The 57,433-nt window shown below is 46.0% G+C and carries 58 protein-coding genes (2 of these 58 running past the window's edge); 29 read left to right on the top strand and 29 right to left on the bottom strand.

Annotated features, from left to right (window positions below):
* The 3 genes in view from infB to rimP are tightly spaced (at most 31 nt apart) and all read right to left on the bottom strand, a layout consistent with a single transcriptional unit that may run on beyond the window.
* Positions 1-27, bottom strand: partial view of a translation initiation factor IF-2 gene (gene infB, locus GV030_RS12825; RefSeq protein WP_159582710.1) — the start only. Its footprint begins 2,835 nt before the window's first position; only the first 27 of its 2,862 coding nucleotides appear in the window; it begins with the start codon at positions 25-27; its stop codon lies beyond the left edge, outside the window.
* Positions 28-58: 31 nt separating this feature from the next.
* On the bottom strand, positions 59-1,300 hold the full coding sequence (gene nusA, locus GV030_RS12820) for a transcription termination factor NusA (protein ID WP_159582709.1): 1,242 nt from the start codon (positions 1,298-1,300) through the stop codon (positions 59-61).
* Positions 1,301-1,303: 3 nt separating this feature from the next.
* Entirely contained in the window at positions 1,304-1,774 is a 471-nt protein-coding gene (gene rimP, locus GV030_RS12815; RefSeq protein WP_159582708.1) for a ribosome maturation factor RimP, read from the bottom strand.
* A gap of 160 nt (positions 1,775-1,934) precedes the next feature.
* On the opposite strand from rimP, the gene cysS reads away from it, so the two are divergent.
* The gene (gene cysS / locus GV030_RS12810) at positions 1,935-3,416 is read left to right on the top strand and encodes a cysteine--tRNA ligase (RefSeq protein ID WP_159582707.1); all 1,482 of its coding nucleotides are present in this window, start codon (positions 1,935-1,937) and stop codon (positions 3,414-3,416) included.
* Positions 3,417-3,466: 50 nt separating this feature from the next.
* On the opposite strand, the gene hpf is transcribed toward cysS, so the two are convergent.
* The 4 genes from hpf to GV030_RS12790 all read right to left on the bottom strand — a co-directional run bounded on the left by hpf (position 3,467) and on the right by GV030_RS12790 (position 6,157).
* Positions 3,467-3,772, bottom strand: a complete 306-nt coding sequence (gene hpf / locus GV030_RS12805; RefSeq protein ID WP_159582706.1) for a ribosome hibernation-promoting factor, HPF/YfiA family — start codon at positions 3,770-3,772, stop codon at positions 3,467-3,469.
* 27 nt (positions 3,773-3,799) lie between these two features.
* Complete coding sequence (locus GV030_RS12800) at positions 3,800-4,675, bottom strand: tyrosine-type recombinase/integrase (RefSeq protein ID WP_159582705.1); 876 nt, start codon at positions 4,673-4,675, stop codon at positions 3,800-3,802.
* Between the two features lie 69 nt (positions 4,676-4,744).
* Positions 4,745-4,939, bottom strand: coding sequence for a 30S ribosomal protein S21 (gene rpsU / locus GV030_RS12795; RefSeq protein WP_159582704.1), 195 nt, complete (start codon positions 4,937-4,939; stop codon positions 4,745-4,747).
* A 54-nt stretch (positions 4,940-4,993) separates the two neighbouring features.
* On the bottom strand, positions 4,994-6,157 hold the full coding sequence (locus GV030_RS12790; RefSeq protein WP_159582703.1) for an acyl-CoA dehydrogenase family protein: 1,164 nt from the start codon (positions 6,155-6,157) through the stop codon (positions 4,994-4,996).
* A gap of 153 nt (positions 6,158-6,310) precedes the next feature.
* On the opposite strand from GV030_RS12790, the gene GV030_RS12785 reads away from it, so the two are divergent.
* Positions 6,311-7,624: a UDP-glucose/GDP-mannose dehydrogenase family protein gene (locus GV030_RS12785; RefSeq protein WP_159582702.1), complete on the top strand. Its 1,314-nt coding sequence runs from the start codon at positions 6,311-6,313 to the stop codon at positions 7,622-7,624.
* Entirely contained in the window at positions 7,617-8,642 is a 1,026-nt protein-coding gene (gene galE, locus GV030_RS12780) for a UDP-glucose 4-epimerase GalE (RefSeq protein WP_159582701.1), read from the top strand. Before GV030_RS12785 ends, galE begins: the two co-directional genes overlap by 8 nt.
* Here the strand turns inward: galE and GV030_RS12775 are convergent.
* Positions 8,639-9,316, bottom strand: coding sequence for a DUF547 domain-containing protein (locus tag GV030_RS12775; RefSeq protein ID WP_255465383.1), 678 nt, complete (start codon positions 9,314-9,316; stop codon positions 8,639-8,641). The two genes, galE and GV030_RS12775, sit on opposite strands and share 4 nt — an antisense overlap.
* Positions 9,317-9,498: 182 nt before the next feature.
* Between GV030_RS12775 and GV030_RS12770 the strand changes: the two genes are divergently transcribed.
* The 13 genes from GV030_RS12770 to GV030_RS12710 all read left to right on the top strand — a co-directional run bounded on the left by GV030_RS12770 (position 9,499) and on the right by GV030_RS12710 (position 25,452).
* A complete protein-coding gene (locus GV030_RS12770) occupies positions 9,499-9,969 on the top strand; it encodes a CAP domain-containing protein (protein ID WP_159582699.1) in 471 nt (156 codons plus the stop codon).
* A gap of 50 nt (positions 9,970-10,019) precedes the next feature.
* Positions 10,020-11,567, top strand: a complete 1,548-nt coding sequence (locus GV030_RS12765) for a glycine--tRNA ligase (protein ID WP_159582698.1) — start codon at positions 10,020-10,022, stop codon at positions 11,565-11,567.
* A 3-nt stretch (positions 11,568-11,570) separates the two neighbouring features.
* Entirely contained in the window at positions 11,571-12,362 is a 792-nt protein-coding gene (locus GV030_RS12760; RefSeq protein ID WP_159582697.1) for a zinc-dependent peptidase, read from the top strand.
* Between the two features lie 67 nt (positions 12,363-12,429).
* The gene (locus GV030_RS12755) at positions 12,430-12,615 is read left to right on the top strand and encodes a type II toxin-antitoxin system HicB family antitoxin (RefSeq protein WP_159582696.1); all 186 of its coding nucleotides are present in this window, start codon (positions 12,430-12,432) and stop codon (positions 12,613-12,615) included.
* Between the two features lie 154 nt (positions 12,616-12,769).
* Positions 12,770-14,122, top strand: coding sequence for a deoxyguanosinetriphosphate triphosphohydrolase (locus GV030_RS12750; RefSeq protein WP_159582695.1), 1,353 nt, complete (start codon positions 12,770-12,772; stop codon positions 14,120-14,122).
* A 73-nt stretch (positions 14,123-14,195) separates the two neighbouring features.
* Positions 14,196-16,583: an RND family transporter gene (locus GV030_RS12745; RefSeq protein ID WP_159582694.1), complete on the top strand. Its 2,388-nt coding sequence runs from the start codon at positions 14,196-14,198 to the stop codon at positions 16,581-16,583.
* A 15-nt stretch (positions 16,584-16,598) separates the two neighbouring features.
* Positions 16,599-19,961 (top strand): isoleucine--tRNA ligase, encoded by a 3,363-nt coding sequence (gene ileS / locus GV030_RS12740; protein WP_159582693.1) that lies wholly within the window; start codon positions 16,599-16,601, stop codon positions 19,959-19,961.
* A gap of 85 nt (positions 19,962-20,046) precedes the next feature.
* Positions 20,047-20,682 carry a lipoprotein signal peptidase gene (locus GV030_RS12735; RefSeq protein WP_159582692.1) on the top strand — a complete coding sequence of 212 codons (636 nt, stop codon included), beginning with the start codon at positions 20,047-20,049 and terminating at the stop codon, positions 20,680-20,682.
* 119 nt (positions 20,683-20,801) lie between these two features.
* Positions 20,802-21,596, top strand: coding sequence for a DUF481 domain-containing protein (locus GV030_RS12730; protein WP_159582691.1), 795 nt, complete (start codon positions 20,802-20,804; stop codon positions 21,594-21,596).
* A 159-nt stretch (positions 21,597-21,755) separates the two neighbouring features.
* Positions 21,756-22,724 carry an HNH endonuclease gene (locus tag GV030_RS12725; RefSeq protein ID WP_159582690.1) on the top strand — a complete coding sequence of 323 codons (969 nt, stop codon included), beginning with the start codon at positions 21,756-21,758 and terminating at the stop codon, positions 22,722-22,724.
* 1 nt (position 22,725) lies between these two features.
* A complete protein-coding gene (locus GV030_RS12720) occupies positions 22,726-23,700 on the top strand; it encodes a thymidylate synthase (RefSeq protein WP_159582689.1) in 975 nt (324 codons plus the stop codon).
* 110 nt (positions 23,701-23,810) lie between these two features.
* Positions 23,811-24,524, top strand: a complete 714-nt coding sequence (locus tag GV030_RS12715) for a hypothetical protein (protein WP_221413337.1) — start codon at positions 23,811-23,813, stop codon at positions 24,522-24,524.
* The gene (locus tag GV030_RS12710) at positions 24,511-25,452 is read left to right on the top strand and encodes a hypothetical protein (RefSeq protein ID WP_159582687.1); all 942 of its coding nucleotides are present in this window, start codon (positions 24,511-24,513) and stop codon (positions 25,450-25,452) included. Before GV030_RS12715 ends, GV030_RS12710 begins: the two co-directional genes overlap by 14 nt.
* Here GV030_RS12710 and GV030_RS12705 read toward each other — a convergent pair.
* Positions 25,442-26,527, bottom strand: coding sequence for an ImmA/IrrE family metallo-endopeptidase (locus tag GV030_RS12705; protein ID WP_159582686.1), 1,086 nt, complete (start codon positions 26,525-26,527; stop codon positions 25,442-25,444). The two genes, GV030_RS12710 and GV030_RS12705, sit on opposite strands and share 11 nt — an antisense overlap.
* Positions 26,499-26,846: a hypothetical protein gene (locus GV030_RS12700; protein ID WP_159582685.1), complete on the bottom strand. Its 348-nt coding sequence runs from the start codon at positions 26,844-26,846 to the stop codon at positions 26,499-26,501. Before GV030_RS12700 ends, GV030_RS12705 begins: the two co-directional genes overlap by 29 nt.
* 72 nt (positions 26,847-26,918) lie before the next feature.
* On the opposite strand from GV030_RS12700, the gene GV030_RS12695 reads away from it, so the two are divergent.
* Together GV030_RS12695 and GV030_RS12690 are read left to right on the top strand one after the other, a co-directional pair.
* Positions 26,919-27,473 (top strand): hypothetical protein, encoded by a 555-nt coding sequence (locus GV030_RS12695; protein ID WP_159582684.1) that lies wholly within the window; start codon positions 26,919-26,921, stop codon positions 27,471-27,473.
* A 27-nt stretch (positions 27,474-27,500) separates the two neighbouring features.
* A complete protein-coding gene (locus GV030_RS12690) occupies positions 27,501-28,268 on the top strand; it encodes an HNH endonuclease (protein ID WP_159582683.1) in 768 nt (255 codons plus the stop codon).
* A gap of 240 nt (positions 28,269-28,508) precedes the next feature.
* On the opposite strand, the gene GV030_RS12685 is transcribed toward GV030_RS12690, so the two are convergent.
* The 6 genes from GV030_RS12685 to GV030_RS12660 form a co-directional block, all read right to left on the bottom strand.
* Positions 28,509-28,865 carry an endonuclease domain-containing protein gene (locus tag GV030_RS12685; RefSeq protein WP_159582682.1) on the bottom strand — a complete coding sequence of 119 codons (357 nt, stop codon included), beginning with the start codon at positions 28,863-28,865 and terminating at the stop codon, positions 28,509-28,511.
* A 129-nt stretch (positions 28,866-28,994) separates the two neighbouring features.
* Positions 28,995-30,020, bottom strand: coding sequence for a selenide, water dikinase SelD (gene selD / locus GV030_RS12680; protein ID WP_159582681.1), 1,026 nt, complete (start codon positions 30,018-30,020; stop codon positions 28,995-28,997).
* Positions 30,020-31,030, bottom strand: a complete 1,011-nt coding sequence (mnmH, locus tag GV030_RS12675) for a tRNA 2-selenouridine(34) synthase MnmH (protein ID WP_159582680.1) — start codon at positions 31,028-31,030, stop codon at positions 30,020-30,022. The genes selD and mnmH overlap by 1 nt, the downstream gene beginning before the upstream one ends.
* A 62-nt stretch (positions 31,031-31,092) precedes the next feature.
* The gene (locus GV030_RS12670) at positions 31,093-33,783 is read right to left on the bottom strand and encodes an ABC transporter permease (protein WP_159582679.1); all 2,691 of its coding nucleotides are present in this window, start codon (positions 33,781-33,783) and stop codon (positions 31,093-31,095) included.
* A complete protein-coding gene (locus GV030_RS12665) occupies positions 33,783-34,115 on the bottom strand; it encodes a PadR family transcriptional regulator (RefSeq protein WP_159582678.1) in 333 nt (110 codons plus the stop codon). The genes GV030_RS12670 and GV030_RS12665 overlap by 1 nt, the downstream gene beginning before the upstream one ends.
* 104 nt (positions 34,116-34,219) lie before the next feature.
* Positions 34,220-34,648: a hypothetical protein gene (locus tag GV030_RS12660; RefSeq protein WP_159582677.1), complete on the bottom strand. Its 429-nt coding sequence runs from the start codon at positions 34,646-34,648 to the stop codon at positions 34,220-34,222.
* Between the two features lie 158 nt (positions 34,649-34,806).
* On the opposite strand from GV030_RS12660, the gene GV030_RS12655 reads away from it, so the two are divergent.
* Both GV030_RS12655 and GV030_RS12650 read left to right on the top strand, forming a co-directional pair.
* A complete protein-coding gene (locus GV030_RS12655) occupies positions 34,807-35,694 on the top strand; it encodes a DMT family transporter (RefSeq protein WP_255465379.1) in 888 nt (295 codons plus the stop codon).
* Positions 35,695-35,850: 156 nt separating this feature from the next.
* The gene (locus tag GV030_RS12650) at positions 35,851-36,051 is read left to right on the top strand and encodes a hypothetical protein (protein ID WP_159582676.1); all 201 of its coding nucleotides are present in this window, start codon (positions 35,851-35,853) and stop codon (positions 36,049-36,051) included.
* Here the strand turns inward: GV030_RS12650 and GV030_RS12645 are convergent.
* Positions 36,046-38,175 carry a hypothetical protein gene (locus tag GV030_RS12645; RefSeq protein ID WP_159582675.1) on the bottom strand — a complete coding sequence of 710 codons (2,130 nt, stop codon included), beginning with the start codon at positions 38,173-38,175 and terminating at the stop codon, positions 36,046-36,048. The two genes, GV030_RS12650 and GV030_RS12645, sit on opposite strands and share 6 nt — an antisense overlap.
* Before the next feature lie 39 nt (positions 38,176-38,214).
* A complete protein-coding gene (locus tag GV030_RS12640; RefSeq protein ID WP_159582674.1) occupies positions 38,215-39,432 on the bottom strand; it encodes a bifunctional alpha/beta hydrolase/OsmC family protein in 1,218 nt (405 codons plus the stop codon).
* A gap of 107 nt (positions 39,433-39,539) precedes the next feature.
* Between GV030_RS12640 and GV030_RS12635 the strand changes: the two genes are divergently transcribed.
* A complete protein-coding gene (locus GV030_RS12635; protein ID WP_159582673.1) occupies positions 39,540-40,151 on the top strand; it encodes a DUF6134 family protein in 612 nt (203 codons plus the stop codon).
* The gene (locus tag GV030_RS12630) at positions 40,144-41,154 is read left to right on the top strand and encodes a DUF697 domain-containing protein (protein WP_159582672.1); all 1,011 of its coding nucleotides are present in this window, start codon (positions 40,144-40,146) and stop codon (positions 41,152-41,154) included. The genes GV030_RS12635 and GV030_RS12630 overlap by 8 nt, the downstream gene beginning before the upstream one ends.
* A gap of 7 nt (positions 41,155-41,161) precedes the next feature.
* On the opposite strand, the gene GV030_RS12625 is transcribed toward GV030_RS12630, so the two are convergent.
* The 4 genes from GV030_RS12625 to GV030_RS12610 all read right to left on the bottom strand — a co-directional run bounded on the left by GV030_RS12625 (position 41,162) and on the right by GV030_RS12610 (position 43,881).
* On the bottom strand, positions 41,162-42,046 hold the full coding sequence (locus tag GV030_RS12625; protein WP_159582671.1) for a M48 family metallopeptidase: 885 nt from the start codon (positions 42,044-42,046) through the stop codon (positions 41,162-41,164).
* 59 nt (positions 42,047-42,105) lie between these two features.
* Positions 42,106-42,507, bottom strand: coding sequence for a hypothetical protein (locus GV030_RS12620; protein ID WP_159582670.1), 402 nt, complete (start codon positions 42,505-42,507; stop codon positions 42,106-42,108).
* A gap of 14 nt (positions 42,508-42,521) precedes the next feature.
* Positions 42,522-42,776, bottom strand: a complete 255-nt coding sequence (locus GV030_RS12615; protein ID WP_159582669.1) for a hypothetical protein — start codon at positions 42,774-42,776, stop codon at positions 42,522-42,524.
* Positions 42,777-42,837: 61 nt separating this feature from the next.
* Complete coding sequence (locus tag GV030_RS12610; protein WP_159582668.1) at positions 42,838-43,881, bottom strand: AraC family transcriptional regulator; 1,044 nt, start codon at positions 43,879-43,881, stop codon at positions 42,838-42,840.
* Positions 43,882-44,009: 128 nt separating this feature from the next.
* On the opposite strand from GV030_RS12610, the gene GV030_RS21545 reads away from it, so the two are divergent.
* Together GV030_RS21545 and GV030_RS21540 are read left to right on the top strand one after the other, a co-directional pair.
* A complete protein-coding gene (locus GV030_RS21545) occupies positions 44,010-44,666 on the top strand; it encodes a DUF4190 domain-containing protein (protein ID WP_221413336.1) in 657 nt (218 codons plus the stop codon).
* A gap of 276 nt (positions 44,667-44,942) precedes the next feature.
* Complete coding sequence (locus GV030_RS21540; protein ID WP_221413335.1) at positions 44,943-45,599, top strand: DUF4190 domain-containing protein; 657 nt, start codon at positions 44,943-44,945, stop codon at positions 45,597-45,599.
* Positions 45,600-45,637: 38 nt separating this feature from the next.
* On the opposite strand, the gene ftsY is transcribed toward GV030_RS21540, so the two are convergent.
* From ftsY to GV030_RS12565, 7 genes are all read right to left on the bottom strand, one after another.
* On the bottom strand, positions 45,638-46,591 hold the full coding sequence (gene ftsY / locus GV030_RS12595; protein WP_159582667.1) for a signal recognition particle-docking protein FtsY: 954 nt from the start codon (positions 46,589-46,591) through the stop codon (positions 45,638-45,640).
* A 78-nt stretch (positions 46,592-46,669) separates the two neighbouring features.
* The gene (locus GV030_RS12590) at positions 46,670-46,825 is read right to left on the bottom strand and encodes a DUF4295 family protein (RefSeq protein ID WP_159582666.1); all 156 of its coding nucleotides are present in this window, start codon (positions 46,823-46,825) and stop codon (positions 46,670-46,672) included.
* Positions 46,826-46,827: 2 nt separating this feature from the next.
* The gene (rpmG, locus tag GV030_RS12585) at positions 46,828-47,010 is read right to left on the bottom strand and encodes a 50S ribosomal protein L33 (RefSeq protein ID WP_159582665.1); all 183 of its coding nucleotides are present in this window, start codon (positions 47,008-47,010) and stop codon (positions 46,828-46,830) included.
* 59 nt (positions 47,011-47,069) lie between these two features.
* Complete coding sequence (locus GV030_RS12580; RefSeq protein WP_159582664.1) at positions 47,070-48,560, bottom strand: aminopeptidase P family protein; 1,491 nt, start codon at positions 48,558-48,560, stop codon at positions 47,070-47,072.
* Between the two features lie 86 nt (positions 48,561-48,646).
* Positions 48,647-50,299, bottom strand: a complete 1,653-nt coding sequence (locus tag GV030_RS12575; RefSeq protein WP_159582663.1) for a M1 family metallopeptidase — start codon at positions 50,297-50,299, stop codon at positions 48,647-48,649.
* A gap of 142 nt (positions 50,300-50,441) precedes the next feature.
* Positions 50,442-50,681, bottom strand: coding sequence for a 50S ribosomal protein L28 (rpmB, locus tag GV030_RS12570; protein ID WP_159582662.1), 240 nt, complete (start codon positions 50,679-50,681; stop codon positions 50,442-50,444).
* A 67-nt stretch (positions 50,682-50,748) separates the two neighbouring features.
* Positions 50,749-50,904, bottom strand: a complete 156-nt coding sequence (locus GV030_RS12565; protein WP_159582661.1) for a DUF5522 domain-containing protein — start codon at positions 50,902-50,904, stop codon at positions 50,749-50,751.
* Between the two features lie 72 nt (positions 50,905-50,976).
* Between GV030_RS12565 and rocD the strand changes: the two genes are divergently transcribed.
* The 5 genes from rocD to GV030_RS12540 form a co-directional block, all read left to right on the top strand.
* On the top strand, positions 50,977-52,266 hold the full coding sequence (gene rocD / locus GV030_RS12560; RefSeq protein ID WP_159582660.1) for an ornithine--oxo-acid transaminase: 1,290 nt from the start codon (positions 50,977-50,979) through the stop codon (positions 52,264-52,266).
* A gap of 122 nt (positions 52,267-52,388) precedes the next feature.
* A complete protein-coding gene (locus GV030_RS12555) occupies positions 52,389-54,203 on the top strand; it encodes a tetratricopeptide repeat-containing sensor histidine kinase (RefSeq protein WP_159582659.1) in 1,815 nt (604 codons plus the stop codon).
* A gap of 65 nt (positions 54,204-54,268) precedes the next feature.
* Complete coding sequence (locus GV030_RS12550; RefSeq protein WP_159582658.1) at positions 54,269-56,257, top strand: tetratricopeptide repeat protein; 1,989 nt, start codon at positions 54,269-54,271, stop codon at positions 56,255-56,257.
* A 215-nt stretch (positions 56,258-56,472) separates the two neighbouring features.
* A complete protein-coding gene (locus GV030_RS12545) occupies positions 56,473-57,090 on the top strand; it encodes a response regulator transcription factor (RefSeq protein WP_255465372.1) in 618 nt (205 codons plus the stop codon).
* Positions 57,087-57,433, top strand: partial view of a sulfite exporter TauE/SafE family protein gene (locus GV030_RS12540; RefSeq protein WP_255465371.1) — the 5' portion only. The gene runs 406 nt beyond the window's last position; only the first 347 of its 753 coding nucleotides appear in the window; the start codon lies at positions 57,087-57,089; the stop codon falls past the right edge of the window. Before GV030_RS12545 ends, GV030_RS12540 begins: the two co-directional genes overlap by 4 nt.

Raw genomic sequence — 57,433 nt, 5'->3', positions numbered from 1 at the left:
TAATCGATAAGTTTTCTCTTCTGCCATATAATTTTGTCCTGTATTTTAAAGTAGCTGGTTATTCAAATTCTTGTTTGAGGATGCTCAATACAAATTGAACAGTTTCTTCCTCAAGGTCAGTTCTCCTGACCAACTCCTCTCCGGATAATGTCAAAACGCTCTTTGCGGTATCTAAACCAATTCTTTTTAGTTCGTCAATTACCCAACTTTCAATTTCATCTGAAAATTCATCCAGATCCACATCTTCGTCTTCAAGGCCATCGAGTTCACGGAACACGTCTATTTCCAGACCTACAAGTCTTGAAGCCAGTTTTATATTTTGTCCTCCTTTGCCTATGGCTAGGGATACCTGATCGGGTTTCAAATAAACAGACACCCTGTCCTTCTCCTCGCTGATCTTCATGCTGAGGATTTTAGCGGGACTAAGTGCTCTGGCGATGTAAAGTTCAAGATTATCTGTGAAATTGATCACATCGATATTCTCATTTTGCAACTCTCTTACGATGGAATGAATTCTTGACCCTTTCATCCCCACACAAGCACCTACAGGGTCTATCCTGTCGTCGTAAGATTCTACGGCCACCTTGGCGCGCTCGCCTGGCTCCCGTACCACATTCTTCATGGTGATCAGGCCATCATATACCTCAGGAACTTCACTTTCGAAAAGACGCTCCAGGAATGTTGGGGAAGTTCTGGACAAGATAATCTTAGGATTACCATTAGACATTTCTACCCTGTGTACAATGGCGCGTACTGAATCTCCCTTTCTGTATCGGTCTTTTGGGATTTGCTCGTTTTTAGGAAGGTTCAATTCATTGCCCTCTCCATCGATCAAAAGAATCTCACGGCTCAATGTCTGATACACCTCACCCGTGATAATCTCCCCAACCAAATCCTTATACTTCTGAAAAAGGATGTCCTTCTCCAGATCCTTGATCTTCTGAATGAGTGTCTGACGTGCAGTCATCACAGCCCTTCTTCCAAAATCTTCAAGCTTGATCTCCTCAGAAACCTCTTCTCCAATCTCAAAATCCGGCTCAATCTTACGTGCTTCGGTCAAACTAATCTTGTCATGATCCCAGATATCCTCTGAGTTATCATCCACGATCTCTCTGAATCTCCAAATCTCAAGATCACCTTTGTCGGTGTTGATGATAATATCAAAATTATCATCTGTCTTATATTTTTTGCGAATCATGGTTCTGAAGACATCCTCCAGAATTCTGATCATCGTAGGTCGATCGATATTTTTGCCCCTGGCAAAATCCGCAAATGAATCGATTAAAATTCCAGTATCCATTGTTTACTTGAATGAAACTAATACCATTGATTTACTTATTTCATTGAAATTGATTTGATGCTGCCTGAGCTCTTTCTTCTCCTGCACTTCAATCATGATCATTTCATTGTTCACTTCCTTGAGCAATCCGCTAATCGTGGAAGCATCATTCAGCTCCACTTTCAGAGACCTGCCAATGTTCTTCGTGTACTGCCTTACATTTTGCAATGGGAAATCAACCCCCGCAGAAGAAACCTCCAAAAAGTACTTGTCTTCAAAAAGTTCTTTTTCTTCGAGAATCTGCGCAAGTTGTCGGCTCACAGAGCTACACTGATCGATGGTCACCCCATGATCACCATCCAGCAATACAATAAGGCGCTGATTACCAGCATTTCCTTTAAGAATAACCCCAACCACAAAAAGCGAAGGATCATCGGAAATGATCTCATGTACAAATTGCGATATCTCTTCTTCCACTGGTTTCACCACAACCATTTATTATGAATAAAAAGAGGGGACCTGCGTCCCCTCGAACCTAAATTCTATATTTGCATGCAAAGCTAACAGAAAAAATATTCATTTCAAATTGGCTAAAAAACAAACTATTAGGCGCTGAGTTCGTCATAAAGTAGATATTTTTAAAAAATTTAATTAGATGATCGGTAAACTCCGAATTGTAAACTCCCTCACCAAGGAGAAAGAGGTCTTTGAGCCATTGAGCGCTCCGCATGTAGGAATGTATGTTTGTGGACCTACGGTATATAGTGATGTGCACCTGGGGAATGTGCGCACATTCATCTCATTTGATGTCATCTACAGGTATCTCCAGTTTCTCGGTTATAAAGTCCGGTATGTCAGAAACATCACTGACGTAGGCCACTTGCTGGATTCCGGCGAAGATAAAATCTCCAAAAAGGCCAAGCTGGACAATCTGGAACCGATGGAGATCGTACAGAAATATGCCAATGACTTCCACCGGGTGATGGATACCTTCAATGCCCTAACACCAGATATCGAACCCACAGCTACGGGCCACCTGATGGAGCAGCTGGTCATGATAGAGCAGCTGGTGGAGAAGGGATTCGCCTATGAGTCAAATGGTTCAGTATACTTTGACATAGAAAAATATAACGAGGCGCATGAGTATGGTAAGCTCAGTGGCCGCAAAACAGAAGACCTGCTCAACCAAACCCGTGAGCTGGACGGACAGTCAGACAAGCGAAATCCCTTAGATTTTGCGCTATGGAAAAAAGCTGCCCCTGAACACATCATGAGATGGAAAACCAAGTGGAGTGACGGGTTTCCGGGCTGGCACCTGGAGTGCTCTGTGATGAGTACCAAGTATCTTGGTGACGAGTTTGACATACACGGCGGAGGTATGGATCTGAAATTCCCCCATCATGAATGTGAAATCGCTCAAAATGCAGGATCAACAGGAAAAGATGGTGCCAAGTACTGGATTCATACCAATATGCTCACGGTCAATGGCCAGAAGATGAGTAAATCGCTGGGCAACTCATTCCTCCCCAGCCAATTGATCTCAGGCAATCATGAGCTGTTGCAGCGCGGCTATAGTCCGATGACCATTCGGTTTTTTATGCTTCAGTCTCATTATGCCAGCACGCTGGACTTTTCTAATGATGCGCTCAATGCCGCTCAGAAGGGCTACACAAAGCTGGCCAATGGCCTTCGCCTGATCAAAGGCTATGAATTTCCTGAGGGAATCGAAGAAAACCCGGACCCCAAACAAGTAGAGCAGATCAATAAGATTTGTGACAACTGCCACCATGCCATGAATGACGATTTCAACACGGCATTGACAATTGGTCATTTATTCAATTTGGTCAAAAAGATTAATTCCATTCAAACGGGGCAATTGGAACTGGCAGCGATAGGAAAGGAAACTTTTGAGCGCATGAAAGAGACATTTATTTCTTTCACTGAAGAAGTTCTGGGCCTGAAGCTTGAATCTTCCGTCTCTTCTGATCATCTGTTGGAGGTGATTCTGAATGAATACAAATCTGCCAAGGAGACCAAAAACTATGAAAAAGTGGATGAACTCCGAGCTCAACTAAAGTCGGAAGGAGTGATCGTGAAGGACATGAAGACCGGAATAGACTGGGCGTTTGAGGAATAAGGGACTAAAAGTAAAAAAGCCCCTTGGATTTGACATCCAAGGGGCTTTTTTTAATGATGATTGGCAATCAGCTTCTCCTTATGCTTTTTAAGCTGCCTTCTTAAGGCCTCTATCGCCTCGTCCGCAGCTGCCTCGAAAGATCTGGACTTCTCCTTGGCAAACAGCTGACTGCCAGGGATATTCAATTTGATCTCTATTAATTTATTTTCGTTTGCATCATCTTGCTCTACCCTTAGAAACACTTCCCCATCTATAATCCTATCATAGAAAGTATCCAGTTTATCAGCTTTGTGCTGGATAAAGTTGACCAATTTTTCGTCAGCGTCGAAGTGGATAGAATGCATTTGTAGTTTCATGATACTAGAATTTAAAAGGTTAAACCATTAAGCTTTAGGATGAGCCTGGTCAAAAACTGACTTCAGCTTCTCCATTGAATTATGTGTATAAACTTGGGTGGCCGCAAGGCTGGTGTGACCCAAAAGGTCTTTCACCGCATTGAGATCTGCACCTTTATTTAATAAATGCGTGGCGAAGGTGTGCCTCAGAACATGAGGACTTCTTTTAGCAATGGTTGTGACTTGATCAAGGTATTTTTTCACTATCCGATACACCATCATAGGGTATAATTTATTACCGCTATCCGTTACAAACAAATAATCGCAGAAGCCAAACTCAGCGTTTCGCAATTGTTGGTATTCCTTTATGGACTTAACGATAAATTCAGCCATTGGTATAACTCTTTCCTTATTTCTTTTCCCTAAAACTTTAATGGAGCCCTGGTAGAGGTTTACGTCCGGGTCAGAAAGGTTAATTAACTCAGTCAGACGGATGCCAGTAGCATACAGCAGTTCGAGAATGAGTCTATCCCGTGCGCCAAAAAAATCTCTGGAGAATTCAATTTGATCAAGGAGGGTGATCATCTCACTCTCCCTCACGAAGGAAGGAAGCTTCTTGTCTACTTTTAAAGACTTAAGGCGGCCTGTTGGATTGCTGGCAACATATTCTCTGGCAAGAAGGAATTTATAGAAAGCCTTCACAGAGGCCATCTTGCGGTTGACAGACTTTGGCTCAAGGCCAGACTCCATCAGATTTACCATCCAATTTCTCAGATGGGCATGCTGAACCTCCTTGAAATCAGAAGTTTCAAATTCTTCACTTAAAAAAATCTCTAGCTGAGTTAAATCCTTACGGTACGCCGTGAGCGTGTGTTCGCTGTAGCGCTTTTCGAATCGTAAGTATTTGAGGAAGGTGTCAATCATAAGCTAGTACTTCCCAGAAGCTGAGAAATACTAACTTAATAATTAAGTATCATTTATCCCTGTTTGGGATTAGTTATTTTCACGCTCGCGCAGGTGCTGAATGTATTCAGCCTTGATCACTTCGTGTCTTCTTTTTACAGAAGGCTTAGTGAAAAAAGTTCTTTCTCTGAGTTCTCTCAAAACACCTGTTTTTTCAAACTTCTTCTTGAACCTTTTAAGCGCCTTGTCGATTGACTCGTTTTCTTTTACGTTTACTACAATCATCGTTTTTCTATTTGAGCTTGCAAAAGTAGAAGAAATTTTATTGCGAGCAAAGCATTATCTCAATACTTCTCTGGAAATCACCAATTTTTGTATCTCCGAGGTGCCTTCTCCAATGGTACAAAGCTTGGCATCCCGATAATACTTCTCTGCCGGGTAGTCCTTGGTGTAACCATAGCCTCCAAAAATCTGCACAGCTTCATTGGCCAGCTCCACCGAAATCTCCGATGCATACAACTTAGCCATTGCGCCAGCTTTGGTGACTGATTTACCCTGATTTTTGAGATCCGCAGCCTGGTGGGTTAATAACTTGGCTGCCTCCAGCTTGGTAGCCATCTCCGCTATTTTGAAGGAAATACCCTGAAAACTACTGATGGGCTTTCCAAACTGCTCACGCTCCTTGGAGTACTTCACCGCCACATCCAGTGCTCCCTCAGCGATCCCACAACTCAATGCAGCGATAGAAATTCGTCCACCATCCAGCACCTTGAGGGACTGCACAAAACCATCGCCCACTTCACCGATCAGATTAGCAGCAGGAATACGGCAATTATCAAAAATCATCTCAGCAGTCTCTGAGCACCTCATTCCCAATTTGTTTTCCTTGCGACCACCAGAAAACCCGGGAGTGCCCCGCTCCACGATAAATGCAGAAGCATTGCGTGAAGCACCTGCCTCACCTGTCCGGGCTATGACCACTGCCACATCACTGGAGATGCCATGGGTGATAAAGTTCTTTGCTCCATTCAAGACCCACTCGTCTCCCTCCTTCTTAGCTACGGTCTTCATGTTGCCTGCATCTGAGCCGGTATTGGGTTCCGTGAGGCCCCATGCCCCTAACCACTCTCCTGAAGCCAGCAGTGGAAGGTATTTTTGTTTTTGTGATTCATTGGCGTGCTGATAGATATGTCCGGTGCATAAGCTGTTATGTGCAGCCATTGACAACCCAATGGAACCATCAATTTTTGATAGCTCTATAATAGCGGTAACATATTCATGATAGCCGAAGCCTGACCCTCCGTATTCGTGGGGTATGAATACGCCCATCAGGCCAAGTTTTCCAAGTTTGTGAAACAACGCTCTGGGAAACTCCTGGGATTCGTCCCACTCCATCTTGAAGGGTTCTATTTCTTTAGCGCCAAAATCCCGGATCATCTCCGAGATCATTGCCCTGTTTTCCTCTTCCTGTTTTATCCGAGGATCGTCTGTTAATAGTTGCATGTTGTTTGGGGTATAATGTTGTTCTTCACAAAATTAGCAATCTAAGCTCAGTGTTTCAGTTTTAAATAAACTTTTACATGATAGGCTTAGGTTATTCATTTTCCGACCAAAAAAATTACTTTTGCCCCCTGTTCAACTAAATATTACTATAAAATGAAAATCGCTGTAGTCGGAACCGGATATGTAGGATTGGTTACGGGAACCTGTTTTGCTGAAACAGGAAACCATGTAACCTGCGTGGATATAGATGAGAAAAAAGTACAAATGCTTAATAATAAGCAGATCACCATCTATGAGCCCGGGCTGGAGGTGCTTTTCGAAAGAAACATTCGTCAGGGTAGGCTGGAGTTTACTACCGACCTCAAAGAAGGTATCAAAGGCGCGAAAATCATTTTCCTGGCTCTGCCCACACCTCCTGGTGAAGATGGATCTGCAGACCTGAAGTATGTCCTCAAGGTCGCTGAAGATTTGGGGCCGATACTGGAGGAATATACAGTGATCGTAGATAAGAGTACTGTGCCTGTTGGCACAGCGGATAAGGTACATGCTGCAATCGCGGCTAATGCCAAAGTTGACTTTGATGTGGTTTCTAACCCTGAGTTTCTGAGAGAAGGAGTAGCGGTAGATGATTTTATGAAACCAGACCGGGTGGTCATCGGAGCGGAGTCTGACAAAGCCAAGAAGGTGATGGAAAAACTCTACGGGCCTTTCGTGCGTCAGGGTAACCCTATCATTTTCATGGACGTGAAGTCTGCAGAGCTTACCAAATATGCAGCTAACTCCTTTCTGGCCACTAAAATCACCTTCATGAACGAGATCGCCAACCTGTGCGAGCTTCTGGGAGCGGATGTGGATATGGTCAGAAAAGGTGTGGGTACGGATACACGTATCGGCAAGCGTTTTCTTTTTGCGGGAATTGGATACGGTGGAAGCTGCTTTCCAAAAGACGTACAGGCACTAGCCAAATCGGCCAACCAGGCAGATTACGATTTCAAAATCCTCAACTCCGTGATGGAAGTGAATCAGGCACAAAAAGAAAGGCTCATCGATCCTTTGAAAGCTTATTTCAATAATGACCTGAGCGGAAAAACCATCGCCATCTGGGGACTGGCATTCAAACCATACACAGATGATATTCGTGAAGCACCAGCCCTTGAAAACATCTCGAAGCTTTTGAGTCTGGGAGCTAAAGTAAAGGCTTACGATCCTGAAGCAATGGAAAACGTAAAAGGGGTGTTTGGTGATAAAATCTATTTCGCTGAAGATGAATATGATGCCCTTAAGGATGCTGATGCGTTGATGATCATGACCGAATGGCCAGTATTCCGCACACCGGAGTTTGACAAGGTAGAAGCCCGATTGAAAAACAAAGTAATTTTTGATGGAAGAAACCTATATGAGCTCGGACAGATGGAAGAGCTTGGATTTACTTACCACAGCATTGGAAGAAAAATAATCAATGGTTAAGCAACAAATCCTCGTCACCGGGGGTCTCGGATATATTGGCTCACATTCGGTAGTGGAACTCCACAATGCCGGATATGAGCCAATTATTATCGACAATCTTTATAACTCCACCGAAGCTGTTTTGGACGCTTTGGAAGAAATCACGGGTGTACGTCCGGTGTTCAGAAAAGTGGAAATGTGTGACAAGGACGCTCTTCGAGCGCTGTTTGCAGAGTTTCCTGATCTTGTTGGGAGTATTCATTTTGCGGCGTTTCTACAGGTGAAAGAATCTGTGGAGCAACCCCTCAAATATTATCACAATAACCTTCTTTCCACCACCAACCTGCTGGAGCTTTCTCTGGAGTTTGGAGTGAAGAATGTCGTGTTCTCTTCTTCGTGTACGGTATATGGTAATCCCGAAAGCCTGCCCGTAAAAGAAAACGAATCCATCAAACCGGCCCAATCTCCATACGGAAACACCAAAAAAATCGGCGAGGAAATCCTCCAGGATGCCTGTGCAGCGCACGATCTTCAGGCCATTTCCCTGAGATATTTCAATCCCATAGGTGCTCATCCTTCCTCCCTCATAGGTGAAGTACAACACGATGTTCCGCACCATTTGGTTCCTTATATCACAGAGACTGCCGCCGGTAAACGCCCATTTGTTTCGGTATTGGGTGGAGATTATGACACCAGAGACGGATCCTGCATTAGAGATTACATCCATGTGATGGACATAGCCAGGGCACACGTCAATGCACTGTCCCGGTTACTTCGCAAAGAAAACGAATCGAGCTATGAGGTCTACAATCTCGGATCAGGCAATGGCAGCTCGGTAATAGAAATGATCAAAGCCTTCATAGATGCCACAGGACTGGACGTGCCTTATCAAATAAGTGACCGCAGACCGGGTGATGTGGAGGCCGTATATGCCGATATTAGTCTGGCCCAGGAAAAATTAGGATGGACTCCCCAGTTTGATCTGAAAGAGATGCTGAAGAGTGCTTGGGATTGGGAAGTGAAGCAGGCTAAGAACTAATTGACATCATTGAGCCTCCAATCGTATTCCTTGTAAGAAATCTCTACCTCCTCTGAGATTTTTACGTCCGAGTATTGGTTAATAAAAGCCTTAACGGGCATTTTTTTCCTGAAGTCTCCCCCGAACCAATCAAATAATTTGGAGAGGCTGGCGCCAGTTGTCGTAATGTCATTTCTAAAGTGATCATTGACAAACTCCCGGGCTTGTTCATCAAGCTGACGTTGTAGCAACGCTCCTTCATATGCTTCCCTTCTTAATTTCGGACAAGATAATGAGGCACAATTGATGGCAAAATGAATTCGCGGCTCAGCCCATTTCTTTCTGAGGATGTTATGCTCAATATTATTCAGATCATACCTCTCACCTGCAATCTCAATAAATTGGATATCCCATGGGGTGTTCACAAAAGGCACCTGAATACTGCTGCCGATATCTTTGATGCTTTCTACCGGGTAGTACTGCAACACCAAATCAATGGTGGCAGCATTGTATAAGTTGATCCAGTAGGCGATTTGGTCATCTTCCGACCAGTTGGAGTCATTGGGCGCATTGTTGCTAAGTAGGTCAATGTACTCCGTCAGTTGCACACTATCCGTTATAAAACCCCTATAGTCAACCAATCCTTCGTCCGTCACATATCGCTTCAGCAGCTCGTCAAAAATCTGATGACTCACGGGTTTTGTTTTAGCCTGTTGAGGGTTTAGGGTTCCACAGGCGTTTATAAAGAACAAACCAACCAAAAAGATGGTCACGCGCATATGATCAGGTTTAGTTATTCCAATTACTTTTAATGAAACTCAGGGTAACTTAACTATTTATCAGAAATGATTGTTACCACAAAACCAATCACCACCTTATGAAACGTTCTGCCAATCTGATTCTCCTGATAATCACCGTATTGCTTTCCGGTAGTTCATGCCGTGACAAGTCAGAGGACCCAAAGCCTTCACACGAGGAGCTGCAGGCGGCCATATTGATTGGCATCAATCATCACCGAGTGTCGCTGGGGCTGACCGCACTAAAAGAAAATGACATTCTGGACAGAATAGCTACGGAACACAGCGCCAACATGGCTGACGGTGACATTCCATTGAGCCATGAGGGATTTGTTCAGCGGTTTGAGCAAGCCAGTAAAGAAACCGGAGCCTCCGCCATAGGGGAGAATGTGGGAAGTAACTATGCGAATGCTGCTGAGCTGGTCAAAGCATGGCTCGCCAGCGATGAAAATCGTGAAAACATTGAATCAGATTATACCCACGTGGGAATAGGCATTGCCGATGATGCCGACGGCAATCGTTTCTTCACTCAATTGCTGGCCAGAATCTAAATTCGTCATTTAAACTCCCAAAAGATGGTCAAAATTTTATCTTTGCGGCTATGGCAAATTCTGAAGAAGCAGCAACGCTTAAAAATATAGCCTCACACTGCAAGGAATACGGTTTTATATACCCATCCAGTGAGATTTACGATGGTCTGGCAGCCACCTATGACTATGGCCCGTACGGCTCAGAGTTGAAAAACAACATCAAGGAATATTGGTGGAAAGCCATGGTGCGCCTCAATGAAAACATAGTGGGCATTGATGCCGCTATCTTCATGCACCCGACTACATGGAAAGCATCGGGTCACGTAGATGCTTTCAATGACCCCTTGATCGACAACAAAGATTCAAAAAAACGCTATCGTGCGGATGTGCTCATAGAGGAGCAAATGGCTAAGCTTCAGGCCAAAATCGATAAGGAAGTGGACAAGGCCGCCAAGCGATTTGGTGATGCTTTCGACAAAGATCAGTTCACAGCCACCAACCCCAGGGTGGTAGGCTACGCAGAGCAGATTGCCGAAATCGAAAGCCGAATGAAGTCTTCCATCGAATCGGGAGACCTGGAAGCGCTGAAACAACTCATCGTGGACCTGGACATTGCCGATCCCATTTCGGGCACCCGAAACTGGACAGACGTGCGTCAGTTCAACCTCATGTTTAGCACAGAGCTGGGATCAGTGGCGGGAGAATCCGGTAAAATCTACCTCCGACCTGAGACTGCCCAAGGTATTTTCGTGAATTACCTGAACGTACAAAAAACCAGCCGCCTCAAGCCTCCCTTTGGTATCGCTCAGATCGGAAAAGCCTTCAGAAATGAAATCATCGCCCGTCAGTTTATCTTCAGAATGCGGGAATTTGAGCAAATGGAAATGCAATTTTTCATTCAGCCTGGCACCGAAATGGAATGGTACGAGCACTGGAAAGCTAAAAGAATTGCCTGGCACAAAGCACTGGGACTGGGTGATGACAACTATCGCTTCCATGACCACCTGAACCTGGCCCATTATGCCAATGCCGCCTGTGACATAGAATTTAATTTCCCCATGGGATTCAAGGAGCTGGAGGGTATCCACTCCCGTACCGACTTTGACCTGGGTGCGCATGAAAAATTCTCCGGAAAGAAACTAAAGTATTTTGATACCGCTACCAACGAAAGCTACACACCCTATGTACTGGAAACATCCATAGGTCTTGACCGTATGTTTCTGGCCGTGATGTCCGCTTCCTATGTAGAAGAAAAACTCGCTGATGGCAGCGAACGCACCGTCCTCAAAATACCACCGGTACTGGCTCCTGTAAAAGTGGCCGTATTGCCTTTGCTCAATAAAGATGGGCTCCCAGAAAAAGCTGAAGCCATCATGCGCGAACTCAAGCTTGACTTCAACGCCCAGTATGATGCTAAGGATGCCATAGGTAAGCGATACAGAAGGCAGGATGCCATCGGTACCCCATATTGTGTGACTGTGGATCACCAGACTTTGGAAGACAGCACCGTCACCATTCGTGAAAGGGACAGCATGGAGCAGCAGCGAGTATCTATCGAAGAGTTGATCGGCACTTTGGAGGAGAAGGTCAGCATGAAAACACTGCTTAAAAAACTCTAAGTCTTGATATCCGGGATCGTCATTGCCCTAGGGGGCTTGTTTGGATTGGGGGTTTACTACCTGCTATTCGGCAAGCTCCTGAGCGAGGGCACACTGGCCAGGCTGAGAATCTCTGCCAGCCTGAGTCCCGCACAAAAAGACAGGCTCAGCCGTCACTTCAAGTTTTATCAGCTCCTTCCACCCAAATCAAAGGCCCTTTTTGAATATCGGGTGGCCAAGTTCATTCGAATGAAGGAGTTTGTGCCCCGAAACATGACCCATGTGACCGAAGAGATGCAAGTGCTCATTGCTGCCTCTGCCATCCAGCTCACCTTTGGTTATCCTAAAGTGTTTCTGAGCTACTTCAGGTATGTGATCGTCTTCCCGGATCAGTTTTTTAGCAATGCCGGACAGCGCTATCACAAGGGAGAGGTGAATCCAAAAGCCAAAGCCATTGTGCTCTCCTGGAAGCATTTTGTGGAAGGGTATTCAAAATCTGATGGCGTCAACCTTGGTTTGCATGAAATGGCCCATGCGCTGCAGTTGGAGAACATCGTGATGAATGATGAGTATGACTTTCTGGACAGTGAGGCCATCAAACACTGGCAAACGCTGGCTTCAGCAGAGATCACCAAGATGCAGCATGATACCACCTCATTTTTTCGCGAATATGGAGCCTCCAATCATGCAGAGTTTTTTGCTGTGGCCGTAGAGAATTTCTTTGAACGACCGGTGGCATTTCACGATTACCACCCAGCCCTGTACCTTGCCTTGGCCCGGTTGTTAAAGCAGGATCCAATGTTACTAAGTCATTAGGTTCAGAACCTAGAAACTGAAAAGAACCAGATGACGGTTATTTGCTATCTTGTATGAAAGAAAAACTATGACGGAGATTATTTTTATTGTTGAAGAATCTGCGGAAGGGGGTTTTGAAGCCAAAGCCCTTGGAGAATCTATTTTTACAGACGGAGAAACCATTGATGAGCTCAAACAGAATATAAGGGAAGCTATTCAATGTCACCATGAAACAAACGCTCCAAAAATCGTCCGCTATTTAAGTCAAAAGTAACAATCAGTCGAATAGCGTCGCTGCTTATGAACTCCCAATCGTTCAATCGGCACTTCACCTTAGGAAAATGCCTCAAAATAAGGCGGAATAAAGGGTTTAAGTAAATTCGGGGTTAAGTTTGCGTCCACAGAACCTGAGCGACTCTACTTAAAGCATGAACTGGCTACAACTACTCTCTCCCAAAAGATTCGGTGACAAAACCGAAGCAACGATTTCAAAAGACAGCAGAAGCCGGTTTGAGCAGGATTATGATCGGCTCATCTTCTCTCATCCCTTCAGGAAACTTCAGGACAAAACTCAGGTGTTTCCCCTACCGGAAGATGATTTTGTACACACACGGCTCACACATAGCCTGGAGGTAAGCAGCGTAGGGAGATCTTTGGGTAAAGCGGTCGGCGAACGCCTCCTGGAAAAACATCCGGAGCTCTCTGAAAGGGGCTTCACTTTCTACGACTTTGGGGGCATAGTGGCGGCAGCCAGCCTGGCCCACGATCTGGGCAATCCACCTTTTGGGCACTCGGGAGAATCGGCCATTTCTTCGTTCTTCACAGATCATCCAAAGGGTAAAGCATTCCAGCAGCAAGTGGATCCGGCAGAATGGTCAGACCTCATCAGCTTTGAGGGCAACGCACAGGGGTTCAGAATCCTCAATGACGAAGAAAACAGTGCACTCAGGCTCACTTTTGCTTCCCTGGGGGCGTTCACCAAATACCCCAGATCCTCCTCTGCTCCCAAAGACAAAAATCGAAAGAGTCAGAAGAAATATGGTTTCTACAAAAGTGACAGCAAAAAATTCTCCGAACTGGCCACAGAGATGAGGCTCACGCCGATTGGCGAAGCGGCCTGGTGCCGGCATCCACTTACCTTTTTGGTAGAAGCTGCTGACGACATCTGTTATAACATCATAGATTTAGAAGATGGCTGTCGCCTCGGGCTGGTCCCATATGAAACCACACGGGACCTGATGGCCGCCATCATCGGCGAAAAATACCAGCAAGAAAAACTGGAACGCTCGCGCAATGTTAACCAGAAAATTGGTTTGCTCCGGGCATTGGCCATCTCGCAGCTCATTGGTGAATGTGTGGACCTGTTTCTGGAAAAAGAAGAAGACATCCGCTCTGGTGCTTTTGACGGTGCGCTCACTGAGCACATACCGTCGGCGGAGGCTCTGCAGGCCATTACTACCCTTTCGATAGAAAAAATATACCGGTCCAAACAAGTTCTGGAACGCGAAGCAGGAGGTTTTGAAGTCATCGGCAAGCTGATGGAAGCCTTTTGCATGGCGACTTATCACAAGTTTTTTGACAAGGAAAATTATACGCCCCGAATGAAATCCATTTTCAGACTACTCCCGGATTCTTTTCAGGATAAACTGGAGCAAGAGCCAATTACCATTTACGATTCACTGCTCATTGTCATGGATTTTATTTCCAGTCTTACGGATTCACACGCCATTAAATTATACAAAACCATTTACGGTTTTTCACTTCCGGTTTCCAAAGCATAAAAAGCCTCTTTATCAACTACTTAATTGAGTTCTCGGAACTGATAAAATCATTACATTTGCAGCTTCATTTTCCATGTGGACACGTTTAGCCAATATTATCCTTAAGTACCGCATCTCCCTAATGATCATTTTAGGGGTGATCACCATTTATATGGGGTACCAGGCCCAGTACATTCAGTGGTCATACGACATGGCCAACATCGTTCCTGAGGACGATCCGGATCAGGAATATTTCAGGCAGTTCAAGCAAACTTTCGGTGAGGATGGCAACATTCTGGCCCTGGGCTTCAAGGATAGCGCCATCTACCAGTCAGACAATTTCAAGAAAATGAAATACCTGACCCGCGAGCTGGAAAGCATCAATGGAGTAAAGGATGTGCTCGGTCTGGCCAACCTGAAAATGCTGGAGAAAAACAACGAGAAGAAGCGCTTTGAGCTGGTTCCGGTGTTTCCCGAAATTCCCGAGAATCAGGCCAAGCTGGATACCATGCTGGCCTTTGCCAAAAACCTGAAGTTTTACTCAGGGCAGCTGATCAATGCAAAAAATGGAGCGACGCTGATCCTCGTCACCGTGGAGAAAGAAGCGCTGAATTCAGAATACCGACACATCATGGTGGCGGACATTGTACGGGCCGGGGACCAATTTCATGATGCCACGGGGATCGACGTGAACTATGCCGGGCTGCCTTATGTACGCTCTGTCAATACCCTAAAAATTAAAGAGGAACTCAATCGATTCCTGATCTACTCGGTCATCATCACCGGGCTGATCCTTTTTGGATTCTTCCGATCACTCAAAGCGGTAGTTTTCCCATTGATCATCATTGGTATGATCGTGGTATGGGTACTGGGTACGATCTCTCTTTTAGAATACAAAATCACCTTGCTCACAGGGCTGATCCCTTCCATCATTGTGGTCATTGGTATCCCCAACAGCGTCTACATGCTGAATAAATACCATCATGAGTATTCTACCCATGGTGACCAGATGAAGGCACTCACCAAGATCATCAAAAACATAGGGATCGTTACCTTCATTACCAACTTCACCACAGCCGTAGGGTTTTTCGTGCTGGTCTTTACAGGCATTCCTATTCTGGTAGAATTTGGGATCGTGGCTGGAATCAACATCATGTGTACGTTCATTGTGAGCACCATCATGATCCCGTCGGTATTTTCACTTTTCAAACCACCAACCAGCCGTCACCTCAAGCACCTGGACTTTAAAATGCTCAATGGCGCCCTGGTGGGACTGGATGTATTGGTGCATAACCACCGAAAGCTGATCTTCATTACCACTGGCATACTGGTGGCCGTATCGGTGTATGGCGTAATGCAGCTTCAGTCCAACTCTTACATGGTGGACGACCTGCCCGAAGAGAGCCCACTGGCTAAACAGCTTCAGTTTTTCGAAGAAAATTTCAGCGGAGTAATGCCCCTGGAAGTGATCGTGGACACGGGCACCAAAAAGGGAGTTCAGAGTCTGAGCAACCTGCGCAAGATCAATGAGTTTGAGATGTTTCTGGATTCGCTGAAAGGCATCTCCCAGCCAGTCTCTGTGGTGAGCTTTATCAAAGCTTCCCGACAAGCTTTCTACAACCAGGATCCGGCTTTTTATTCGATCCCAAATAACCGGGAAAGTGCCTTTATCCTTCGCTACCTCAAAGAAGAAAGTGACGAAGGGGGCATTGCCAAATCCTTTGTGGACAGCACGGGTCAATTTATCAGAATCTCCCTGAAGATGCCGGACATTGGATCCAACAAGATGGACTCCCTTGTGAACACCGTCATCAGTCCTAAGATTGACGAGATTTTTGCAGACAGTAAAATGGATGTGAAGATCACCGGAACCGTTCCACTCTTTATCAAAGGCAACAAATACCTGATCGACAACCTCATCACCTCCATGATCTTTGCGTTCTTCATCATTGCAGTGATCATGGCGCTGTTGTTCAAAAACTTCAAAATGATCGTGATCTCCATGATCCCTAACATGATTCCGCTGCTACTGACAGGAGCCATCATGGGCTTCTTTGGGATTCCTTTGAAGCCTAGTACGGCATTGATATTTAGCATCGCATTTGGTATCTCCGTGGACGATTCTATTCACTTCCTGGCCAAATACCGTCAGGAACTACACGCACATAATTTCTTCGTCCCCATAGCAGTGAGCCGTAGCTTACGCGAAACCGGTGCCAGCATGATCTATACATCCATCATCTTGTTTTTTGGATTTGTGATCTTCACCCTATCAGAATTTGGCGGCACAGTGGCGCTCGGGAAACTTACTTCCATCACCTTGTTGTTTGCTATGCTCACCAACCTGATCGTGTTGCCCGCGCTGCTGCTCCAGTTTGACAATGGAAAACGCAACAAGAAAGATCATCCGTACATAGACGATTTTGCGAAAGCAGACTATGACAGTGAAGACGAAGAAACAGAAGAAGATAAAAACACATAAAAAATAGAGGCATAGGTGGCTAAATATCCAGAGTACAAACAGGTCAATTATCCGAAAGTGGCAGAGGAGATCCTCAAATTTTGGGAGGATCATGAGATTTTTGAAAAATCAGTAACCGAGCGGGAAGGTGCGCCTACCTTCACCTTCTATGAAGGCCCGCCATCGGCTAATGGCACCCCCGGTATCCACCATGTGATGGCCCGGGCCGTGAAAGACATTTTTTGCCGATACAAAACCCAAAAGGGATTTCAGGTAAAGCGAAAAGGTGGCTGGGATACCCACGGACTTCCGGTGGAGTTGCAGGTGGAAAAAGAGCTCGGCATCAAAAAAGATGACATTGGCAAAACCATCTCGGTAGCTGACTACAATCAGAAGTGCAAAGAGGCCGTGATGAAGTTTAAGGATGAGTGGGACCGGCTGACTATGCAAATGGGCTACTGGGTAGACCTGGATGATCCTTACATCACCTTTGATCAGAAGTACATGGAGTCCCTGTGGCACATTCTGAAAAAACTTTATGACAAAGGCCTGGTGTACAAAGGCTACACCGTACAGCCTTACTCGCCCGCCGCAGGCACCGGGCTCAGCTCCCACGAGCTGAACCAGCCAGGTACCTACAAGGATGTAAAAGACACCTCGGTGGTCGGACAGTTTAAGGTAAAAAAGGATGACCGGTCGGCATTTCTTTTCAGCGCAGCTGACGAAGACGTGCGCATGCTGGCCTGGACCACCACGCCGTGGACACTGCCCTCCAACTGTGCGCTTGCTGTAGGAGAGAAGATTACTTACGTGAAAGTGAAGACTTTCAACCAGTACACCTATGCTCCGGTGAGCGTGGTATTGGCCAAGGCTTTGGTCGGAAAATATTTTTCTGACAAAGCCAAAGACATCAAACTGGAAGATTACAAAGCCGGCGATAAACTTATCCCTTTTGAAATCACTCAGGAATTTTCCGGTAAGGATATCCTGGAGGTGCGCTATGAGCAGCTGATGCCCTATGTGACCAACGAAGATTTGGAAAAGAATGCTTTCCGCGTGATCGCAGGAGACTTTGTGTCTACCGAAGATGGTACGGGTATCGTGCATACAGCCTCCGTATTTGGGGCAGATGACTTTAGAGTGGCCCAACAAAACAATGTGCCTGCCATCCTGATCAAGGATGAAACCGGCCAGGATGTGCCTTTGGTTAACAAAAAAGGGCAGTTTGTAGATCAGGTCACTGACTTTGCGGGATACTATGTGAAAGAAGAATACTATGACGATGAAGTACGCAACGCCCCGGACTTTAAACCGACGGATGTACTCATCGCCATCAAGCTCAAGGAAGAAAACAAGGCCTTCAAAGTAGAGAAATACGAACACAGCTACCCGCACTGCTGGCGTACGGATAAGCCTGTGCTTTACTACCCGCTAGACTCCTGGTTTATCAAGACCACCGCCATGAAAGATCGGCTGGTGGAGCTGAACAAAACCATCAACTGGAAGCCTGCCTCTACTGGTTCAGGTCGATTTGGCAACTGGCTGGAAAACCTGGTAGACTGGAACCTGAGCCGCTCAAGATTCTGGGGCACTCCGCTACCGATCTGGGTCACCAAAGACCGAAAGGAAGAAATCTGCATTGGCAGCATTGCCGAGCTGCAGGCCGAAGTAAAGAAATCCATCGCTGCGGGATATATGAAAGAGGAAGTCGGTGACGACTTTGACCTGCACAGACCCTACGTGGACGATGTGGTGCTGGTTAGTGCCAGCGGCCAGCCCATGTATCGGGAGTCAGACCTCATCGATGTATGGTTCGACTCTGGGGCGATGCCTTATGCGCAGTGGCACTATCCTTTTGAAAATCAGGACACCTTTGACGCCAACTACCCTGCCGACTTTATAGCAGAGGGTGTGGATCAGACTCGTGGGTGGTTTTTCACCCTGCACGCCATTTCTACTTTGCTCAATGACAAAGTGGCTTTCAAAAATGTGATTGCCAATGGCCTGGTGCTGGATAAAAATGGCAACAAAATGTCCAAACGACTGGGCAACGCCGTGAATCCATTTGAAACCATGGATAAGTACGGCCCGGACGCTACGCGCTGGTACATGATTGCCAACGCCAACCCGTGGGACAACCTGAAGTTTGACATAGAGGGTGTGGCCGAGGTACAACGTAAGTTTTTCGGTACGCTCACCAACACCTATTCTTTCTTTGCACTGTATGCCAATCTGGATGGTTTTGACTTTTCAAAGCCTGCCCTGCCGATGGATCAGCGCACCGAAAGCGATCGCTGGGTCATCAGCCGACTGAATAGCCTGATTGCGGAAGCGGATGCAGCGTTCAACGACTATGAGCCTACCAAGGCAGCCAGAGCCATCCAAAACTTTGTGACGGATGACCTGAGCAACTGGTACGTGCGCCTGAACAGGAAACGGTTTTGGGTGGGTGAATACAACGCCGACAAAGAAGCGGCTTATCAAACGCTCTATACCGCGCTGATGACGGTGGCTAAGCTATCTGCGCCTATTGCGCCGTTCTATGCCGAGCACTTATTCCAGGATCTGAATAAAGTTTCCGGCCTGGACACCAGCGCATCGGTACACCTCGCCAATTTTCCGGTATCGGATACGGAGCTCATCGACGAGGAACTGGAGAAAAGAATGCACCTCGCACAGAGCGCTTCTTCGCTGGTACACAGCTTGCGCAAAAAAGAAAAAATCAAAGTACGCCAGCCTTTGCACAAAATCCTGATCCCGATCCTCAATGAAGCGGACAAGGATAGAATCGCTCAGGTGGCAGCGCTCATTATCTCCGAAACCAACGTGAAGGAAGTGGAGTATGTAGACGATGCCTCGGGCATACTGGTGAAGAAAATCAAGCCCAACTTCCGTAAGCTGGGTCAGCACTTCGGGCCCAAGATGAAGCTCCTAACCCCTCTGATCAACCAGATGGATCAGGCGCAGATCAAAGAACTGGAGCAAACCGGGGAATATGCCGTGGAGCTGGAAGGTGAAAAAGTGGTGCTGGGACTGGAGGATGTGGAGATCACCTCTGAGGATATCCCGGGATGGCTGGTAGCCAGTGAGGACGGCCTCACCGTGGCGCTGGACATCACCATCACAGATGAGCTGAAGAAAGAAGGACTGAGCCGCGATGTGGTAAACAGACTTCAGAACCTGCGAAAAGATCAGGGGCTGGAAGTACAGGACAAAATCAATGTGAGCTACCACACCAATGACGAATCGTTGAAATCTGCGGTGGAGGCTTTCAAAAGTTATATCCAAAAGGAAACCCAGGCGCTCTCGTTGGAGTATGTAAATGAGGCCAATGGTGGCACCTTGCTGGATATTGACGGCCTGGAGCTAACCGTGGCGATTGAAATAGCGAAGAATTAAACAGTCAATAGTCAATAGTTTATAGTCCACAGACCGAACAATGGACTAAAGACTAAGGCTATCGACTAAAATACCAGAAATTAGAATGGAGAAAAAACGAACACCTCTATACATCTATTACCTCATCAGCTTGCTGGTGATTGCCATCGATCAGGTGGTGAAAATGGCTGTCCACTTCAACATGGACCTGGGTGCCAAGGGTCAGATCAAGATCTTTGGGGACTGGTTTAAGCTGCACTACCTCACCAACCCCGGCATGGCTTTTGGCATGCAGATCGGGTTTATCGACAATGGAAAGCTCGTGCTCACGCTCTTCAGGCTGGCCGCCATGGTGGCGATTGGTTATTACCTCTACACCCTTTATAAGAAGGAAACCTCCAAAGGGTTGCTCATCTGCATAGCGATGATCCTGGGTGGTGCCATCGGCAACCTGGTAGATAGTATCTTTTATGGGGTCTTTCTGGACAATGCACCTTATGATGCCCCCACCCCATGGTTTTATGGCCAGGTGGTAGACATGTTTTACATCGATATCTGGGAGGGCCGCATTGCCGACTGGGTGCCGATCCTGGGCGGGGACTATATGGCCCTGTGGCCGGTCTTCAACATTGCCGATGCTTCCATCTTCATGGGAATCACGTTTATCCTCATTTTTCAGAAAAGCTTTTTCGGTCATGAAACCGAAAGTTCGGACCAGACGGAAGTGAAGGTGGAGCCGTAATAGGAGGCACCACCGCACAAGCACATCAGAAAACCTGACAAGTTCCAGAGACCTGTCAGGTTTGATTGTTTCCTGACACTCCGCACTTCTTTGCTTTACCGATCATAAATACCACAAACATGAAATCATTCCTTCTGTCAGTGGGCATTTTGGTACTGTCCACGGCCACTTACGCACAGATCCTCAAAGTCAACAAAGGAAGCATCGACTCAGACTCCTCCGGCTATTTGATGGGCAGCACCAGTGTGGACTTCAACCTGAACAATAAAAGCGCTACCGCCGAGCAGAGCATCACCTACACGGGCCTGGAGGCGGATGCCGACCTGGCCTTCATCGGGAAGCAACATGCCCATATCCTCATCAACCAGCTCAACTATTTCAAATCTACCGGCGGGCCTCTGATCAGCACGGGCTATGCACACTTCAGAACCAACTTTCTGCGCAAAAAGCTACTCTCCTATGAGCTCTTCACCCAGATACAGTACGATGGTGGCCGGAAGATGCCCCTGAGGTATCTCCTTGGCGGAAACACGCGATTGCGGCTAGCCAGCAGTGCGCACTCCAGCCTGTTTGTGGGCATCGGCGTGATGTATGAAAAAGAAAACTGGAAAATGCTCACCGATGAAACTCAGATCATCTACAAAAACCTCCTGAAGTCCACCAACTACATCAGCTATAAGCAGGCCTTCAATGAGCACGTGAACATCAACGTGATGGCCTACTATCAGGGTGGCTATGATGGGGAAGCGGATGTCTTCCGAAGCAGGATCAGTGGTGAGGCCGTGCTAAACGTGAAACTCACCAACCTCCTGGCCTTCAATACGTCTTTTTCCGCTCAGTACGAAGACCAGCCCATCATCCCGATCAATAAGCTGGTGTACTCCCTCACCAACGGGTTTAAGTTTTCGTTTTGAGGGGGTCAAAAAGAAAGTCACTTTCCGTAGGGTTATCTCCTCCCAACCCACTAACCAAGACGGAAATCACTCTCCTTAAGGTCTCTACCTGATAGTATTTTAATCAAAGGATACGTTATTTGAAAAAGGTGCGTACATTAGTTCAGCCTCTTAAAAATAATGAATCAACTAATAGCAAAATATCTCAAAGCCTTTAAGAAATTAAGGGTTGATAGATCGCACGGAATTGCCCCCCACAAACCTATCTTATTGATTACGATCATAGAGTCTTACCAGACAGGGGAAATATTAAATCGAAGGGTTTATATCACTCCTGAACTTGTTGCTCTTTTCAAATCCATTTGGAGTTCGCTAGTCACTACTTCACACGATTGCCGCATTTCTTATCCATTTTATTACATGAAGAGTGAGAGTTTTTGGAAACTCAAACCAAAAGCAGGGTTTAGTGATATTGATAAAATGGGCTCGTTAGTGAAAAGCTTCTCCAGTTTAAATTCGGCTGTTGATTTTGCTGAAATTGATAAAGAATTGTTTGAGCTATTAATTTCCGAAACGGATCGGGCGATTCTCAAACAATTTTTGCTCGACGAATATTTTCCTAATTCTCAGGGCAAATTTGGAGACGGTTCTGAGGGAGCAAGAGGTTTGATCTCAGGAATAAACGATCAAATAGTAAATGAACCTCCGGCGGAATACAGGGCATCAATTCGTCAATTGATAAATGAAAACAATGATGAGGAGATATTCCTAAGGGGAAGTCTGTTTAAACGTGAAATACCCAGAATATATAATCATCGCTGTTGCATTTCAGGAATGCAAGTTGATACGCCCCACAATATTTCCATGATTGATGCCTGCCACATTATTCCATTCAGTGAAAGCTATGATGATACCGTGACAAATGGCATTGCCCTTTGCCCAAATCTTCATCGTGCTTTTGATAGGGGTTTGATTTCAATAAATTCAGACTTTTCAGTTATCGTTTCTTCAAGTTTTATTGAGAATGAATCAGATTATTCCCTTAAGAATTTAGAAGGAAACAAACTTGAATTACCAAGCGATGAACGATTCTGGCCCAGTATTGAGAATTTGGAATGGCATTCCTTAACTATTTATAAGAGTATTTAGAATGGTAGTAGAAGCACAAACCATTGATGAAATTATCACACAAGTGTTTCATGAACTCTTGGCTAGAGATTTTGATATTTCAACCAGTCGCAGTAAAAGACATGGACCAACGAGTGAAGTCATTGGTAATCTTTTAGTTCTCGCAAACCCACGAGCAAGAATTAGCAGGTCAGAAACACGTGGGAAGCCTTTCAGTGCCTTGGGTGAGGTCCTTTGGTATTTTTCTGGAACTAATAAGCTTGATTTTATAGAGTATTACATCTCACCCTATTGTGAGGACGCAGAGCCAAACGAATCAGGTGAAATGATAATCCATGGTGGTTACGGACCAAGGCTCATGAGTTTTAGAGAAACTATCAATCAGTTTCAGAGTACCATAGATCGCTTAAAGCAAAAACCAAATACAAGGAAGGCAGTAATACAATTGTTTGATGCCGAAGATTTACTAGGAAACCATAAGGACATTCCGTGTACTTGCACTTTACAATTTTTGGTTAGAAGAAACAGGCTACATCTATTTACTAATATGCGTTCAAATGATGCTGTTAAGGGACTAGCTCATGATATTTTTTGTTTCACTTTTCTTCAAGAGTTAATTGCTTGTGAGCTTAATATCGAATTAGGAACATACTATCATTCCGTGACAAGCTTGCATATGTATGAAGAACAAAAAGATCAGGCTAAAGTTTACCTTTCCGAGGGTCTTCAAGGAACCAAAATTTGCATGCCGAAGATGCCAACAACATCCCCTGTTTTATCTATGAGTAAGCTTCTTGAGGTTGAAAACGAGATAAGGAAAGGTGCGGCCATTAATTACACAAAACTTGAACTGGATGACTACTGGCTTGATCTCATTCGCCTTTTAGAAGTGTTCAAACATAAGGGAGATAAAATCAAATTGATTAGAATAAAAAACTCAATGAGTTCTAAGATCTTTGATGATTATATTCAAAAAAGAATACTAACAGCATCTTGATAGAAAATAAGAGTACGGAAGAATTAAAGCATATACTCAAGGAACTAATATGCTCATTGGAGGAGGGGAAACTAAGGAGTACTTCAGCAATCGATTGGGCCCCACCAATCGTGTCCTTTGGTGATCCTGGCACATCAACATTGGCCACAGTGGGATTAAACCCAAGTAATCTAGAGTTCCTGGATCAAAACAATATTGAACTGGATGGGTACTCAAGACGATTTCACACTAAGAAATCACTCCAAATTCAGAATTGGGGAGAAATTAATAGTCAGGAATTGTCAGCTATCATTAGTAAATGTATTAGCTATTTTAAGAATAATCCGTATGACGCTTGGTTCAAAAAACTGGATTATTTGATTTCAGGAAGTAAGTATTCCTATTATTTCCCCACGAGTAATTCGTGTCATTTGGATCTTGTTCCATATGCCACTTCTACAAAATGGGGTTTATTAACAAATAGTCAGCGATCAAAACTGTTACAAATTTCCATTAACAGTTTAGGTAAAATTTTAAACACATCTAGCATTGAAACATTAGTATTAAATGGTCGAGGTGTTGTTGATGCATTTAATTCAAGATCTCAAGGAATTTTATACGAAACACTAATGCCAGGTTGGCATCTTCCAAGAAAGAACGGGAATGATGTGTTGGGTATTGCCTATCAAGGATTTACAGATAAGGTTGGGGATATCAAGCTCGATAAAAGCATTAGAATCTTAGGGTTCAATCATAATATACAAAGCAGTTTTGGTGTGACAAGCAAGGTTCAACAAGAAATCCGAAATTGGATTACTAAAAGTATACAATATGAAAAGATTTGATCCGATTTTAGTTAATCAACTAAAGCAACAACTTGAGAAATTTGATAATGAAGTATTTCCCCTGCCCGGCATTGCAGATGGGGATAACATGGAGTGTTTTATCAAACAGGTGATTGATAGTATTAGAAGAGTAAAGTATGTAACTACCATTAAAGAGAAGCCTTTAACGGGTCACTGTACAAATGCATTATCAGTTGGTTTTAACCCAATTATGGCTGCTTCATGGCATTTACGAAATGGGGATATTGATGAAGCAATGTGGCTTGTGTTTCTCTTAACCTACTTTGGCAAAAGTAAAAGTTCGGGCTGGAGACTGATGAGAGGCTTCTATAGTGGTTTAGGAAGCTCTCCTGCCTATTGGACTTGGAAGCATGCATATCATAATAAAGAGGACTTGGAAGCTTGGTTGTTAGAACGTGCAGAAGAAGTTAAAAGTCTGGGGGTTTTCTCAAATCATCGCCGATACACGAGTTTTAAAGCAAACTCAAAAAAAGGACCGCTTTTCGTTTTTTCGAATTATTTTAAATGGGTAGGAAACAACGGAAGCCATATTGCCAAATTTGATTCCCTTGAAACACTCTCCAAGGAAGCAGATAATCCCTTATTTAAGGTGTTTTATGATTCTATTCCTTCTGGTCTTAGCATGAATCGGTTAGGAAAATTCGATTTTCTAACGATGATAAGTAAACTAGGAATTGTTAACATGATAGCAGATTCCACATATATGAAGGGAGCCACGGGGCCTTTACCTGGAGCTAAGTTACTCTTCTGGGGGAGCGGTAAAATTGATGTAAACATCAAAGAAATCCAAATGAGGATGGACACGCTTGCGAGTTACTTGGGATATCAACATGCTATGCAAATTCTTGAGGACTCAGTGTGCAATTGGCAAAAGGATCCTAGCAATTACAAATGGTTCACTGGGTAAATTCTGAAATTTCATTCCAGTTATATCTCCTTTTAAAGCCATTCAAGTAGGCTGGAGAAATTAGTCCCTCAAATTGCATTTGTCCGATGACAATTCCAGGAGAAACACCAACTTTGGCTGCAAATCGAACGATTGAATGCTTATCTCTTCTCAAATACCTCATCTCGTTTCTTAAAGGGCTTGGTATTAAAGCCTCTCCAGCAAATAGGTTAGCCTCCTTCTCATCCTCATCCTCGGTAGAATTATTGATTTCTTCAATGAAGGTCTTGCTACCATGGTTCATAATTAAGTGACCTGCTTCATGAAAAAAGGTAAACCAAAATTGGTCATCGGACAAATAGCGAAAGCTCAAAAGCATCATTGCTTTATCATCTTTTACAAATTTGACCGCACCACTGGCTGGACAGCCAGCAGGTGTTGGAGATACTACCAAGGCTATACCACATTCAGCACAAATCTCATTTAATCGAGGTAAGAAGTCCTTAGGACTCTTTACTCGACTTAGTTGTTTTATTTCGTCTAATCTATTTGTGAATACTTCGGAATTCCATTGACCTGTTTTGGTCGAAGATGCTTTTATTTCACCATATCTTAGCCAACTAATCAATGAACCTAATTTCGAATCATGGGTATTGCTCCTCCTGAACCTAGATGCCTCAATAGACGAAATATATGTTTGACTCCAAACCTGAACGTTTCGGACATTGAAGAAATTCAAGCATTCTTGGTATATATCAGAGGTTCTATTAATCCAGCCTAGCCTGATCATATCTTTAATAGGCAGGTTGGACAACCACATTTCGGGTGATACTGATAATTTCTCAATTTGACTTCTGTAAATGGATTCTCTATTGAGCCAGAATTTTGAGGAAGCTCCAAGGATTAGTTGGAGTTGATAAGCAACATCCGGGTTTATTTCTTCATAACCCGCAAGAAGCCCATTCGCAAAGTCAACGGATTTGTTTAGATCCGAAGCAAATTCGGGAATGGACATTCCTTTGTTAAATAACATGTCTTTCATCGTTTGCCCTGGGGCGGATGTCCAGTCAGGCTGAAAAGAGGTATGAGTTCGCATTTAACTTCTCGATTTTTAATACTTTAATACGATAAATCTTAGACCAATCTAACTGACCGTTCTCAAGATAGGGATTTTTTGGGTGTGCAGGGCCGAAGACTAATACATAATTTTCATCTATGTTTATCATTAATTGATCTGTAGCTTCCCCATAAGTTCTCGGATTACCAAGTGGTATTTCAGAAACAAACTCCACGGACATTAAATCCGATATACGAGCAAATAACCTTCTTGATGTTTCTTCACCAAAAGCCTTCAGAGCATGCTCCTCCTTTTCGCAAACCTCTAATAATTCGATATTTTCAAAGGAAATTGTCAAGAAACTAGCCCTTCAGTTGAATTGAAACAAAAATTTTTGCGAATTTATCAAACTTATGCAAGACTATCTACCATGATATACATTTTCGAAGGAATGGATAATTGCTTAAAAGACACCCTAATTCAAGAATTAAGAACGACCTTAAGCGGTAAAACCCATGTACTAAAGTATTCCGGCCCTCCCAGCTCAGTAAATGCAGAAGCTTATCAGAGGGAACATTTTAAGGATATGTTTGATTTATTAAACCTCGTTATGGACGATTCATTAAGAAGTTTAATATTGAATCGAGCTCACCTGGGGGAAGCCGTATACTCTCCCTTGTATCGTGGGTATTCTGGAGATTGGATATTCGATCTTGAAAAGGAATACTTGAAGCGACGAAAAAATCAAGAAAATATCCAATTGATCCTGTTGTATGATTCTAATAATGAAGCGCTGATTTCGAGGGAAGACGGAAAAAGCTTTAGTTCAAATAATAACACAATGCTTTCAAAAGAAAGGGATTTATTTATCAGAGCGTTCTCAAAAAGCCAAATTACACGGAAGCTTCAAGTTGATTTATCTGATTACCAAAAGAATGAACAAATTTCAACTGAGCAAATAATGGCTGAATTACAAAAGATTTAGGTATCGCCGCTTGTACCAATATTAATAATGCAAAAACACCAACAACTCTGGACACGAGAGGAGCTTATCCTAGCTATTAATCTCTACTGCAAATTGCCCTTTGGCAAAATGCACAGTGGAAATCCAGATATTGTAGAATTAGCCCGCTTGCTTGGAAGAACTTCAGGCGCTGTTGCTTATAAACTGGTGAATTTTGCTAGCCTCGATCCCAGTCTCCAAGCCCGTGGGATCAAAGGAGCCGATCATACGAGCAAGTTGGACAAAGAAATTTGGGCTGAATTTTATGCCAATTGGGATCAGGCAGTATACGAAAGCGAGGTTTTGCTTGGAAAAAAGAAAGGCATTTTAGAGGCTTCCCCTATTATAGAGTCCGACTTTTCAGAATTGGATGGTGGAGAAAAAGAAAGATTTGTAAAAACAAGAATCAACCAATCCTTTTTCAGAAAAACCATTCTTGCTTCTTATAATAATACTTGCTGTATTACAGGCATCAACCTGCCAGAGCTCCTAATTGCCGGACATATCGTGCCGTGGAGTATCGATGAAAAAAACAGATTAAACCCAAGCAATGGACTGGCTATGAATGGGCTTCACGATAAGGCTTTTGAGCTTGGTCTGATTTCCATTTCACCAGAGTATAAAATACTTATTTCACCCTCTTTGAAAAAGAATAAGAATCAATCCATTAAGAAGAATTTTCTGGCTTTTGAGGGGAAAGAGATAATAACACCAACCAAATTCTTACCTGACCCTTCTTTTTTGCTATATCATAATGAAAAAAGATTAAGAAAATAAGGGATAACCACCTGTCCTCCCAAAAAAACGTAAGGTCGTTTTTTAAAAACGTAGTGTTGTTTTCATAAAAACGTAGCGTCGTTTCCCACAAAACGTAGTGTTGTTTTTAAACAGATCAGCGCACCGCCACCCCCCATCCCCCTCCAAAAGGGGGACAGGTACGCTGCTTCAATGGAGAGAAGGAAGGAGAAGTTGATGCCGGCCCCGAATGGAATTTCCCCCGCTGGCGGGGGATGGTGACTACTGCTCTCGATTCCTTTTCCTGACTCTTGCCACAATGCCCCGTTCCATCATTATCGCACTCGCCACCTCCTCGATGGTAGCCGCCACGGTGTTGATGCTATGCAGTACTTCGTCATTCGAAAAGCGGATCACCTTAAAGCCTGCTTTTTCCAAAGCTGCCTGTCGAATTTTGTCGTTTTTTTGAACCTCTTCATAGGTATGGGTAATGCCATCTACTTCGATGATGAGCATCAGCTCCTTGCACATAAAGTCCGCTATGTAGTTGAGAACGGGGCGTTGCCTCCTGAAAGTGAACCCCTTCACCCCTCCAGCCCGCAGCACATACTTCCACAGACAGGCCTCAGCCTTGTTCATATTCCCACGGTTTTTCGTGAGCGAATTTTCTGAGATTCTTATTGTAACCGTAGTAATTGTCTCTGGAGGCGTCCATGATTAGAAATATACAAAAAGTTGAGTATTTCCTGCCACCTCTCCAAAGAGTGATCAACCAACCACCACGCCCGTACCTTCCGCCAGGGTACCGAAAGCTTCCAGGTCAAAACCCCGCTCCTGCATAAACGACTCAAATGCCTGCTGAGCATCAGCCGACACAGTCACCAGCAGCCCACCACTGGTTTGTGGATCAGCGATCAGGCGATGGTCCATCCCCTCTGCCAGTGTGATCTTGTGTCCATAACTTTTCCAGTTGCGGTTGGTGCCGCCGGGGGTGCAGTTGAGGTCGAGGTACTTTTGCACAAAATCAAACCTCGGCACCTTGCTCAGGTCAATCTGTGCAGCGCAGCCACTCGCCTCGCATACCTCCAGCAGGTGTCCGCCCAAGCCAAAGCCCGTCACATCTGTGAGGGCATTCACCCCCTCAAAGGCCGCCAGCTCCTGCCCGATCTTATTTAGCTGAAGCATGGTATGTTTGGCCAGGTCCAGGTCCTTAGTGTCGGCCAGTCCTTTCTTCTGTGCAGTGGTCACCATCCCAATGCCCAATGGCTTGGTCAGGTACAGCAGGTCTCCGGGCTTTGCCGCAGCGTTTTTCTTCACCTGAGTCACTGGCACCCTCCCGGTCACGGCCAGCCCAAAGATGGGCTCCGGGGCATCAATGCTATGCCCGCCGGCCAGGGGTATCCCCGCATCGGCACAAACCTTGCGGCCACCTTCCAGCACTTTGCCGGCCACCTCTATGGGCAGCTTGTCTATCGGCCAGCCCAGAATGGCAATGGCCATGATGGGCGTGCCCCCCATGGCGTAGATGTCGCTGATGGCATTGGTGGCGGCTATGGCCCCAAAATCAAAAGCATCGTCCACGATGGGCATGAAAAAGTCTGTGGTACTGATGATGGCCGTGGTGCCATCCAGGTCGTAGACCGCCGCATCGTCTTTGGACTCGTTGCCCACCAGCAGATTTTTAAAAAAAGGCATTGGCTGCCCGTCAGTGCTGATGATCTTGTCCAGTACCTCAGGGGCTATTTTGCAGCCGCATCCGGCTCCATGGCTATATTGTGTGAGCTTATATTCCATTATATTTTTGATAAAATTTCTTGTGCGATCTGCATAGGGTCGCTGCTCTGGGTCTCCAGGTGCAGGCGTATGTGGTCCCTTTTTCCTTCAATGGACTTTCCGTATCGTTTGTCATAGTACTTGAGAATGATCGCCGCTGCTTCAGGCGCATCGCCATGATCAATAAACTCCAGGGCTTGTCGTGCTTCCTTTTTCCCAAGTTTTTTCTGTATGCTTTTGGTGGCCAGTACCAGCCGCTCGAGCGACACATGGCGGTAGTTCAGTACCAGGTTTTTGACCCGTACAGGCCGGGCCACTTCCAGAAATACATGGGGGCTCTGCTCCTTCTGATGATAGAGTTCTGCTACCAGGTCCACCCTCCCGATGCGCATGGACTCATCCTCCACCCAAATACGGCGAGTAAGATCCAGCTTTCTAAACTCCTGAAATAACAAATTCTGAAACTGCTCTGAGGTAGGCTGCTCCTCCGACTCCTGTCGGCCAAAGGCCGAACCCTGGTGACAAGCCAGACCCTCAAAATCCACCATCTGCTCTCCCAACTCCTGCAGGGCATAGAGCACCTCCGTTTTGAGTGAGCCGGTATAGCCGGTCAGTACCATCAGTGGCAGAGGTTGGTCAAAAAACTCCAGGGCTTCGCGGCGGTATGCTTTGTACCCACCGTTGAGAATGGACACGTTGAACCCGTTGGTCTCCAGCAGCATGGCGACACTGTGTGAGCGGTTGCCGCCACGCCAGCAGTGCACCAGCAGCTCCTGAGACTGAAGGCCTTCGGCAAATTCTATAAAACCACTCATCTTCGGACCGATAAAATCCAGCCCCCTTTTGAAAGCCGCCTGGGGGCTGTCCTGCTTGTAAAGGGTCCCTACAATCACCCGCTCCTCATCAGACAGCAGTGGCATATTGAGCGCATTGGGCAGACGGCCCTGCTCATACTCCACGGGCGAGCGTACGTCTATGATGGGGAGCTTTTCTCCGAGTGAAAGAAATTCCTGAGGGTCTAACTGCTTCATGTGGAGCCGCAAATATAACGCACTCCCGTATCAAACATTCTCAGGGTAAATTGAGCATGGATTTATTCAGTTCTCAGGCTCTTCACCGGGTTGACCACCGCAGCCTTCCAGGCCTGAAAACCAATGACGACCAGGGCTACAAAAAAGGAAATAAAGGTGCTCAGCGCAAACATGTCTACGCCTATCCCCACCCGGTAAGCAAAATCCTCCAGCCACTGTTGCATCAGCCATACGGTCAGGGGAATGGAAAGCACCACCCCCAGAATGAGCTGCCACGAAAAAGTACGGGCCAGCAAGTGGAAAATCTGAAACGGAGAGGCCCCGATCACCTTGCGAATACCGATCTCCTTCTCCCGACTATTCACCACCAGCACGGTGAGGCCAAGCAAGCCAATGGCCGCTATCAGGATGGAAATAACCGTAGCCACGCCAATGAGTTTATTGAGTCGGGCTTCATTTTCATACTGCCGGGCCACATTTTCGTCCAGGAAGGTATACTCCAGGTTTCTGTTGGGGAAGGTTGATTCCCATGCTTCCGTGAGTATTTCCTGCACCTGCGAAAGCTGCGAGCCGGTAAATTTGAAGAGTAGCTTTGGGATCATGGAATCCTTTACTTCAGCGTCAGAAATGCCCAGAAACATAGGTAGGACATTTTGGGTAATCACCAGCGGGGCTATCTCCTGATGGAGGGAGGAAAAATGAAAGTCTTTGACCACCCCAATGATCCGGTGTTCTCCGAAGTTATCGCCGGGGAGTTTCTTTCCAATCGGATTTTCAAAGCCAAAATAGTCCACGGCGGTTTCGTTGAGCAAAATAGACTGTCGCTCATCCAATCCGCTGCCTTTTTCAAAGTCTCGTCCTTCAACGATTCCTATATCAAAAGCCGACAAATATTCTGCGTCTACGGCCAGCATGCTGAACGTGCGAAAGATGCCTTTGTCGTCTGTAAAAGACAGTGCGGCCCAGCCAGGGGTGCCGAATGCATGACTGGCCATGGTAATACTCGAAACTTGAGGATGTGCCTCTATTTTAGGCTTTAGCAGCGCTCCATTAGCCCTGGCGGAGGCTATCCGCTCGGTGGTACGACCAGACTCTGAGCTGGAAAACAACGGCACCGACACGAAGGCCTGATATTCAAAACCCAGGTCTTTATCCTGAAGAAACCGGATCTGCTTTTGCATAATGAGCGCACTGCTGATGAGCAACACGGTGATCACAAACTGAAAAGTCACCATGACTTTTCTCACCCAGTGTTTACCCCTGGAGGTGCTGCCTGAACGCATGATCGCAAGTGCCTTGGTGCTGGTGAGAATAATGGCCGGATAAATCCCAGCCAGGGTGCCAATACACAAGGCAATGAGGAAGAAGATGGCCAGATGCCACATCTCAAAAACATAGACTAGTTCAGTTCCCGTCAGGCGATTGAACGTAGGGATCAACAGTACGGCCAGCAAGCCCCCCACCAGCATCGAGACCAGAGCCACCAGTACACTCTCACTCAGGTATTGGAAAATGAGGGTTCGCTTGGCGGCACCCAATATTTTACGCATGCCCACCTCACGAGAGCGCTTAATGGACTGACCTATGGAAAGGGTGGTGTAGTTGATGCAGGCAATGAACAGCACCAGCAGACCAATAATGCCGAGCACATAGACATATACCGGGTTGCTCACCGGCGCTATGCCCGCCGGAATCTCGGGGTTCAGGTGGATGTCTGTGAGGGGCTGAAACCCAATGTTGTATTCATCCCTGTTCATCTCCTCGCCCAGGTAGCTCATCACCACATCCTGCGACTTGGCATTGACCGTTTCTATACTTGTCTGATCCTTCATGAGCACGTAAGTCTCTGGCCCAACCATCATCCAGGCAGTCAGGGCGCGCTCTCCCATCAGCTCCCGGTTGAGCACATTAGAAATGGCCAGATCAAACTTGATACTCGAACTTTGTGGTATATCATCCAAGACCGCCGTGATGGTAAACGGCGTGACATCTTCATCGAACTGAAGCTGGAGCGTTTTCCCGATAGGGTCTTCGTCACCAAAGTATTTTTCGGCATAGGCACGGGATATAATGAGGTCATACCGGCCAGACAGGGGTTCGGTCACATTGCCATGGATCAGGTCGAAATCAAAGACTTCAAAAAATTCAGGACTGATAACCGCCACCGGCTCACTGATCACATCCTGCTGATTTCGGCTCACCGGAAAATTTCTCAGGTGATACTGTACCACTTCATCAAATTCCGGAAAGTTCTCCTCAAACAAATTCTCAAACCGCACCGGAGTATTGGAGTTGAAAAATATCTTCCCCTCCCCATAATCTTCCAGCAACCAAGCCCTGTAGATCCGGTCTTTTTTGGTGTGAAAGTGGTCGAAAGTGACTTCCTGAGTCACATATAATCCCATCAACACAAAACAGACAATGCCAATGGTGAGCCCGAGCGTGTTGAGCATGGTGTTGAACTTATCCCGCCATAATACCCTGACGGCTACTTTGAAGTGTTGTCCTGAATTCATGATGATGTTATTTTTGAGTTTTGAGTTTTTTCTGAGGGCCGACCAGCGAAAAGAGCGCAATACCAACCAGGTATATTGCCAGCTGGCCCTTCTGGGACCTTTGTGAGAAGTGGTGCGATAGAAGATTTCCAGCAGGTCTCCCTGGAGATCCTCCAACAGGTATGGATCGCAGTACCACTCCAGAAAGCGGCTTGCCCATCGGGGGGGCAGATGACCTTGTGTGGAAGCCTGACCCATCAGCTAACGGAAAAGGTGAGTTTGGGTAACTTCTGATAGAGCTCCATGCGGACCGCCATGGATTCCTCCAGCACCTGCCGGCCAGCCTGAGTCAATAAAAAATAGCGCTTTCGGCGACCACCACGCTCCTGAGTGGCTCCTTTCATCTCTGAGCTCACCAGGCCTTTCTTTTCCAGCCTCCGGAGTACAGAGTGTACAGCGGTCACGTCTATCAATCTGTTGGCCTGCTGATGGAGCTCATCGAGGATGGCTACGGCGTATGCTTCGTTTATCAAAGCCCCTACGGTGAGGAGCACCAGCTCCTCCAATTCTCCTATTGATTCTCGTTTCATGAGAAATATTAGTTGTACAAAGATACAATGATACAGTATCCTGTTGATTTGTACAACTAATCAATGAAAGCTTTAACCCTTTTTAACGTAAGGGCAGAAAGAAGCTATCTGAGGGGTTTGATGCCGATGTGGCACCCTTCTATACAGTATCGGTAGTATAGTTTCAGGTGATCGCCTTCACCCACTAACGAGTATTCTGCTGTTTCTTTGGATTTGCGTCCGGTCCTCACCTCAGCCAGGGAAAGGATGTAGCCATCAGTGGCGCTATCGACCAGCACCCGATAGGTGTTGAAATCCTTCAGTCCGGTATAATTGGAAGAAAACACTCCGCCGGCTTTGAATTCCAGGATCTGAACGGGAGAGTCCGGCACTTGCTCCACTATGTATCCCCCTCCGGGCGAGTAGCCATATTCAAATACCTGCCACTTGCCCACCAGTGAGCGCTCATCATCGATCAGCACACAGCAGTCGTACTGGCTACAGGAGGAGATCAGCAGCAAAATAAAAGGGATGAGGATGGATGTCGGTTTCATAGTCTTTGGGTTTGTCCTATAGACACATCATCCTGTCAAAGGGTTGACTCAAAGGATGGTGACATTCCGTTTAGTTTTCTGTCAAATAGTTGCCTGAAAGGTCAACCGGAATAAACCGCGGGGTTTAACTTAGCCGGCGAATCAAACCACAGCATCCGTTGTTACCAAAAAAATCCCTCGGAGTAATCCTGGCCATCACCGGCATCTTACTTTTTTCCAGTAAAGCCGTCATGGTGAAGCTGGCCTATCAGTATGAAGTAGACACCGTCTCTTTACTGCTGTTTCGAATGGTCTTTTCACTGCCCATCTATGTGGTGATCGCAGCGTTCAACAGGCCCAAGGAAAAGGTAGCCGGGAAAGACTACATGTGGTTAATTCTTTTCGGATTCATTGGCTACTACCTGGCCAGCTACTTTGATTTTCTGGGCCTCATTTACATCAAAGCCAGTCTTGAGCGGTTGATCTTGTTCATTTACCCCACGCTGGTGTTGCTCATTTCATTTGTCTTTCTCAGGAAAAAGATCACCAGAAAACAGGTCATAGGAGTGGTGGTGACCTACCTGGGTGTACTGATCATCTTTGTGTCGGAGCTGAGCATCAGCGATGACTCATCGGTGATACTGGGCAGTGTACTCATTTTTCTGAGCGCCCTCACCTATGCCAGCTACCTGGTGGGTTCCGGGTGGCTCATTCCCAAATTTGGTGCCACCGCCTTCACCTCCTACGCCATGATCGTGTCCTGTATGGCGGTGATCCTTCACTACTCCCTACAACGACCTGTGGGCCTCCTCGACTTTCAACCCGAGGTATATTGGATCGGGCTGGCCATGGCCATATTTGCCACGGTCATTCCCTCCTATCTGGTCAGCTTTGCCATCAAAATATTAGGGGCCAATGACTTTTCAATCTTTGGTAGCCTGGGACCCATTTCCACCATAGGCCTTGCTTACCTGTTTCTGGGCGAAACCCTCACATGGACACAATTCCTGGGTGCAGGGGTGATCATTGGCGGGATCGTTTTGGCTGAAAAGAAAAAGAAGGGTTAAAGAAATAACAAAGATCAAACGATTTGATGGTGCCTTTTGGGATAATTCCTAACAAATCGCTTGTGTGATTGCGTGATTAGCAAAAAGTAAGCAAAATATTGCAAAAAAGTCAGTAATTTCTTAATTTTGCTATCATAATCACAAAAAAACACGCCTATGACACTGCTCAGAGTACATGACCATCAGCAAGACCTCACCAACGACTTTGTGAAAATGGTACGAACCACAATCAAAAAAGGAAACTCAGTAGCAGCTAACAAACAGCAGATTTTTATGATGGGTCAGGAGATGGGTTTTTGTAACGACGAGATCCGTGTACTGCTGGAGGACGCAGTGCCCTCAGCGCTTCCTTTATAATCTCACCCTGATCCCCGGACCTATCAGAAAGAAGGGTTTCTGCTCGCTGAGCAGATAGCCAAAACCTGCATAAAGCGGAAAGGTCAGTTTGTTATCGCTGGAAGTGGGGTAGAGCGAACCGATGACCACCAAACCCACATCCCGGCTGTTACTCTCTGTAAAGTTGAAAGCATCTATAGCGATGAAACCGGCTCCTAGTTTATAAGGCCTGTACTTAGCGATTCGGCCGGGCTGGTAAAAGCTCATCTGAGCGATCATGGCAAAGCTGGGTCCCCCAAAATTTCCAAAGTTTCCGGTACCGGACTTTAAGATCAAAAGACCAGCAGGGAATGACACATCAATGTCAAAATTATAATCCCGCTTCAGATGGATCTGTATTTTCTTGGTACGGCCGTCGCCACCATACTTAGACTTCACGTGACTTATCTCCAGCTCTATTCGTGACCATTCTTCCAACTCAGAGGTCTTCTTGGAGAGGAAATTATTCAGGTTGATGTCTTCGCTCCGGCAGTACTTATCGTCATAATGCACAAACCTCGGAGAGGTCTCTCCGGGGCATATCACCACTTCATCAAATTGGTATAGCTCGATGAGGTTTCCTTTTTTGTTGGAAATTTTCACCTTGATGGTCAGGTATTGCTTGCCAAAGAGGTCTTTGCCTTCATCTATTTTACCCCGGTCAAAATCAAAGACCAGATCCGTAAGGGTATTTTCATAGTAGATCGGCTTTTCGATATCGCTCACCACCAGCTGCCGGTCACCAAAGTCCAGGTTGATGAAATCAAAAGGTCGCGGACGCTGATACTCCTCTACTTTGAGGCTTTTCCCAGTGGACTTATTGTGATTAAAAATCTCAATGTTGTTGGTATTGATGGTCAGCGGTACCTTGATTCTAAAGAGTGATATATTTTCATTTTTGATCAGTGAATCATACTCCAGGTTGCTGGCGCCCGGAAAACTAAAAGCAGCTTTGTGCAGCCCCTCGCCTTCCAGTTTGATGTTTAAGGTTTCGCCAGGATATACGGTGGTTCCGCGCCGCCAGTCCTTCCCTTCTCTCTGAATAAAGATCTCCTGGATAGTGGTCTTGGGTGTAATGTCCAGATTACTCACAAAGCGCGCATCGTCCCCGTCTTTGATGTACAAATAGCCATCTGACTTTCTGTGGTAGCTGTAGGGCCGCAGGAGACAAAGTACCTTGTCATTGTTGAGTCGGGCTTTGGTGTAAAGCTCCGCGATCAACGCTCCTCCGGATTCTTCCTGGTCTTCAATTCGGTAAGTTTTCCCGAGTCTGAGAAACCGATTGTTATCTATCTGGACCTCTATGGCCTCCTTCTTGTCATCTTTTGGGGTCACCTCCTGGGCATCAAACTGCAAAAAGGCCAACCGGCCCGAGCGGATCTTGAAGGTATAGCTGAGCGACTTCAGTTGATACTTGGGGCGCCCGGCCTCCATGGTAGGTTTTCTCAGTGTAAATGGCACCACTATTTGCTGATCGCCCAATGTATTGGGCAACAAATGCAGCAGAAGCTTTGGACCCTCCCGGGTCATTCTATAATTAATTGGCAAGCCCTCTGTCCAGCGATTGTCTACCAGAATATTCTCAGAATTGTTGCTGGTCAGCTCAAATACCTTTTCCTCCCCAATGTATAGTTCCTCACTGCCCGGATATAGCTCCACGTAGGTATTGGTATAGGGGAATAGTGGCATATCCACGTACTTCACCACCGAATCCTCTCTGATCCCTAAGGTGAATTTTAAAAATTCGCTGGTAGTGAGCTGATTGAACCGGACTTTGAATCGGGCATAATCACTGAACATCATGATGGAGTCCAGTGGATAATAATCAGCAGAGGGCATCAGGGCGATATCAGCCACCTCAGAGTCCCCGTCGAAGAACAAATAAACTTCGGCTATTTCATCTTCCCGATCGTACTGGAAAGCCAGCATCTCCTTCTGATTTCTTATAAGGGTATGCCGTGACCAGGAGTACTCCATGGTATCTATGAACATCTTCGCCTCCAGCAGTGGACTTTGCTGGAAGGTCATTTGAGAAAAACCTGATACAGAAATAAGAATAAGGAGGCAAAAAGCTCCAAAGGAAATAGCTGACTTGATTTTTTGCATTGCTGCAAAGATGGCAAAGCCATGGCAAGTGTACAACACCTAAATCTCAGTGGCCTCTTCGGTAATAATCTGCGGCTTGCCCTCCAGCGTCTTATGTACGGGGCACCTGTCGGCTATTTCGATGAGGCGCTTGCGCTCGGCATCCGTCAAATCTCCCTCCAGCCTGATCATTCGCCTGATCTGATCAATCTTTCCTTTGGCCGCTTCGGCCTGGCCACCATCTTGCTGGTGAACCTTGTCGTGTGTGAGCTTCACTTTCACCTCTTTCAGATCTATCTTCTTGTAGTCCGCATACATGCGCAGGGTCATGGCCGTGCAGGCGCCCAGTGCAGAGAGTAAATAACCGTAGGGCGAAGGGCCGTGATCTGTACCACCGCTACCTTCTGGCTCGTCTGCCAACAAATGGTGTTTCCCCGCAGTGATCTCGGTGAGAAAGCCCTGATTGGAGAGCCGGGTCCAAACCTCGCCTTCCGGCGCTACTTCCTCAGCATCATTCGGTACTATATAGCGGGAAGCCCAGGAAGACACCATATTACCCACATAGTGGGAGTCCGCTTTTCGGCTAAGCAAATGATCTGACCCATCCAAAGTAATGAAACTCTTAGGGTGCATGGCCTGCTGATAAATTTCCGCGGCATTGTCTATTCCCACTATTTTGTCCTGGGGTGAGTGCATCACCAGCAGAGCCTTGCCCAGCTGCCTGATCACTTCTCCTTTTCGATCCTTTTCCAAATCTTCCAGAAACTGTTTTTTGATTTTGAAAGGTCGCCCTCCTATGTTGACCTCCGCCTCTCCTTTTTCCCGAATCTCCTTTTCTCCGCCCTTGAGTAGTGCCTTCACATGTGTAGGGTTGGAAGGCGCACCTATGGTCACCACGGCCTTCACCTTTTTCAGCGCCCCGGCTACATGCAAAACTGCCGCACCTCCCAGGGAATGCCCAATGAGGATTTGTGGTGCTTCGAATTTCTTTTCCAGAAAATCATAGGCCTCCGTGAGGTCTGAAAGATTGGAGGAAAAATTGGTATCCTCAAATTCGCCACCACTCTGGCCCAGCCCGGTGAAATCAAACCGGAGGACAGCCATGCCATTTTGAGTAAGTGCTGAGCTGATATGATCCAGTGCCTTGAGTGTACTGGAGCAGGTGAAACAGTGTGCGAAAAGGACGAACGCTTTGGGTTTTCCTGTCAAAGGGAAATCCATCCTCCCGGACAAGTTCTGACCTGATTTATTGACGAACGATACTTTTTGTGACCTCATTTCTGAACCCGTTAGTTTGCAAATCGTTAACTTGAAAGTTAAAACCCAGGCCAAATCTCTCGGCCTTCAAGCTAAATCTAACATTGATACGTATAAACGCCGCCTGTTTGACATTGTTATTCGCCTGTACGTCATTGTATGGACAAACGCTCCACTATGATGTGATCAGAAATGACAAGTCTATGGGCCAGACGGTGGTCAAAAGAATACTGAAAGGAGATGAACTCACTTACCACCTGAATACCAAAACGGAGCTGAGAGTAATCTTCCTGTTTGATATAGAATACGACTTGAAAGAAACTTTCAAAAACGGGAAACTCATTTCGGGTACCGGATTCAACACCCTCAATGGAAGTGTGCAAAAAGAAACCCAAATGGCCCTGAAGGAAAAATTCTACGAGTTGGTGATCGATGGTATTCGTACGGAAATTAACGAAACAAGCATTACAGAGTCCGTTTCGGAAATCTACTTTGAAGAACCTCACCACAGCAAGAAGGTGTTTTCTGCCTACTTTGGCCGATACCTGAATTTTGAAAAGGTGGGAGAACGCCAGTATTCACTCACCTCACCCGATGGCACCAATGTCTATACCTACGAAAATGGCATTTGTACCAAAGTGAAAGTGACCCGAGACTTTGCCACTTTTGAGTTCATATTGAAACCCGAAAGCCTGCTAGCCGTGAGAAATAAGCAGATCACCGGTAAAACCAATGATTAGCACCCTGAAAAAAATCCTTCTTCCTCTTTCTGTTTTGGTCATTCTTGGCTTTGTGCTTTTTATGATCAATCAGATTTCAGGTGTCTACCTGATGCTGAAAGAGATCAATCAACTGACGGCCAATGTGGTCTTAGTAGTCCTCAGCGCAGTGGCTATTGGGCTTGCTGGCTGGCCGGTGCTCCTTTTTCTGAAATTGCCACGGGCCATCTCCCTGCCCAAAAATCAGGATGAGCTCCCCCGATACCGACAGCATCTCCTCATGCGTCTCAGGAGAAATGAAATACTACGGGCACAGGGCATCCAGCCACAAAAGGTGGAGGACCTTGCCGAGAGTATCCTGGTGCTTAACCAGTCCGCCAACAGAGTGATTCAGCAAACTGCCACTGCGGTATTTCTCACTACTTCTGTTTCACAAAATGGCAAGCTGGATGCACTCACTATTCTGGCAACCCAATCACGCATGGTCTGGAAGATCGCCCATATTTACTATCAGCGGCCATCGCTCCGTGAGCTTATTTATCTCTATGCCAATGTAGCGGGGTCCTCTTTTCTTGCTTCCGAAATAGAAGATCTGGATGTCTCCCAGCAAGTGGAGCCGGTCATCAGTTCATTTCTGAAAAACTCCGCCGGTAAGTCCATCCCCGTGATCGGCCCTACGGCCAATATCATTCTGGATTCCCTGCTGGAAGGCTCTACCAATGCCTTTCTCACACTCCGCGTGGGCAATATTGCGCAAAAGTATTGTGCATGCAACGAGGTAGTGGACAAGAAAGCCATTCGGAAAAGCGCCTTCATGGAATCCGCCAGCCAGCTAAAAGGCATTGTGATGAAATCCTCCGGACAAATCATGAGTGGTCTTCTCAAGGCCACCCGAAAAGCGGGTGTGGACACCCTGAAATCCGGCTGGGAAGGCATCAAAAACACTGGCGTGAAAGTGGCCGAAGGAATCTCAGAAGCCGGTCAAAAAATCAACCCGTTTAGAAAAAAGGAACCGGAAATGTAATCCCGGGTCATTCCACCGATTTAGGTTTATACAATCCATCAAACCCTGGCGTCCAGGTTTCCCCGTCACTGGAGTTTTCAAACAACTGCCTCACTGTTCCGTCCCCATTGTCAGTGAAGGTGAGTCGTGACTTCACCACATTGCCCTGCTGGTCACGGTAGTCACACTGAAACTGAATCATGCCCGGCCTCTTGTCTATTTCTACATAATCGAGCACGCCTCCGGCACTCCCCACCCAGGTCTGATGCCATTTATTGTCCAGCTTATCGTAGTAGTTGATACTTTGACCTGTGTATGTTCCGGGAGTGGTATAGCTTTCATGAAGGGCACAGCCCCCATTGGCGAGTGTAATGCTGTTTTCTCCTACTTTAGTGCCTTTGACATATACATCCCATTCACCCAGCCAAAAATCAAAATGCCGTCGCACAGAATCGGAGAGGCACGGATAGGCATTGACCTTGCAAGCGTACAACAAAGACAAAAATTTTTGGTCTTGCTGATAAGGTGACCATTCCTCCTCACTCTCCATCAGTCGGAAGTTGCTAAAGCCCCTGTCCAAGGCAGCCTGCAATGTTTCATAAGCCTTTGCCTGTTTTTCCAGAAGGGCATAGGCCTTCGATTTGGTATAGAGCGTGTAACCCGGATAAAAATTACGGGCGACAGCCTCGTCGAAATTTTTGAGTGAGGCTTCGTATGCACCCAATTTAAGCTGACAAAAAGCCAACCTGTACCAGGCCGAGGAATCCTTCTCATTCTTTTTGAGATAATGCTGATAACCTTTTGCGGCTTCTGTCCACTGTTCGTTGGAGTATTGCGCATCGGCATCCTTTCGGGATGGCTGAGCCTGCAGCTGACCAGCCACGAGGCAAAGTAAAAAGACAAGTATTCTCATGGTTTTTTCGAACCAATGTAGGGTGTAATCAGCAAGAGACCGTAAAATCCTAAGATATTTTACTTTTTTGCGGTCGCCAAATGACTCATCATTCTTTCTATGAAGGATCCATTCACTTTCATCCCGTCTTTGAAAACAATGAATTTTCCACCTGAGGTGAAAGTCAGCTCAGGGCTTGTACTGATTTGGAGATCAGCATAGGGCATCGGCCAGGCGTAAGACTCCAGCTTGAACCGAAAATGAATCAAAATGCCTTCCGGTCTGAGTTCGATATTGGCATGGGTGATGTAATGTCCGGCTTTCAGGTAATGGGTGTATTCTGGACTTACTTGAGAGATCCCCATTCGCCTGGAGCCTATTCCTCCCATCCTGAGTCTTTGCATCAGGGTATAGGGTTTGCCAACCAGCTGATTGATTTGCAGGATGGTTTCGCGCTTGTTATAAGTGGTCTCTAAAATCATGGATAATCCGAACTTTAATAAACCTCGGGCTCAGCCCTCACCACCCGCTGATAGCCCAAGTAGCCTCCGATGGCTGCCCCGGCAAGTCCGCAGAAATAGCCACCCATGAGGTTGTTGAAGATGGTCAGACCAATAAACGCGCCTACAAACTCAAATCCCAGCCAAAGGAGCACCATATTCACAATGAATGGGCTCGGCTTCAGTCTTTTCTCCACTGCGATGTTTCGAATGGTTTTCCCAATGGAAAACATGGCAATCAATTCCAGCATATTGAACTATTTTGGTACCGTAAATTAATGGTTCTTACGGGAAAGTGACGAAAGAAGTCGGTCATTGCAGCTGTGGATGCTGGCGATTGAGGGCTTTTTTAAACTGAGAAGGTGGAACCCCCACAAATTTCTTGAAAGCTGAGTTGAAAGTAGCTTTGTTATTGAACCCGGCCAGGTAGGCGATCTGAATAATTTTGTAGTGATGGGCCTCGTCCTGTAGCAGTCTCTTGGCCTCCTGCACGCGGTACCGATTCACAAAATCAGTAAAGTTGCAGCCTTCCAGCTCATTGACCACCTGTGAAATATGATTGGCCGAAATGGCGAGCTCATCTGCCATGTACTGAAGTTTGAGGTCATTGTTGAGATAACCTTTATCCTCTTCCATATAGCGTTTAACCTCAGCCAGGAACGCTTCTGCAGCACTTTGTGAAAGCCCTGAGCGATCATATTTCACCCCTGTATTCACATGAAAAACCTCTCTGCCCTGATATCCCTTGTATCCGATGGAATAAATAAATACTGCCGCCACCACGGAAATGAAATAGTCATATTCAATTTTCAAAAGACCCGTCCAGACAAGCACGTAGTAAAGCAAAAAACTGAAGGCATAGCCCATAAACAGTAACGACAGCACAATCCTCCAACGGCCGCTTGCAAGGGCGTTCACCCATGTCCACCGGAGTGCGACACCCGCATAAATAAGCAAATGGATGGTTTGCAAGACCGTAACTGAACGCACCAGAACCCTTCGAAGCTCAAGGGATTCAAATGGAAGCACCAAAAAATGAATCAGGTAAATCACAAAAGGCAAGAAATGCCAGACCCCCACCCGAAAAAGACGCTCATCGGACCGTACATATCCGTAGAAAAGAGGCCCGAGCAGAAAAGTCATGCCCTGAAGCACACCCAACCACCGTGGTGCCAGTCGAAAGTAGCCGGTCCAGTATAATACATAGTACAATAGCATCAGACTGAAAGCCAACACCACTGCACCCAGATATCCATTGGCCTGGTGGCGCTTGGTCCAGATCACTACCCCCAGGAAGATCCCCTGTGAGGCGGCAATCAGAAAAATGACTGTCCAGGTATTGAGTGACGGCTCCATGTTTTAATAAACAAGGAAGTAATCAAAAGCCCTCATTATTTTTTGGTGTTTACCGACTTTCATTGACACTTGACGGGAATGATAATAAATCCTATCTTCAGTATTTCGATCTAACCAAACCCAATTCTATGAAAACCAACACCGCTTCACTCCTGGTGCTCATGGCCGTGCTTTTCACAGCCTGTAGCCCCACCAAACAGGCCATGGAATGCCCTCAGTTTTACAAAAAGAAAGACAGAATCAAGAGTCAACACCTTACACTCAGGTCATTCAAGAAGACCAGTAAAGTGGCGAAAACACCTCAAAAGATTCAACCGAATCAGGAGCTCATCGATGCGCCAGGTAATCATTATCCCGAAACAGTATCGTTGTATGGACTCACTACGTCACCAGCTGACCTGATCACCTACCGATACAAGCCCTATGAGTACAAGCCTCATGAGGAGTCAAAAGAAGAGTCGGCCGAAACGACATTCATCGGAGATGATTTCCCACCTCAAAAAGTAATCTCAAAAGATGAGCTTCAATCCGTCAAAAAAGAGGTCAAAAGAGTCAAAGAGACCAAAGGTTCAAATCCCCACGGTATGGCCATTGCCTCCCTGGTTCTGGGCATTGTAAGTCTATTTGTGGCAGGTATTCCTCTGGGAATACTCGCTGTGATTTTTGGAAGTATATCCATGAGAAGACTGGAGAAAGGCAATGGAAGAGGGATGGCTGTTGCCGGATTGATCTTGGGTCTGGTGGGCATTCTGGGAGCGCTGATCATCCTTACCACCATGGTGTAGTGACAGCAAACAGACCATTTCCACCTCGAGTAAAAGGCGCCTTGAAGGCGCCATTTCTATTTTTTTAAAGAAAGAACATCCGTGGCTTTGGTAAACTCCTGTGCTTGTTGAAAGCATTTTGACCGGCACTGGGTCCAGTACCATAAGTACATCGTGGGGTAAAGGAGTAATCAAAAGCCCTCATTACTTTTTGGTGTTTACCGACTTTCATTGACACTTGACGGGAATGATAATAAATCCTATCTTCAGTATTTTGATCTAACCAAACCCAGCTCTATGAAAACCAACACCGCCTTACTCCTGGTGCTCATGGCCGTGCTTTTCACAGCCTGTGGCTCCACCAAACAGGCCATGGATTGCCCTCAGGTTTACAAAAAGAAAGACAGAATCAAGAGCCAACACCTTACACTCAGGTCATTCAAGAAGACCAGGAAAGTGGCGAAAGCACCTCAAAAGATTCAACCGAACCAGGAGCTCATCAATGCGCCAGATAATCATTATCCCGAAACAGTATCGTTGTATGGATTCACTACGTCACCAACTGACCTGATCACCTACCGATACAAGCCCTATGAGTATGAGGTTTTTGAGTTGGACAAAGAAGAGTCCGCCGAAAAGACATTAATCGGAGATGATTCTCCTCCTCAAAAAGTAACCTCAAAAGATGAGCTCAAATCCGCTAAAAAGGACATTAAGGAAGTCAAAAATATCACCAACTCTAATACCAAAGGCATGGCAAGGGCCTCCCTGATATTAGGTATCCTGAGTCTTTTCATAGCTGGAATACCACTGGGGACATTAGCAGCCATTTTTGGCAGTATTTCTATGAGTAAGCTTGAATATGGTAACGGCCGGGGCATGGCAATTGCCGGATTCATAATAGGCCTTGTTGGGATTTTTGGGGCTCTCTTTTTCCTCATCACTATGGGCTAACCATGTGCTTAAAGAAAGGGGTACTCAAAACGCCTTTTTTATTTCTTAAAAAAAGAATCTACAAACTCGACTTTATTGAACACCTGAAGGTCTTCGACCTTTTCACCTACGCCTATATACTTCACGGGTATTTTGAATTGGTCTGAGATACCAATGACCACACCTCCTTTGGCGGTGCCATCCAGCTTGGTAATGGCCAGGGCAGTAACATCCGTGGCTTTGGTAAACTCCTGGGCCTGTATGAAAGCATTTTGCCCGGTACTGCCGTCCAGTACCAGAAGTACATCGTGGGGTGCATCCGGAATAAATCGCTGGATCACTTTCTTAATCTTCGTGAGTTCACTCATCAGGTTCACCTTGGTATGCAACCTGCCGGCCGTATCTATGATCACCACATCCGCATTGTGATCCACTCCATACTTGGCGGCATCAAAAGCCACAGAAGCCGGATCAGTATTCATGCCCTTTGATATCACAGGAACACCAACACGCTCCCCCCACATGATGAGCTGATCCACGGCAGCAGCCCTGAAGGTATCGGCAGCTCCCAACACTACGTTTTTACCCAATCCCTTGAGCTGGGCAGCCAGCTTGCCTATGGTGGTCGTCTTGCCTACGCCATTGACACCCACCACCAGCAGCACGTACGGACCGTCCACTTTAGGTAATTCAAAACTATCCAGATCTTTGGTGTTGTTTTCAGAAAGCAGCCCCGCTATTTCCTCCCGCAGGATCTTGTTGAGCTCCGAAGCATTGAGGTATTTGTCCTTCGCTACACGAGCCTCTATTCTCTCAATGATCTTGATGGTGGTTTCTACCCCCACATCGGAGGTAATCAGAATTTCTTCTAGTTCATCCAGCACCTCTTCATCCACCGTGGATTTTCCTACCACCGCTTTGCCGAGCTTGCTGAAAAAGTTTTCTTTTGTCTTTTCGAGGCCCTTATCGAGCGATTCCTTTTTTTCCTTGGAGAAAAATCCTTTCAGACCCATAGAGCTATATTTGAGATGTATAAACGCAAAAAGTCCCTACTAAGAGGGACTTCTAATTAGAATATTTTTAAGAACTGATTAGTTTTTTCTAGCCAATACGTTCTTCACCTCTGCTTCAGGTACCATGTCTTCTTTGTAGACATAATTACCGCTTTCAGTTTTGATGGCTCTTATAACCTTAGCGAATTTTGCTCCGCCGGGTTGTTTCAGGGTTGCAACTACTTTCTTAGCCATGGTTATTTAATTTCTTTGTGTACAGTATATTTTCTCATGATAGGGTTGTACTTCTTAAGCTCTACGCGCTCAGGAGTGTTTTTCCTATTCTTGGTGGTGATATATCTCGAGGTACCTGGAAGCCCTGTAGTCTTGTGCTCGGTGCATTCCAGTATCACTTGTATTCTATTACCTTTCTTTGCCATTTTGTTGCCTGATTATTAAAAGGAGTGCAAATGTAGAAAAGAAAATCTAATTGGACAACTTATTCGTCCTCCAAAGAGGGTAAAATAAAATTATCCAATGGACTGCTCTCTTTCATCAGTGCCTCTATCTCTTCACTTTTTCGGGGTGCCAGATCCGACAGGAGCTCACAGCCCTCCTTGGTGATAAGAAAATCGTCTTCGATGCGAACCGGAATGCCCCACCACTTTTCATCACAAGGACTGCCCTCGGGGATGTAGATACCGGGCTCTATGGTGATGACCATATTCTCTTTCAGCTCAGCGTAATCCCCCTTATCGTGCACATCCAGCCCGATGTGGTGACAGCACCCATGTGGGTAATATCTGTTTCTTCCTGTCTCCGGATTGATCATGTCTTCCTCCTCAGTGCTGGCATATAAACCCAGCTCCACCAGGCCTTCATTCACTACTTTGGCGGTAGCGGCATATACTTCTTTGAAAGTAGCTCCGGGCTTGCATGCTGCCCGTCCAGCCTCCTGAGCTTCATACACGAGATCATAAATCAGTTTTTGCTCCTTGGTGAATTGGCCATTGACCGGGATGGTGCGGGTCACATCGGCCGTATAGCCATGGTACTCAGCACCCAGATCCATCAGGATGAGTTCGCCATCCTCGATCGCTGGTTTATAATTGTCGATGTAGTGCAGCACACAACCATTATGTCCAGCACCCACGATGCTGGGATAGCCTTCAAATTCAGCCTGATACTTTTTAAAAACAAACTCGTGCAATCCCTGAATCTCCTGCTCAGACATTCCTGGTTTCATAGCTTTCATCACCTCCCGCTGGCCCATGGTAGAGATGTCCACAGCCTTTCTGATCAGGCTTATCTCCTCTTTGGTTTTGATCCCTCTGAGGCTTTTCATCAACTCATCCAGCGACTTGGTATCCAGATTACTTGCCTTGGGTTCGGCATTAATGGCCATAGCATCCTCGCCATAATTGACTTTCTCCTTGAAGGCGGCAATCAGATCAAACAAATCCGCTTCCTCCTTGGTATCCCGCACATCTTCTTTGAAATCGTAAAATAGGACTTTGTCAAAAGTTGAAAAATCGATATTGAAATCCTCGAAATCCGGTCCTTCAAAGGCCAGTTCAAATTTCAATTTATCCACAGCACCTTCCTTGCCCAGCCTTGCACCATCATAGAGCTCCTTCAGGGCATCGTGCTTGCGCACAAAAATCAATTCATCAAAGGCATAGTCAGTCACTACCTGCTCATCCTTAAAGATCAAAAGAACCGCATGCGGCTCTCTATGCCCCGTCAGGTAATAAAAATTGGGATCCTGATGGTACATGTAATCCACGTCATTGGCCCTATTCCTCACAGGATTCGCAAAAAAAACAGCCACTGAGTTCTCGGGCATTTTTTCCCTTAGCAAATCTCTTCTTTCCTGATGAAAGTCCGTAGAAAGAAAATCATCCGGAAGTTGGGCTGCTTTCTGCCCAAATGAAAGGAAGGATATGCCGGCTAGCAACACGGCAGCTATGCTTTTAAGTACCATATTCATTCAAATTTCGTTTGCGGCAATTTATCCCGATCAGGTCAATAAACCTTTTGAAGTTATTTGAATGGTAACTTTTGTATACGGATAGACTATTTGGCCCCTGTGATGTAAACCGGATAGATATAATAATTGGGATCCACCTTCAACATAGCGGGGTCTTCCACCGCAATCTTTTCCTGATCCCTGAAGTTCCAGCGTGAGGTTGGAGTAATGGTAAATGACTCATCACCTACACTAATCCTCACCGGCATATCAAACCCTTCTATGCAGTTGGTCCAGCGATACAGGAGGTTTCCCTCATAGGTAAAATACTCCAGCACCGGCACTCTGGGATCGCGCAGGTACTGATTGAAAAAGCTGGTCAGGTCGAGTCCACTTTGCGCTGATATATAGTTTTCTACATCAGCGGTAGTCACTGTCTGATGATAAAATGTCTCATTCAACCCTCTGAGAATTTCTCTCCATTTTGTGTCATCGTTTACCCACTGACGGAGTGTATGCAGCACATTTGAACCTTTGTTATACAAATCCGCCCCACGACCATTCACACCGTATGGCCCGATCATCGGCTCCTCATTGCCAATGCCGTAACGCATGCCCCGAACATAAGCCGCCCCTGCTTCCTTGCCATAGTGGTAATCCACAAAAAGCCCTTCAGAGTAGGTCGTAAAACTCTCATGAATCCACATATCGGCCGCATCCTTGTAAGTAATGTTATTGGCGAACCACTCATGACCAGATTCGTGGATGATGATGTAGTCCCACTTCAGGCCCCAGCCGGTAAGGCTCAGGTCACGTCCGCGGTATCCCAGCTCATAGCCATTGCCATAGGTCACTGAGCTCTGATGCTCCATGCCCAGGTAAGGCACCTCCACGAGTTTATAACTGTCTTCATAGAATGGATAGGATCCAAACCAGTATTCCAGTGCCTCCATCGTGCGGCGGGCATCCTTGAAGTGCGTCTTTGCTTTTTCCAGGTTGTAGGAGAGCACATAATAGATCATGTCCAGCTTTCCTTTTTCCCCATCATACTTTTCCTCAAATCTCACATAGTCACCCACGTTCAGGTTTACACCATAGCTATTGATTGGATTGGTGACCTGCCAGGTGAATGTTCGGGTGCCTTTTCCTTTTTTCACCTTAATCAGCCGGCCATTTCCGACAGCAGTGAGGTCTTTGGGCACTGTAAAATTCATGGTGACACCATTGTCTGGCTCGTCAGCGGGGTGGTCCTTGCAAGGCCACCAGATACTGGCACCAATCCCCTGATTGGAAGTTGCAATAAAGGGTTTGCCACTTTCGTCTTTGTTCCATGTGAATCCTCCGTCCCATGGAGGTCTTCTGGCAACCACCGGGATACCAGCAAACCAGACAGTCAATTTCTGAATGCTGCCCACGGGCTGATCATCCACCAAGGTCACAAAATGCGCATCTCCCTCATGTCGTACTGTCAAGACCCGATCCCCCTGTTTCACTTCGGTGATCTCCATAGGGGCCTGCAGGTCTATTTGGAACTCCGTGGCTGCAGACACTACTTTGTAAGTAATGACATTGGATCCTGTGATGGATCGAGCGGCAGTATCAATGCTCACACTGAGGTTATAATGCTGCAAATCCCACCAGCCACGCTCCGGGGTAATGGAACCACGAAGGGTATCCTGGCGGGTGAAACTTTTCTGGGCAAAGCCCGCAGTGCTGAGGAATAAAACGAATAGTAGGGTGAAGAACTTGGATGGGTTCATAGTTGTATTATTTGAGGTGCTAAATTTATCAAAATCTTCCAAAGTACGGCCGCCGCAAATAAAGAAAGCCCAATCTCGCTCCGATGTGATCGGGACGTGACAGGGCTTTTATATTTTCAGACCTGAAAGGAAAATCCGGAGATTAAAGAGAAGTAGTCCCTTTAGCTCTGGCTTTTTTGATCTCAGCGTAAATTCCGTTTTTGTTGATCGTTCTCAACATAGAAGTAGCTACACTAATAGTGATCCACTTATCTTCCTCAGGAATATAGAATCTCTTTTTCTGAAGATTCGGATTGAATCTTCTTTTTACCTTATTGTTAGCATGAGAAACATTATTTCCCACTCTTGGTCTCTTTCCTGAAATTTCACAAACTTTTGACATGATTTACCGGCTTTTTGAAAACGGACTGCAAATATCGTAAGAAAGTTTAAATAAGCAAACCCGGCCTTCAATTTCTTTTATAGCCGTATGGGCAATGCCTACATCCACTTTTGCAGCAGTGACCTCTTTTCAGATGATACTTCTCAGTGAATACGATAAAACCTTCCTTCGTGAAGTAATAATCCTCTTCCGCTAATCCTTTGGGCTGCTTTCCCTGTGACATCTTCAGACTAAATAGTACTTTTGGAAACTTCTATTTGAAGCGTTTGTTTACATAGTTAATCCAAAAGCATATATGACAACATCAACTTCCAAAAAAAATAGCCAGGAGTACATAAACCTTGAAAATCAACATGGAGCACACAACTACCACCCCCTACCGGTTGTGCTCTCCAAAGGAGAGGGTGTGTACGTCTGGGACGTATCCGGCAAGCGATATTATGATTTTCTATCAGCCTACTCGGCCGTCAACCAGGGCCACTGCCACCCCAGAATAGTGGAAACCCTGAAGCAGCAGGCCGAAACGCTCACGCTCACCAGCAGGGCTTTTTATAATGATGTCCTGGGCCCATTTGAAAAATACATCACCGAGTACTTCGGCTTTGACAAAGTACTTCCCATGAACACCGGAGCAGAAGCCGTGGAAACAGCAATTAAAATCTGCAGAAAATGGGGCTATGAGAAAAAAGGAGTGGAAGAAAACAAAGGTCAGATTGTGGTCTTTGATCAAAACTTCCACGGTCGGACAACCACGATCATTTCATTCTCTTCGGATCCAGATGCCAAAAGGAATTTTGGCCCCTATACCCATGGATTTATCAAGGTCACCTACAATGACCTGGATGCACTGAGAGAAGTTTTCGAAGACAATAAAAACATTGTAGGGGTATTGGTGGAGCCTATTCAGGGTGAGGCCGGTGTGATGGTACCTGGTGACTCCTTTCTGGAGAATGTTGCCAAAATCTGCAAGGAACATAACGCGCTGTTCATGGCTGACGAGATCCAAACCGGCATAGGCAGAACCGGTAGCTTGCTGGCAGTCTGTGGCAACTGTACCTGCAGTGGTCATTGCGAACAGCAAAGTACTTACATCAAACCAGATCTGCTTATTCTCGGAAAGGCCCTCTCCGGCGGTGGATACCCGGTCTCCGCAGTACTGGCAGATAATCCAATCATGGAGGTAATCACTCCCGGCACGCACGGTTCCACTTTTGGTGGAAATCCTCTGGGTGCCAAAGTAGCCATGACCGCCCTGGAAGTGATAAGAGATGAGAAGCTCACCCAAAATGCAAGAAAACTGGGTAAGATCTTTAGAACACGCATGGAAAAGCTCATTGAAAAAACAGAGCTGATCTGCCTGGTGCGGGGCAAAGGCTTGCTAAATGCCATCGTCATCAATGATCATTCGGACAGCAGTACAGCCTGGGACATCTGCGTAGCTCTGAGTGAAAATGGCCTGCTGGCAAAACCCACACACGGCAACATCATTCGTTTTGCGCCCCCCTTGGTGATGGACGAGGAGCAGTTGCACGAGTGCTGTGACATCATCGAAAAAACCATCCTGAATTTCAAGCAAATGGCTTAGCCTTTGTAAAGCGAAAAGGACTCAAAAAGCGAATGACGAAAGTGATTCGCTTTTTTTATTACCCTTCATTGGGTTTCTGAAAGGTGGATGAATGTTTAAATTAGCTGAAATTGCCTTGCCAAATGAAAAAGCTAATCATCCTCCTGTGTGTGTTACTCATCGGGTGCGAGTTGTCAGACGACCCCATAGGTCCTATGCTCCCGGAATCCGCTTCTGCGCTCGCTTTTGTCGACTCCATCAACCAGCATTTTTACAAACTCCACAGCCAAAACTTTGAAAATGCCAAAGTACAAACCGAAAGGGCCATTGCGATAAGCCGGGCAAATGCCTGGCCCGACAAGGAGGCCCTGGCCTCGAAAAACTTAGGGGTCGTGCTCTACATGCAAGGCCAATATGAGCCTGCTCAAGTCGCTTTTCTTCGCTCCTATAATCTTTACGACTCGCTTTCGGACAAAAGCGGCCTGGCTCGTGTGTGTAATGAGATGGGTGCCTTTTATAGAAAACACGGGTATGAAGAGCAGGCCATGAACCTCTGGAATCAGGCCGAAGACCTGGCCAAAGAGGCAGACGACCTGGAAGCGCTCGGCACCACCTATGGCATGAAAGGCACCTTTTACTGGCTCAAAAAGCAGTATGATGTGTCGGATGCCTATTATTTTCAAACCTACAACATTCGGATGGAGCAGGGTGATAGTGTTGGGTTGGGCTATGTGCTTGTAGACCTGGCCGATATGGAACAGCGCAAAGGAAATCTGAAAGGAGCCCTCAGCTACATGGAGCAATCCAATCTGATAAGGAGACTCATCGGGGACGAGCAGGGCGTGACCGACAACCACAAAATGATCGGCGATCTCTATATGGATGTGGGGGACTATGCGACCGCCATCCCATTTTACCAGCAATGCGCAAAAGAAAGCCTGCAACTTGGCTACCCGGATTTGGCGCGCAAATCCTACGACTCGTTGGCCAGTGCTTATTCACTCATCGGAGATTACCAGCAGGCATTTGGCCACCATGTGCTGGCTGAAGACCTTGAAGACAGCCTCTTTAATCTGGAAAAATCCAAAATCATCGATGAGCTCCGAACCAAATACGAAACAGCACAAAAAGAAAAACAGCTGGCGCAGAAAGACCTGACCATTCAACGACGCAATCTCCTCACGGCAGGTCTTGGGGGAGGCCTTGTACTATTAATCATACTGGGTGCACAGTATATACAGCGCCAAAAACTGGTGCATCAAAACCAATTGACTTTAGAAAAAAGCAGATTCAAAGAAGCCCAAATCGAAGCGGCCATTTCTTCACAGGAAAAGGAACGCACCCGATTTGCGCAGGACCTGCACGATGGCTTTGGCCAGATGATTTCTATTCTCAATCTGAACCTGAAATCCCTGGAAAATGAAAAATATGATCGGCATGAAGTGTTTCAAGAATCTGCCAAAGTGCTCGAAGATATGTATCGGGAGCTCAAAGGCATTTGCTTTAATCTGATGCCCCAAACTTTGATCAAAAGTGGAATTATGGCAGCCGTCAGAGAGTTTGCCGCCAGGGTAAACACCACTGGCAAAATCTCCCTGGAGACCGACTTTTTTGGCCTGGAGAAACGACTCTCCGAAGTGCAGGAAATATCGCTTTACAGGATCACGCAGGAATGGGTCAACAACATCCTCAAATACAGTGATGCCGATCAGGTAAGCATTCAGATCACCACCGATCAGGAAGAAATCACCCTGATGATAGAAGACAATGGAAGTGGATTTGACGCTGAAGTGCTCCGATCAGGATCCGGCAATGGCTGGCGAAACATGACTTCCCGAGCCAACCTCATCAAAGGGGAGCTGGAGCTGGATACTACCCCGGGTCTCAGGGGCAATACACTCATTGTGAATGCGCCGGTGCACTTCCTTTCTCACCATCAAAATGAAGTATTGGTATAAAATATAGCATAGGAGTTTGCTAAATTAACGCCGATTGACTCCACCCATATTGAATTAACTAGATTATGAAATTTTCATTTTTCCTCCTTGCTGTGCTGATATTCACCGGCACCACACATTCTCAGCCACAGTTTGATCACCTGAATACTGACAGTTTGAAACTGATTCTCGCCAACGCGCCGGACGACACCAGCAAAGTCAATACGGCCCTGCTCCTACATGATAAGTACCGATTGTCCGATTTTCCTCAGGCAGCGAAATACGCTCAAACAGCCTATGAGCTCTCTAAAAAAATCAAGTGGGACAAGGGGATTGGCTTATCGGCCAATAACCACGCCATAGCGTTAAGCCTTACCGGCAAAGGTGATGAAGCCGTGCCGCTGTTGCATGAGTCAATCCGCCATGCAGGATTGGCCGGAGACACCTCCACAGTGGCCAATTGCTACATGACCCTCGGAAATATCGAGTATGACAAAACCAACTATAGCGAGGCATTACCCCTCTATTTCAATTGCTTTGAAACCTATCAGTCCATCGATAATTATGCCGGCATGTCAAGTGCGTTGATCTGGATTGGGATCATCTATCAGTATGCTCAGGAGGATTATACCCAGGCCATCAATACCTACAATGAAGCGATGATCTATGCAGATATGGGCAAAGCCAATCTAAATAAAGGTTACATCGCTTCAAACCTGGCCACCATCTATTACAATCAGGAACAGTACGACTCAGCCATCACCTATTACCAAAAAGGGCTTGAGATCAAAATGAAATACAATGATTCAAGGGGCATTGCCAACGGGTACAATAACATCGGAAACTGCTATTTTGATATGAAAAGATACCCCGAAGCCCTGGAGCTGTACAACCGCTCCCTTGAGATAAGAAAGGAGCTTTTTGATAGCACGGGGATCGCTACTTCATTTGTCAATATGGGCAAAACTTATGCCGAAATGGGCAACAACCAGCAAGCCATCGCCCTATTGGAACGTGGAAGAGAAATTGCTGAGCGGATTGAATACAAAGAAGCTGTGCAACAGGCCTTTCTGCGCATCAGTGAGTTAGAAGAATCCAACAAAAACTACCAGGCTGCACTGGATAACTATAAGCGATACAAGGAACTCTCTGATGTCATTTTCAATACCTCCAGAGAAGAAATCATATCCGACCTGAAGACCAAATACGAAACTGAAAAAAAGGAACAGCAAATTGTCCTTCAGGGAGCAGAAATAGCCGAACAAAAAGCAGAAAATCAGAGAAATCTGATCTTAATCATTGGGTTGGCAGTCATGATCACCCTGCTAATAATTGTTCTGATCCTCCTCAGAAGCAGAACCAGAAAAAAACATGATCTTTTGATCAAAGAAGGTCAAATCAAGCTTCGCGAAACACAAATAGAAGCAGCTATTTCTTCGCAGGAAAGTGAGCGCTCCCGCTTCGCCAAAGATTTACATGACGGCTTTGGTCAGATGATTTCCATCCTCAATCTCAATCTGAAGTCCCTGCAAAATGAAAATCGTGACCGTCATCAGGTGTTTGAAGAGTCTGCCAAAGTCCTCGAAGAAATGTACCAGGAGCTGAAAGGCATCTGTTTCAACCTGATGCCTCAAACCCTGATCAAAAGCGGAATCTCTGCTGCGATACAGGAGTTTGCCGCTCGTGTCAACACCACAGGAAAAGTTGCTCTGGAGACCGACTTCTTTGGGCTGGAAGACCGACTATCAGAAGTGCAGGAAATATCCCTCTATCGAATCACCCAGGAATGGGTCAATAACATCCTCAAGTACAGTGATGCCGACCGGGTGAGCATCCAGATCACCAAAGATCAGGAGGAAATCACGCTCATGATAGAGGACAATGGATCGGGATTTAATCCCGAAGCTTTGATCTCAGGCAAGGGCAATGGGTGGCGAAATATGAACTCCCGCGCCAACCTGATCAAAGGTGAGCTGGAGCTGGACACCACCCCGGGTATGAAAGGCAGTACCCTGATCGTGAATGCTCCGGTAGGGGCAGAAATCCCCGAGCCCGAGACTCCATTGGTGGCCTAAGCCGACCTGAGCAGCTGTTCCATAGGAAAAGAACGAAACATAGTTTTACGGTTTTGAGGTAGCAAGCGAATAAGAATACCCTCCCAACGGTATGTGATGACAGACGGGGTGCCGTTAATTTTAGCCCAAAATTATTCACCATCAATGAGGCGCTAAAACCACGGATACGCATGAATTTATTATCTTTCCTCAAAATCAAAACTGCCGCCTTGACCATGAGAATATTCTTGACCGATGATCATGCTGTGCTGATCGGGGGACTGATCAAAATCATTGAATCTGAACCCGACCTGGAAGTAGTAGGAAGCGCCGGAACCGTGTCTGACACCATGGATCAGCTCACTCAGAAAAAAGTGGATCTCCTCATTACCGACTATAATCTGCCGGATGAAGATGGACTTACCCTTGTCAGAAAAGTAAGACGAAAATACCCCGACATCAAAATCCTGGTGCTTAGCATGCACGACGAAGCCCACCTGGTCAAAGAGATACTTAAAGAGGGCATAGAGGGTTATCTCATCAAAAAAGACTCTCACAATGAACTGATCAATGCCATCTATACCATCAAATCCGGTAAGACCTATCTCAGTTCAGACGTCAGCAAAATACTGATCAAGGGACTCAATGGAGTAGAAGAACAACGGCTCCTTACCGAACGGGAGCGGGAGATCGTTAAACTGATTTCCAAAGAGTTTACTAACCGACAAATTGCCGAGGAGTTATTTATCTCTGAGCGCACCGTAGAAACCCACCGTAAAAATATTTTCAGAAAAACCGGAACCAATAACCTGGTAGGATTAATTAAGTTCGCCTACGCAAACAATCTGATTTGATCGAACTCTTTTCTTTCCAGTTTACCTATCTGGAATTCGGCTTTTTTCTGTGTGTCCCATTCCTTATTGGCATGGCCAAAACCGGCATTCATGGCGCAGGTATGGCTGCTGTGCCTTTGCTGGCGTTGGTCTTTGGCGGGCGTCTGTCCAGTGGCATTATGCTGCCCATTCTCTGTATTGCAGACATTTTTGCGGTCGCCTATTACAACAGGCACGCCAACTGGACGCATTTAGGCAAGCTGTTCCCTTGGGCCGCCGGTGGAGTGATTTTAGGCACCTACGTTGGAGGAAAAATTGACGATCAAGCCTTCCGGATGATCATGGCTGTGATCATCTTCGTCAG

It is taken from the genome of Marinoscillum sp. 108, assembly GCF_902506655.1.
In the GTDB taxonomy this organism is placed as follows: Bacteria; Bacteroidota; Bacteroidia; order Cytophagales; family Cyclobacteriaceae; genus Marinoscillum; species Marinoscillum luteum.
The sequence above is the reverse complement of the archived record's forward strand: the minus strand, read 5'-3'. Positions and strand labels throughout refer to the sequence as shown.

What these genes read in the sequence shown, in the direction of transcription:
- GV030_RS12730 (WP_159582691.1), top strand. Translation starts at nt 20,802, where the DNA reads ATGAAATCATTCCTTCTGTCAGTGGGCATTTTGGTACTGTCCACGGCC.
- GV030_RS12640 (WP_159582674.1), bottom strand. Translation starts at nt 39,432, where the DNA reads ATGAGGTCACAAAAAGTATCGTTCGTCAATAAATCAGGTCAGAACTTG.
- GV030_RS12575 (WP_159582663.1), bottom strand. Translation starts at nt 50,299, where the DNA reads ATGAACCCATCCAAGTTCTTCACCCTACTATTCGTTTTATTCCTCAGC.
- GV030_RS12665 (WP_159582678.1), bottom strand. Translation starts at nt 34,115, where the DNA reads ATGAAACGAGAATCAATAGGAGAATTGGAGGAGCTGGTGCTCCTCACC.
- GV030_RS12800 (WP_159582705.1), bottom strand. Translation starts at nt 4,675, where the DNA reads ATGATTGACACCTTCCTCAAATACTTACGATTCGAAAAGCGCTACAGC.
- GV030_RS12565 (WP_159582661.1), bottom strand. Translation starts at nt 50,904, where the DNA reads ATGTCACAGGGAAAGCAGCCCAAAGGATTAGCGGAAGAGGATTATTAC.
- GV030_RS12745 (WP_159582694.1), top strand. Translation starts at nt 14,196, where the DNA reads ATGTGGACACGTTTAGCCAATATTATCCTTAAGTACCGCATCTCCCTA.
- selD (WP_159582681.1), bottom strand. Translation starts at nt 30,020, where the DNA reads ATGGAATATAAGCTCACACAATATAGCCATGGAGCCGGATGCGGCTGC.
- GV030_RS12690 (WP_159582683.1), top strand. Translation starts at nt 27,501, where the DNA reads ATGCAAAAACACCAACAACTCTGGACACGAGAGGAGCTTATCCTAGCT.
- GV030_RS12720 (WP_159582689.1), top strand. Translation starts at nt 22,726, where the DNA reads ATGGTAGTAGAAGCACAAACCATTGATGAAATTATCACACAAGTGTTT.
- GV030_RS12765 (WP_159582698.1), top strand. Translation starts at nt 10,020, where the DNA reads ATGGCAAATTCTGAAGAAGCAGCAACGCTTAAAAATATAGCCTCACAC.
- ftsY (WP_159582667.1), bottom strand. Translation starts at nt 46,591, where the DNA reads ATGGGTCTGAAAGGATTTTTCTCCAAGGAAAAAAAGGAATCGCTCGAT.
- GV030_RS12620 (WP_159582670.1), bottom strand. Translation starts at nt 42,507, where the DNA reads ATGATTTTAGAGACCACTTATAACAAGCGCGAAACCATCCTGCAAATC.
- GV030_RS12645 (WP_159582675.1), bottom strand. Translation starts at nt 38,175, where the DNA reads ATGCAAAAAATCAAGTCAGCTATTTCCTTTGGAGCTTTTTGCCTCCTT.
- GV030_RS12785 (WP_159582702.1), top strand. Translation starts at nt 6,311, where the DNA reads ATGAAAATCGCTGTAGTCGGAACCGGATATGTAGGATTGGTTACGGGA.
- GV030_RS12650 (WP_159582676.1), top strand. Translation starts at nt 35,851, where the DNA reads ATGACACTGCTCAGAGTACATGACCATCAGCAAGACCTCACCAACGAC.
- rocD (WP_159582660.1), top strand. Translation starts at nt 50,977, where the DNA reads ATGACAACATCAACTTCCAAAAAAAATAGCCAGGAGTACATAAACCTT.
- GV030_RS21545 (WP_221413336.1), top strand. Translation starts at nt 44,010, where the DNA reads ATGAAAACCAACACCGCTTCACTCCTGGTGCTCATGGCCGTGCTTTTC.
- cysS (WP_159582707.1), top strand. Translation starts at nt 1,935, where the DNA reads ATGATCGGTAAACTCCGAATTGTAAACTCCCTCACCAAGGAGAAAGAG.
- GV030_RS12710 (WP_159582687.1), top strand. Translation starts at nt 24,511, where the DNA reads ATGAAAAGATTTGATCCGATTTTAGTTAATCAACTAAAGCAACAACTT.
- GV030_RS12545 (WP_255465372.1), top strand. Translation starts at nt 56,473, where the DNA reads ATGAGAATATTCTTGACCGATGATCATGCTGTGCTGATCGGGGGACTG.
- GV030_RS12615 (WP_159582669.1), bottom strand. Translation starts at nt 42,776, where the DNA reads ATGCTGGAATTGATTGCCATGTTTTCCATTGGGAAAACCATTCGAAAC.
- GV030_RS12550 (WP_159582658.1), top strand. Translation starts at nt 54,269, where the DNA reads ATGAAATTTTCATTTTTCCTCCTTGCTGTGCTGATATTCACCGGCACC.
- GV030_RS12625 (WP_159582671.1), bottom strand. Translation starts at nt 42,046, where the DNA reads ATGAGAATACTTGTCTTTTTACTTTGCCTCGTGGCTGGTCAGCTGCAG.
- rpmG (WP_159582665.1), bottom strand. Translation starts at nt 47,010, where the DNA reads ATGGCAAAGAAAGGTAATAGAATACAAGTGATACTGGAATGCACCGAG.
- GV030_RS12735 (WP_159582692.1), top strand. Translation starts at nt 20,047, where the DNA reads ATGGAGAAAAAACGAACACCTCTATACATCTATTACCTCATCAGCTTG.
- GV030_RS12750 (WP_159582695.1), top strand. Translation starts at nt 12,770, where the DNA reads ATGAACTGGCTACAACTACTCTCTCCCAAAAGATTCGGTGACAAAACC.
- rpmB (WP_159582662.1), bottom strand. Translation starts at nt 50,681, where the DNA reads ATGTCAAAAGTTTGTGAAATTTCAGGAAAGAGACCAAGAGTGGGAAAT.
- GV030_RS12790 (WP_159582703.1), bottom strand. Translation starts at nt 6,157, where the DNA reads ATGCAACTATTAACAGACGATCCTCGGATAAAACAGGAAGAGGAAAAC.
- GV030_RS12695 (WP_159582684.1), top strand. Translation starts at nt 26,919, where the DNA reads ATGATATACATTTTCGAAGGAATGGATAATTGCTTAAAAGACACCCTA.
- nusA (WP_159582709.1), bottom strand. Translation starts at nt 1,300, where the DNA reads ATGGATACTGGAATTTTAATCGATTCATTTGCGGATTTTGCCAGGGGC.
- GV030_RS12770 (WP_159582699.1), top strand. Translation starts at nt 9,499, where the DNA reads ATGAAACGTTCTGCCAATCTGATTCTCCTGATAATCACCGTATTGCTT.
- GV030_RS12610 (WP_159582668.1), bottom strand. Translation starts at nt 43,881, where the DNA reads ATGGAGCCGTCACTCAATACCTGGACAGTCATTTTTCTGATTGCCGCC.
- GV030_RS12705 (WP_159582686.1), bottom strand. Translation starts at nt 26,527, where the DNA reads ATGCGAACTCATACCTCTTTTCAGCCTGACTGGACATCCGCCCCAGGG.
- GV030_RS12670 (WP_159582679.1), bottom strand. Translation starts at nt 33,783, where the DNA reads ATGGGTCAGGCTTCCACACAAGGTCATCTGCCCCCCCGATGGGCAAGC.
- mnmH (WP_159582680.1), bottom strand. Translation starts at nt 31,030, where the DNA reads ATGAAGCAGTTAGACCCTCAGGAATTTCTTTCACTCGGAGAAAAGCTC.
- GV030_RS21540 (WP_221413335.1), top strand. Translation starts at nt 44,943, where the DNA reads ATGAAAACCAACACCGCCTTACTCCTGGTGCTCATGGCCGTGCTTTTC.
- GV030_RS12555 (WP_159582659.1), top strand. Translation starts at nt 52,389, where the DNA reads ATGAAAAAGCTAATCATCCTCCTGTGTGTGTTACTCATCGGGTGCGAG.
- GV030_RS12660 (WP_159582677.1), bottom strand. Translation starts at nt 34,648, where the DNA reads ATGAAACCGACATCCATCCTCATCCCTTTTATTTTGCTGCTGATCTCC.
- GV030_RS12755 (WP_159582696.1), top strand. Translation starts at nt 12,430, where the DNA reads ATGACGGAGATTATTTTTATTGTTGAAGAATCTGCGGAAGGGGGTTTT.
- GV030_RS12630 (WP_159582672.1), top strand. Translation starts at nt 40,144, where the DNA reads ATGATTAGCACCCTGAAAAAAATCCTTCTTCCTCTTTCTGTTTTGGTC.
- rpsU (WP_159582704.1), bottom strand. Translation starts at nt 4,939, where the DNA reads ATGATTGTAGTAAACGTAAAAGAAAACGAGTCAATCGACAAGGCGCTT.
- rimP (WP_159582708.1), bottom strand. Translation starts at nt 1,774, where the DNA reads ATGGTTGTGGTGAAACCAGTGGAAGAAGAGATATCGCAATTTGTACAT.
- hpf (WP_159582706.1), bottom strand. Translation starts at nt 3,772, where the DNA reads ATGAAACTACAAATGCATTCTATCCACTTCGACGCTGACGAAAAATTG.
- galE (WP_159582701.1), top strand. Translation starts at nt 7,617, where the DNA reads ATGGTTAAGCAACAAATCCTCGTCACCGGGGGTCTCGGATATATTGGC.
- GV030_RS12580 (WP_159582664.1), bottom strand. Translation starts at nt 48,560, where the DNA reads ATGAATATGGTACTTAAAAGCATAGCTGCCGTGTTGCTAGCCGGCATA.
- GV030_RS12725 (WP_159582690.1), top strand. Translation starts at nt 21,756, where the DNA reads ATGAATCAACTAATAGCAAAATATCTCAAAGCCTTTAAGAAATTAAGG.
- GV030_RS12590 (WP_159582666.1), bottom strand. Translation starts at nt 46,825, where the DNA reads ATGGCTAAGAAAGTAGTTGCAACCCTGAAACAACCCGGCGGAGCAAAA.
- GV030_RS12685 (WP_159582682.1), bottom strand. Translation starts at nt 28,865, where the DNA reads ATGAACAAGGCTGAGGCCTGTCTGTGGAAGTATGTGCTGCGGGCTGGA.